Below are 57458 nucleotides of genomic sequence, written 5' to 3'. Positions count from 1 at the left end.
GGCGCAGGTGCAGCATCTGCAGGATCACGGCGGCGAGGTTGGTACGCAGGATCTCCGGGTCGGTGAATTCCGGACGGGCGATAAAATCCTCTTCGCTGTACAAGCGCACGCAGATGCCCGGCTCAACCCGCCCGCATCGGCCCTTACGCTGGTTGGCACTGGCCTGGGAAATCGCCTCGATCGGCAGGCGCTGCACTTTGGCGCGGTAACTGTAGCGGCTGATGCGCGCGGTGCCGCTGTCGATGACATAGCGGATGCCCGGCACGGTCAGCGAGGTTTCGGCGACGTTGGTCGCCAGTACCACGCGCCGTCCAGGGTGGGACTGGAAAATCCGCTGCTGTTCGGCCGGCGACAGCCGCGCGTACAACGGCAAAATTTCGGTGTGCTTGAGCTGAGCCTTGCGCAGCATCTCGGCGGCGTCACGGATCTCGCGCTCGCCAGGCAAAAACACCAATACGTCGCCGGGGCTGCGGCGCTCGCTGCGCTCATGGGCGGCAATTTCATCGAGGGTGGCGAGGATCGCCTGGTCGACTGTCAAGTCGTCCTCGACGCGGTTGCCCTCCTCGTCTTGCTCCAGGGTCAGCGGGCGGTACCAGGTATCGACCGGGAAGGTGCGGCCCGACACTTCGACAATCGGTGCATCGTCGAAATGTTTGGAGAAACGCTCCAGGTCGATGGTCGCCGACGTGATGATGACTTTCAGGTCGGGGCGACGCGGCAGCAGGGTTTTCAGGTAACCCAGCAGGAAGTCGATATTGAGGCTGCGTTCGTGGGCTTCGTCGACGATGATCGTGTCGTAGCGTTCCAGATACCGGTCGTTCTGGGTCTCGGCGAGCAGGATGCCGTCGGTCATCAGCTTGATCAGAGTGTTGGAATCGCTCTGGTCTTCAAAGCGCACCTGATAACCGACCAGCGCGCCCAATGGCGTCGCCAACTCTTCGGCAACCCGGCTGGCAACGCTGCGCGCGGCAATCCGGCGCGGCTGGGTATGGCCGATCAGGCCGTACTGGCCGCGGCCGATTTCCAGGCAGATCTTCGGCAATTGGGTGGTTTTACCCGAACCGGTTTCACCGGCAATGATCAGCACCTGATGCTTGTTCAGCGCGTCCTTGATCTCGTCACGCTTGGCCGCAATCGGCAGGCTGTCGTCGTAACGAATCACCGGCAGGCTGGCGCGCCGCGCCGTCACCTGGGCACAGGACGCCTGCATGCGCGTCACCCACTGCGCCAACTTCTCCTCGTCGGGTTTCTTGCGCAGCTCGAGCAACTGCCGCCGCAAGCGGTGGCGGTCGGCGAGCATGGCGTGATCGAGGTTTTTCAGCAGTTGGTCGATAGCGGGCGCTTGGTCAGTCATCAGGGCGGCAAGGGTCTTTTGGGTGAGGCAGGTGAGGCCTGCGCAGCGTAAGTCATCAGAGAGGATGGGGATTGTCGCAGATTTCGACAAGTAGGGAGACGGTCAGTCAATCATGACTGAGGTGACCTACCGCTTACGGCGACATTTACTACGACATTGAGTGGATCATTCGGCGTTTTTAACAGCAGAAGTCCGATGGGGTGGAGGGCATAGGAAAGGTTAAATGAGACTTCCAGACAACAGCTTCCATTTTTTAACGTGAACCGGAGCTTCCATGCTGATCCCGCCGACCACTACGCGCCCAGATAACCCGCCCTCTTACGCTGAAGCAATGCGCCCTGAGAGCCCGCCGCCCTATGAACATCTTGCGAGCTATGCGCAAGCAACTGGCACGCCCTCTAACGCTGGAGTAATGCGCCCTGAGAGCCCGCCGCCCTACGAACATCTTCCCAGCTATGCGCAAGCAACAGGCATTCAGCCTTCGCCCCGTAATAGCCATGATCCATCCGCGCCGGCTACCAACCTGACGGCGAATCGAATCGCGAACAGCGTTACGAACGGACTGATGAGCTTATTGTCTCGCGTTTAAAATGACGGCTCGGATGAGCAGCGCAGATCCACACAAGAAAACACAGAGGTGCCCTCTATTTCATTTAAAGGCTATTTAATGACTATGACCCCGAGCCAGGCAAATCGAGAAATAAATTTCATGTTCGCTCTATAGCCGAGCGATTCACGGTGATGCACCACTAGACATATCGAGCTCGCTCGTTAAAGGACCTTAGTATGCCCATTGACTCCGGTCGTTATAGCTACAGCCCCAGCGACTACGCTGGACGATACGCCACTAAACACCAAAGTATCGCGCCTGAAACCTACAGACGAAAAAGCTCCTGGGAGCAGGACACCCCCGCTACCAGTAGCAGCTCGTGGACCCCGCTCATCGCCAAACAGCCACTCTCAGCAATGAGTCCGGCCAAGCAAAAAGAACTTGATCAATTAAAGAAGACCAAAGAAACGCTGGAGGGAATGGCGAATAAGTACTCGCGCCCGGATCTACCTAAGGAGCTTTTCCAGAAGCCGACCAATTTACTGGAACAAATCATTAGAAAAAGTGAAGACACGCCGGAAAGTAAAAATCCACTGAAGAGAATAACTAATTCACACGCACACAAACAACTTGACGCCGAATACAATAAGTCAATGATGGGCTTATATAGACAAGCGGAAAAGGGCGCTTTTAAGACTGAACGAATTCCTGAATGGGAAAAAAACGGATTCAAACAGTCAGAAGCAAAAGTCAACGGAGCAGATGGGGAGATAGCCCTCGAGGCCTTAACGCTGATGGGTCGCGGCACGCCTTGGTTTGGCGAAATACGCAAGGAAAACCGCAAAACATAATGTCCTGCCCGGTCGAAATTTAAATAACGACACAAGGAACGCTGCTGTTTTCGTCCACAGGCGCACTCACTCCTCAGGAGTGAGTGCGTTCTTTACGCCGATACGGAAACACGTCAATCACCTTCCCCGCGCGAATCGCGTCCTGCAAACCTTTCCAGTAATCGGCGTTGTACAACTCGCCATGCAGTTCATTGAACAACTTGCGCTGGCCCGCATCGGCGAACAGGAACGGCGGAAACTCTTCCGGGAACACGTCCAGTGGGCCGATGGAGTACCAGGGTTCGGAGGCCATTTCGTCCTCGGGCGTGCGCGGCGCAGGGATATGGCGGAAGTTGGCTTCGGTGAGAAAGCAGATTTCATCGTAGTCGTAGAACACCACGCGGCCGTGGCGGGTGACGCCGAAGTTCTTCAGCAGCATATCGCCGGGGAAGATATTCGCCGCCGCCAGTTGCTTGATCGCCAGGCCGTAGTCTTCCAGGGCTTCGCGCACCTGGGCGTCGTTGGCGTTGTCGAGATAAAGGTTGAGCGGGGTCATGCGCCGTTCGGTCCAGCAGTGGCGAATCAGCACGGTGTCGCCTTCGACTTCGACGGTGCCAGCGGCGACTTCGAGCAGCTCGGCCAGACACTCCGGCTCGAATTTGCTCAAGGGGAAGCGGAAGTCGGCGAATTCCTGGGTGTCGGCCATGCGCCCGACGCGGTCGACGCTTTTGACCAGGCGGTACTTCTCGATCACCGTGGCGCGGTTGACATTTTTCGACGGCGAAAAGCGGTCCTTGATGATCTTGAACACGGTGTTGAAGCCGGGCAGCGTAAACACGCTCATGACCATGCCACGCACGCCGGGGGCCATGATAAAGCGGTCGTCGGTGGTCGCCAGGTGGTTGATCAGCGCGCGGTAGAACTCGGATTTGCCGTGCTTGTAGAAGCCGATGGAGGTGTACAGCTCCGCAATGTGCTTGCCCGGCAGGATGCGCTTGAGAAAACCGATGAATTCCGCCGGCACCGGCACGTCGACCATGAAGTAGGAACGGGTAAATGAAAAGATGATCGACACATCGGCTTCGTCGGTGATCAGTGCATCAATCTGGATGCCCTGCCCTTCACGGTGCAGCAGCGGGATCACCAACGGCCACTGCTCGTCGCGGGTGTAGATACGTCCTACAAGGTAGGCGCCCTTGTTGCGGTAGAGCACCGAGGAAAACAGCTCGACGTTGAGGTCCGGGTCCTTGCATACCCAGTCCGGCAGGTTTTCGCGCAGCTGCACTTCGAGGCGGCGCAGGTCGGCGGCGAGGTCCGCGTAGGGTTCGCTGAAACGGTAATCGGCGAAGATCTGCGCGAGCATCTCGGCGATCTGGCCGCCCGGCGTATACGTGCGCGTCTGCGCCGCCCGTGCCCGGCGCAGGCTGGGCCGGGTGGTGTGGATAAACATGCAGCCATCGCTGATCAGGTCATGGCTGAAAAGGCCGCAGAAAATCGAGTTGTACCAGGTCTCGGACAGCTCATCGTCGAAACGCAGGTCGATCAGGCCGATGTAGGCGCTTTTCACCAACGGCCACACCTCGATATCGAGCAATGCCGCGTCGGCAAAATTCGCCCGCAGGCGTGCGGTCACCTCGCCGACCTTCTCTTCATACAGGTTGATACGCGCCGCCGAGGCCGCCTGCCCCAATTGCCACTGGGCCTTTTCGAAACGCTCGCGGGCACCGTCGGTGATCTGGCGAAAGTGCTCACGGTAGTCGTCGAACCCTTCAAGGATCGTGCGGGCAATGGCGAGTGCAGGCGTGGTGAGCGACATGCGGGAAACCTCGAACGGGCATCGGGAAGCCCTGAGCTTAGCCAGTGTAGGGAGAGAGGAGAAGGGCCACTTTCAGCGCCCTGTTGTACAACTTCGTTCACTTTGTACATTTATTTTCAATTTATTTATTTCGACTGTACGGTCAATAAACGCACCCAAAAGTCGCACGCCGTTTTCACCCCAGGCCTTCATCGACGTGGCCTGCCAGCGTGAACCAGGAAAATCGCGCGGCGCCTCGAGGGTACATCCCCCTAGCAGAGCTTTGGATCCAACTAAGGGAAACCCTGATTACCACCTTGATGGCACTTTGATATATAGCGCGCCCTTTCCCACCCTAACAAGGTCCAAAGACCGATCCGGGATCAGGTTTTAATTGCCCAAGGAGCATTGAGATGTCATTGAGGAATATGAAAATCGGCCTGCGTGCCGGATTGAGCTTTGGGGTATTGGCCAGTCTGCTGGTGATTGTCGGCCTGTTTGGCCTGGGCCAGATGGCCAAGCTGCGCGAGAGCGCGCTGGTCATCGAAGACGCCTGGATGCCGAGCATCGAGAACGCCCACGACATCGCCGCCTACGTCGCCAATATTCGCCTGGAAGGCCTGCGCCTGGTCACCACCGACGAATCGCGGATACGCGACACCAGCAGGGCCTTGATCACGCGCAACACCAGTGAATTGCAAGCGCTGCTGGAGCGTCACGAAAGCCTGCTGAACAACGATGCAGAGCGTGAAATGCTCCAGCAGGCAAAAAGCAATGTGGCGACCTACCTGGGCACCGTCGGCCAAATGGTTGCCCTGGTCGACAAGGACCAGCAACAAGACGCCATCGACCTGCTGAACGTGCGCCTGGCGCCCCAGGGCATGGCCCTCAACCAGAATTTGGAAGACCTGATCGCGTTCAACCAGAAAGGTGTCGAAGCGGCAGCCGACGCGGCTGCCGAGACCTATTCGAGCGCGCAGTGGGTTGTCGGGCTGATCATCGTGGTCGCGCTGATCGCCACCTTGCTGCTGGCATGGCTGCTGACCCGCAGCATCACCGCGCCGCTCGGACAGGCGTTGATGGTGGCGCGTACCATCGCCGGCGGCGACCTCAGCCAGCCGATCGTGGTGCACGGCCATGACGAGCCGGCGCAACTGCTGGGCGCCCTGGCGACCATGCAGGAACAGTTGCAAAGCACCATTCGTGGCATCAGCGAATCCGCCCAACAACTGGCTTCCGCCGCCGAGGAGATGAGCTCGGTGATGGAGCAGAGCACCCGTGGCCTGCAGGCACAGAACGACGAGATCGAACAGGCCGCGACGGCCGTGACCGAAATGAGTTCGGCAGTGGACGAGGTGGCCGGCAACGCAGTGTCCAGCGCCGAAGCCTCCAAGGCTTCCGATGAGGACAGCAAGCACGGCCACTACCAGATCAGCGAAACCATCAGTTCGATCCAGAACCTGGTGGATGAAGTGCTCGGCGCGTCGAACAAGGCCGAAGGCCTGGCCGTGCAGGCCCAGGACATCAGCAAAGTGCTGGAAGTGATTCGTGGCATCGCCGGGCAAACCAACCTGCTGGCGCTCAACGCCGCCATCGAAGCCGCCCGTGCGGGCGAGGCCGGGCGTGGTTTTGCGGTGGTCGCCGATGAAGTGCGCTCGCTGGCGCAGCGCACCCAGGACTCCACCGAAGAAATCGAGCAGATGATCACCGGCATCCAGCAAGGCACCCAGGACACCGTCGACGCACTCAACAGCAGTGCCGAACACGCCGGCCAGACGCTGCAGCGGGCCAACAGTGCCGGCAGCGCGCTGGAAAAAATCACCGCGGCGATCTCGCAGATCAGCGAGCGCAACCTGGTCATTGCCAGCGCCGCCGAGCAGCAGGCGCTGGTGGCGCGCGATGTGGACCGCAGCCTGGTGAACATTCGCGACCTGTCCACCCAGACCGCCGCCGGCGCCACGCAGACCTCGGCGGCCAGCCAGGAACTGTCGCGCCTGGCGGTGGACCTCAATGGCATGGTGACGCGGTTTATCCTTTAAACAGTGATTGTGCAGGGCCAAGTCACTGGGCACACTCGCGGCCTTGTTCGCGTAGGAGTTTTCCGTGAGACCTGTCGACACCCTGTACCTGCTCGGGCTCGCCGCCATCTGGGGCGCGAGCTTTCTGTTCATGCGCATCATCGCGCCGGAGATCGGCAGCGTGCCGACCGCGTTTTTCCGCGTGTCGATTGCCGCCGCCGGGTTGCTGGTCATCCTGGCGCTGATGCGGGTGAGCTGGGATTTCCAGGGCAAGTTCAAGACGGTCCTGCTGCTGGGGGTGATCAACTCCGGGATCCCGGCGACCATGTACTCGGTGGCGGCCCAGGTGCTGCCGGCGGGTTACTCGGCGATCTTCAATGCCACCACGCCGCTGATGGGCGTGCTGATTGGCGGGCTGTTCTTCAGCGAGCGCCTCACGCCTTCGAAAGTCGCCGGGGTATGCCTGGGCCTGCTGGGCGTGGGCGTGCTGACCCGCGCGGGGCCGGTGGCGTTCGACCTGGAGTTGTTGATGGGCGCGCTGGCCTGCCTGCTGGCGACGACCTGTTATGGGTTTGCCGGGTTCCTGGCACGGCGCTGGCTGGATCAGCGCGGTGGCCTGGACAGCCGCCTGTCGGCCTTGGGCAGCATGCTCGGCGCCACCCTGTTCCTGTTGCCGTTCTTTGCCTACAGCGCGATCAGCCAGCCGCCCGCCAGTTGGGGTGGGTGGCAGGTGTGGTTGTCGCTGCTGGGGTTGGGACTGGTGTGCACGGCACTTGCCTACATCCTCTATTTCCGGCTGCTGTCATCCATCGGGCCGGTCAAGTCGATGACCGTGACCTTCATGATTCCGCCATTCGGCGTGCTGTGGGGCGCGTTGCTGCTGGATGAGCCGCTGTCGATGGCGCACGTGTATGGCGGGGTGTTGATCGCGGGGGCGCTGTGGCTGGTCTTGCGGCCGAAAAAAATCCTGTAGGAACCCGGCTTGCCGACGATGGCGTTCATCGCCGGCAAGCCGGGCGCCTACAGGACGGGGTGGTGTCAGGCCTTACGGAAGACGAACACCAGGCCGATGATGATCAATCCCATCCCCAGCAGGCTCAGCAGCGCGAGCCGGTTGCCGAAGATCAGGTAGTCCATCACCGCCGTCACCGCCGGCACCAGGTAGAACAGGCTGGTGACATTCACCAGGTTGCCGCGGGCGATCAAGCGGTACAGCAAAAGTGTCGCCAATAACGACACCACCACGCCCATCCACAGTACCGGCAGGTAAAAGCCGGCGTTGTGTTCAAAATGGAACGGCTGGAACGGCACAAACACCGAACACAGCAGCAAACCCGCCAGGTACTGCACGGGCAGCGTGCCCAGTGGGTTGTCGGTGATGCGCTTTTGCATGATCGAGCCAAAGGTCATGCTCGCCAGGGCCAGCAGCCCGAACAGCATCCCGGCCAGGGACATGCCCGCCAGCCCGATGCCCTGGTAGACCACCATGATCAACCCCGCCAGGCCCAGACCGAGGCCGAACAGCCGTCGCCAGGAACGCTGGCGCTCCATCAGCACCACCGTGAGGATCGGCTGCACGCCCATGATGGTGGCCATCATTCCGGGCGTGACTTTGAGGTCCAGGGCCAGCAGGTAGAAAATCTGGTACGCCCCCAACAACACCAGCCCGGTCGCCGCCGCGTACAGCATCGGCTTGCCGGGGCGCGGCAATTGCAACTTGAGGATCGGCACCAGGAACACCAGGCCCACCAGGGCGATGGCAAAACGGATGAGCAAAAACGCAAAGGGCGAAGCATGGGCCAGGCCCAGCTTGGAGCAGATCGCCCCACTGCTCCAGAGCAGGACGAACAGGCTCGTCGAGGCCGCCGCGGCCACGGATTGTTTCGAAATGACAGACATGGTTACCACCTGTAATCAGGCAAAAAAGCCAATTCAGCTGAAGCTGAAACTCAGTAGGTTTTTTTCAGGCAGGCAGAGGGGCACAGCGAATTGCTGATCAGCCCGAAATGCCAACACCCGGCGGTGATACGACTGCGTACACCGGCGTGCTACTGACAGGTGGGGGGTAGTGGCTGATCTGCGCAGGCTGCTTGTCCTCGCACGGCACGACCGCAGCGTTGACCGCTGAATCGACTACCGCTATGTGCAAGGAAGCTGGCATGTGCTGATCTTTTTGAAGGGATAAAGACGCGCCGACTATACCCAGCCGTCGACAGGTATGGCAATGACTTGGCCAACGCGTTTTTGCCTGGCGCAGTTTTCACAGTGATTGCGTGGGGGCGTCGCTATAATGCGCCCGATTTTTTTCCAAGGATTTCCCATGCTCGCATTGCCCTGGCTGTACCTGGCGCTTCTTTCCATTGGCTATGTGATGGCCCTGGCCTACGGGCAACTCGGCGCGCTCGCGCTGGTGTCCGTGGCCCTGCTGCTGATCGCCGGGTACGCGGTACGCCAGCAGCGCACGCCGTGGGCCCGTTACCTCGGTCATGGTTTGTTTATCGTCCTCGCCGTGAGCCTGGCCATGCACTGGCTGCCGGGGTTCTACAACGGGCGCGGCATCGGCTCGCAGCAATTCACCCCCGACGCCGTGCCCTTCTCGATGTACCTGAACCAGGACAAACCGCTGATCGGCTTCTGGCTGCTGTTGGCCTGCCCGTGGATTGTGGCGCGGCGCAGCCTGCGCCTGTCGCTGTGTGTCACGGCCCTGGCCCTGACCCTCACGGCCATTGCTGCACTCGGTGGCGCCGCCTTGCTGGGGGTGATCAGTTGGGCGCCGAAATGGCCGGAACAGGCCTGGCTGTGGGTGCTCAACAACCTGCTGCTGGTGACCCTGGTGGAAGAGGCACTGTTTCGTGGCTACATCCAGGGCGGCCTGCGCCAGCGCTTCCAGCATCTGCCTTACGGCGAGAACCTGGCGCTGTTGCTGGCTTCACTGCTGTTCGGCCTGGTGCACCTGGGCGCGGGCTGGCACTGGGTGTTGCTGGCGAGCATTGCCGGGGTCGGTTATGGCCTGGCCTATCGCTTCGGTGGCCTGGGTGCAGCGATTGCCACGCACTTTGGCTTGAACCTGCTTCACTTCGGGTTGTTTACCTACCCGATGCTGGCGGGATGATTGTTGCAAAAATAAGTTAAATAAATGCCCGCCACGGCCGATACCCCCTGAAAGCCTTGCGGATTGAACAATCATGCGTAATAACCAACCCGTTACCCAGCGCGAACGTACCTTCCCCGCTCAGCAACGGTTGATCTCCACCACGGATGCCAAGGGTGTGATCACCTACTGTAACGACGCGTTTGTCGAGATCAGTGGGTTCACCCGCGAAGAGCTGCTTCGCGCGCCGCACAACCTGGTGCGTCACCCGGATGTACCGGCAGCGGTGTTCGCGCACATGTGGTCCACGCTCAAACAAGGCTTGCCATGGATGGGCATCGTCAAGAACCGCTGCAAGAGCGGCGATCACTACTGGGTCAACGCCTATGTGACGCCGGTCTTCGAAGGCAACCAGGTGGTCGGCTACGAATCGGTGCGCATCAAGCCCACCTCCGAGCAGATCCGCCGTGCCGAAGCGCTCTATCAACGCATCAACCAGGGCAAGTCGGCCATTCCCCAGCGCGACAAGTGGCTGCCGGTGCTGCAGGACTGGCTGCCGTTTATCCTGGTGAGCCAGCTGAGCTTCATGATCGGCGCCTCGCTCAACTCCCACTGGGGCTTCGCCTTGGCGGCCGGGCTGTCGGTGCCATTGGGCCTGCTGGGCCTGAGCTGGCAACAACGCGGCCTCAAGCGCCTGCTGCGCCTGGCCGAGCAGACCACGTCCGACCCGCTGATCGCGCAGATGTACACCGACAGCCGGGGTGCCCAGGCGCGTCTGGAAATGTCGATCCTCAGCCAGGAGGCGCGTCTGAAGACCTGCCTCACGCGCTTGCAGGACACGGCCGAGCACCTCAACGACCAGGCTGCGCAGTCCAACACCCTGGCGCATAACAGCTCTACCGGCCTGGAGCGCCAGCGCGTGGAAACCGAGCAGGTGGCCACGGCAGTCAACCAGATGGCCGCGACCACCCAGGAAGTCGCCAGCCACGTGCAGCGCACCGCCGATGCCACCCAGGAAGCCAATCGCCTTACCGGCCGCGGCCGCGATATCGCCGGGGAAACCCGCGAGGCGATCCAGCGCCTGTCGGTGGCCGTGGGCGAGACCGGCGTGACCGTCACCCAACTGGCCAAGGACAGCGATGAAATCGGCGGCGTGGTCGACGTGATCAAAGGCATCGCCGACCAGACCAACCTGCTGGCGCTGAACGCCGCCATCGAAGCGGCCCGCGCCGGTGAGATGGGCCGTGGTTTTGCGGTCGTGGCAGATGAAGTCCGTCAGTTGGCGCAACGCACCGCCGAGTCCACCGGGCAGATCCATGCCCTGATCGCCAAGCTGCAGCAAACTGCCGCGGCCGCCGTGCAAACCATGGACGCCGGGCATCGCCAGGCCGAAGAAGGTGTGGCACGGGTGATGGAAGCGGACCAGGCGCTGGTCGGCATCAGCGAAGCCGTGGCGCACATCACCGACATGACCACCCAGATCGCCGCCGCGACCGAAGAGCAAAGCTCGGTGGCCGAAGAGATCAGCCGCAATATCAGCACCATTGCGCTGCTGGCGGACCAGACCTCGGAGCAGGCGTTGAACTCGGCGCAGTTGAGTGAAGAGCTGACGCATACCGCCAATACCCAGTACTCGCTGGTAGAGCGGTTTAACCGATAGATCGCTATCGCAGGCAAGCCAGCCCCCACATTCGACGGTGTTCACACATCAAAATGTGGGAGATGGCTTGCCTGCGATGAGGCCCTAAAGGCCAGCAAGAAAGCTTGAGACCTTCACCGCCGCAGCCTCCAGATGCTGCTCATGACTGAAGCCCGATGCCTTCAACGGCTTCAAGTCATGATCCCCCGCCACCAGCCACATCACCTCGATGCTCGGCGACAAGCCATACCCCTCCACCGCCGCCCGATTGCCCAACGCATCGCGCTCGCCCTGCACGATCAGGGTCGGCGTCTTCAGCCCGGCCAAGTGCTCGACCCGTGGCTTCTCTGGCTTGCCCACCGCATAAAACGGATAACCCAGGCACACCAGCCCATCGGCGCCCAGTTCATCCGCGACTAAACTGGCCATGCGCCCGCCCATGGATTTGCCGCCAATCGCCAGTTTCCCAGCGACATGACGTCGCACCTCGGCATGCACCTCGCGCCACGCCTCCAGCAGTTTCGGCGCCGGGTTCGGCGGGCGTTTAACGCCGTCTACCCGGCGCTGGGCCATGTACGCAAATTCGAAGCGCAACACGTTCACGCCGTGCCCGGCAAGGCGTGCAGCCATGTCGTTCATGAACGATGAGTCCATCGGTGCGCCGGCGCCGTGGGCCAGGACCAACGTGACAGGCGCCCCCGACGCCTCGCCCGCCGCGACATCCCACAGCCAGCCGCGTTCGCGCACACAGTGCGCCCATTGATCCCCGTCAATACTGGCCTTGTGCTCTTTGCCCATGCTTGCCTCGCTTTTTAGTCTGCCTATAACTCCAGCCCAAGTGCCGCATCTGCTTGGGTTGAACCGTGGATGGGGAACCATGAACACTACTTTAAGTACCGCCTATAACTACAAGGTGGTCCGCCAATTCGCCATTATGACGGTGGTGTGGGGCATCGTCGGCATGGGGCTCGGGGTTTTTCTCGCTGCCCAATTGGTTTGGCCTGCGCTCAACTTCGACCTGCCCTGGACCAGCTTCGGCCGCTTGCGCCCGCTGCACACCAACGCGGTGATCTTCGCCTTCGGCGGCTGTGCGCTGTTCGCCAGCTCCTTCTACTCGGTGCAACGCACCTGCCAGACGCAGTTGTTCGCGCCGAAAATCGCCGCGTTCTGCTTCTGGGGCTGGCAACTGGTGATCCTGCTGGCCGCAATCACGTTGCCGCTGGGCTACACCAGTTCCAAGGAATACGCCGAGCTGGAATGGCCGATCGACATCCTCATCACCATTGTCTGGGTGGCCTACGCCATCGTGTTTTTCGGCACGGTGATGAAGCGCAACACCAAGCACATCTACGTCGGCAACTGGTTCTTCGGTGCGTTCATCATCACCGTGGCCATCCTGCACATCGTCAACAACCTGGAAATCCCGGTCAGCCTGACCAAGTCCTACTCGCTGTACGGCGGTGCGACGGATGCCATGGTGCAGTGGTGGTACGGACACAACGCCGTAGGCTTCTTCCTCACTGCGGGCTTCCTGGGGATGATGTACTACTTCGTGCCCAAGCAGGCCGAGCGTCCGGTGTACTCCTATCGCCTGTCCATCGTGCACTTCTGGGCGCTGATCACCCTGTACATCTGGGCCGGCCCGCACCACCTGCACTACACCGCGCTGCCGGACTGGGCACAGTCGCTGGGCATGGTGATGTCGCTGGTCCTGCTGGCACCGAGCTGGGGCGGCATGATCAACGGCATGATGACCCTGTCGGGCGCCTGGCATAAATTGCGCAGCGACCCGATCCTGCGCTTCCTGGTGGTCTCCCTGGCGTTCTACGGCATGTCGACCTTCGAAGGCCCGATGATGGCGATCAAGACCGTCAACGCCCTCTCCCACTACACCGACTGGACCATCGGCCACGTACACGCCGGCGCCCTCGGCTGGGTGGCGATGATCTCCATCGGCGCGCTGTACCACATGATCCCGAAAATCTTCGGTCGCGAGCAGATGTACAGCCTCGGCCTGATCAACGCGCACTTCTGGCTGGCCACCATCGGCACCGTGCTCTACATCGCTTCGATGTGGGTCAACGGCATCGCCCAGGGCCTGATGTGGCGTGCGGTCAACGAAGACGGCACCCTGACCTACTCCTTCGTCGAAACCCTGGTGGCCAGCCACCCTGGCTTCATCGTGCGGCTGGTAGGCGGTGCGGTGTTCCTCAGCGGCATGTTCCTGATGGCTTACAACACATGGCGCACCGTGCGCTCGGCGCAACCCGCCGAAGCCGCCACCACTGCGCAGCTGGCCTGAGGAGTCTGTGATGAAACACGAAACGATTGAAAAGAACGTCGGCCTGTTGATGCTGCTCATGGTGCTCGCCGTAAGCATCGGCGGCCTGACCCAGATCGTCCCGCTGTTCTTCCAGGACGTGACCAACAAGCCGGTCGAGGGCATGAAGCCCTATACCGCGCTGCAACTGGAAGGCCGCGACATCTACATTCGCGAAGGCTGCGTACAGTGCCACTCGCAGATGATCCGCCCGTTCCGCGCCGAGACCGAACGCTACGGCCACTACTCGGTCGCCGGCGAAAGCGTGTGGGACCACCCGTTCCTGTGGGGCTCCAAGCGCACCGGCCCGGACCTGGCGCGCGTCGGCGCACGCTACTCGGACGACTGGCACCGCGCGCACTTGTACAACCCGCGCAACGTGGTGCCCGAGTCGAAGATGCCGGCCTATCCGTGGCTGGTCACCGCTCCCGTCGACAGCAGCCACACCGAGACCAAGTTGAAAGTGATGCGCACCCTCGGCGTGCCGTACACCGACGACGACATCAGTGGTGCGGTCGCCAGCCTCAAGGGCAAGACCGAGATGGACGCCCTGGTGGCGTACCTGCAAGTGCTCGGCACCGCCATCAAGAGCAAGAGGTGAGCCATGGGATTTGAATTCGATGCAGGCACCATCCGCGGCCTCGGCACGCTGGTGGTCGCCATCGCCTTTATCGGCTTGTCGCTGTGGGTGTTCAACAACCGGCGCAATGCGGAATTCGAGCAGGCGCGCCTGCTGCCCTTTGCCGATGAACCCACTCCATCCGACGCTCAAGAAGAGCCTGCAACAAGGAGCAACCGGCCATGACCCTATTCTGGAGTACATGGATCTGCGTACTGACCCTCGGCAGCCTGATCGGCCTGACCTGGCTGTTGATCGGCACCCGCAAGGGCGAGACCAAGGGCAGCGTCGACCAGACGATGGGCCACGCCTTCGATGGCATCGAGGAATACGACAACCCGCTGCCCCAGTGGTGGTTCATGCTGTTCGCCGGCACCCTGGTGTTTGCCGTCGGCTACCTGATCCTCTACCCGGGCCTGGGCAACTGGAAAGGTGTGCTGCCGGGCTATGAAGACGGCTGGACCCAGACCAAGGAATGGGACAAGGAAATGGCCAGGGCCGACGCCAAGTTCGGGCCGATCTTCGCCAAATTCTCGGCCATGCCGCTGGAAGAAGTCGCCAAGGACCCGCAGGCGTTGAAGATGGGCGCACGCCTGTTCGCCTCCAACTGCGCGGTGTGCCACGGCTCGGATGCCAAGGGCGCGTTCGGCTTCCCGAACCTGGCCGACAACATCTGGCGCTGGGGCGGTTCGGCCGAGGCGATCAAGACCACCATCCTCAACGGCCGCCACGCGGCGATGCCGGCCTGGGGCGACATGCTGGGTGACGAGGGAGTGAAAAACGTCGCCGCCTATGTGCGTCACGACCTGGCCAAGCTGCCATTGCCGGCCGACAGCAGCGCCGACCTGGCTGCGGGCCAAACCGCGTTCAACACCACCTGTGTCGCCTGCCACGGTCCGCAAGGCCACGGCATGGAAGCGATGGGCGCGCCTGACCTGACCAAACCGGCCGGCTATATCTACGGCACCAGCCTCGCGCAGTTGCAGCAGACCATCCGTCACGGCCGTCAGGGCCAGATGCCGGCACAGGAAGTGCTGCAGGGCAATGACAAGGTGCACCTGCTGGCGGCATACGTGTATAGCCTGTCCCATCAATAGCAGGCGGTGAGCGGGAAGTTTTAAGCTTCAAGCTTCAAGCTTCAAGCTTCAGGCTTCAAGCTTCAGGCTTCAAGCTTCAAGCTTCAAGCTTCAGGCTGCAAGAGAAGAGTTCCCAACTTGGATCTTGCAGCCGTTTTTTCCTGCGGCATGCAACTTGCCGCTTATGGCTGCCGCTCTGCGTCAATTCGTCACACCCTTCCAAAGCACCACTTTCCCCCCCTGCCAATCGGGTCTACGCTTCCTTGCACAGTGGACCGGTTCAGAGCGCACGGCGTTGCCCGCTGCGGCCTGTGAAAATTCTTGTCCACTCGATCAGCTTTCGATTTCGGATTTTGTCCCTACGTAAAACATGGAAAGGGCGCAGAATCTGGCGTGGAACGCATTGATACAGGTCAGTCATTGCGTTGCAATGGCCCCTCGCTTTCTACATACTTGCGGCCGATTTTACCTATAAAAAAACCTAAACCGTGGAACCTTAGAATGAGCACAGCAATCAGTCCGACTGCTTATAACTATAAGGTAGTCCGCCAGTTCGCCATCATGACGGTGGTCTGGGGGATCCTTGGCATGGGGCTCGGGGTGTTCATCGCCTCGCAACTGGTCTGGCCGGAATTGAATTTCGGCTTGCCCTGGACGACCTTCGGCCGCCTGCGCCCGCTGCACACCAACCTGGTGATTTTCGCCTTCGGCGGATGTGCATTGTTTGCCACCTCCTACTATGTCGTGCAGCGCACCTGCCAGACGCGACTGATCTCCGACAGTCTCGCGGCCTTCACCTTCTGGGGTTGGCAAGCGGTCATCGTCAGCGCCATTGTCACCCTGCCGCTGGGCTACACCACCACCAAGGAATACGCCGAGCTGGAATGGCCGATCGCGATCCTGCTCGCCATCGTCTGGGTGACCTATGCGGTGGTGTTCTTCGGCACCATCGTCAAGCGCAAGACCAAGCACATCTATGTCGGTAACTGGTTCTACGGTGCCTTCATCCTGGTCACGGCGATGCTGCACATCGTCAACCACGCTTCGTTGCCGGTGAACCTGTTCAAGTCCTACTCGGCCTACGCCGGGGCGACGGATGCGATGATCCAGTGGTGGTACGGCCACAACGCCGTGGGTTTCTTCCTGACCACCGGTTTCCTCGGGATGATGTACTACTTCGTGCCGAAACAGGCCGAACGTCCTATTTACTCGTACCGCCTGTCCATCGTGCACTTCTGGGCGCTGATCACCCTGTACATCTGGGCCGGCCCGCACCACCTGCACTACACCGCGCTGCCGGACTGGGCGCAGTCGCTGGGCATGGCGATGTCGATCATCCTCCTGGCCCCGAGCTGGGGCGGCATGATCAACGGCATGATGACCCTGTCGGGCGCCTGGCATAAGCTGCGCACCGACCCGATCCTGCGTTTTCTGGTGGTCTCGCTGGCGTTCTACGGCATGTCGACCTTCGAAGGGCCGATGATGGCGATCAAGACCGTCAACTCGCTCTCCCACTACACCGACTGGACCATCGGCCACGTTCATGCCGGCGCCCTCGGCTGGGTGGCGATGATCTCCATCGGCGCGCTGTACCACATGATCCCGAAACTGTTCGGCCGTGCGCAGATGCACAGCGTCGGGCTGATCAACACGCACTTCTGGCTGGCCACCATCGGCACCGTGCTCTACATCGCCTCGATGTGGGTCAACGGCATCACCCAGGGCCTGATGTGGCGTGCGATCAACGATGACGGCACCCTCACCTACTCCTTCGTCGAAGCGCTGCAAGCCAGCCACCCGGGCTACATCGTCCGCGCCCTGGGCGGTACGTTCTTTGCCGCCGGCATGCTGTTCATGGCCTACAACGTCTGGCGCACCGTGCGTGCCTCCGACCCTGCAGAAGCCGAAGCCGCCGCCAAGATCGCCGTTGTGGGAGCCCACTGATGAAGCATGAAGTAGTCGAGAAGAATATCGGCCTGCTGGCCTTCTTCATGGTCATCGCCGTGAGCATCGGCGGCCTGACCCAGATCGTCCCGCTGTTTTTCCAGGACGTGACCAACAAGCCGGTCGAAGGCATGAAGCCGCGCACCGCGCTTGAACTGGAAGGCCGCGACGTCTACATCGCCAACGGCTGTGTCGGCTGCCACTCGCAGATGATCCGCCCGTTCCGCGCCGAGACCGAACGCTACGGCCACTACTCGGTTGCCGGCGAAAGCGTATGGGACCACCCGTTCCTTTGGGGTTCCAAGCGCACCGGCCCGGACCTGGCCCGTGTCGGCGGGCGTTACTCCGATGACTGGCAACGTGCGCACTTGTACAACCCGCGCAACGTGGTGCCTGAGTCGAAAATGCCGGCGTACCCGTTCCTCGTGGAAAACAAGCTCGACGGCAAGGATACCGCGAAGAAGATGGAAGTCTTGCGCACCCTGGGCGTGCCCTACACCGACGAAGACATCGCCGGTGCCGCTGCAGCCGTGAAGGGCAAGACTGAAATGGACGCATTGGTGGCCTACCTGCAAGGCCTTGGCACCATCATCAAAAGCAAACGGTGACCTACATGGATATCGGGATGATTCGAGGCCTGGGCACCGTTGTAGTGATGGTGGCCTTTGTCGGCCTGGCGCTGTGGGTGTTCAGCCCGCGACGCAAGTCGGAGTTTGACGACGCGACCATGCTGCCCTTTGCGGATGATCCCGAAGCCATCAAGCACGTCGAGCAAGCTTCTAGGAGTAACAAAGAATGACTACGTTCTGGAGTCTGTACGTCACAGTCCTCAGTCTGGGTACCATCTTCGCCCTGACCTGGCTGCTGCTGTCGACCCGCAAGGGCCAGCGCGCCGAGCAGACCGACGAGACCGTCGGCCACTCGTTCGACGGCATCGAGGAGTACGACAACCCGCTGCCCAAGTGGTGGTTCATGCTGTTCGTCGGCACCATCATTTTCGCCCTCGGTTACCTGGCGCTCTACCCCGGCCTGGGCAACTGGAAAGGCCTGCTGCCGGGCTACAACTACCTCGACAACGACAAGCAAACCCCCTTCGCCAACGGCCAGACCGGCTGGACCGGCGTGCACGAATGGGAAAAGGAAATGGCCAGGTCGGACGCCAAGTTCGGGCCGATCTTCGCCAAATTCGCGTCGATGCCAATTGAGGAAGTCGCCAAGGACCCACAGGCCCTGAAGATGGGTGGCCGCCTGTTCGCCTCCAACTGCTCGGTCTGCCACGGCTCCGACGCCAAGGGTGCCTATGGCTTCCCCAACCTGACCGACGCCGACTGGCGCTGGGGTGGCGAGCCGGCCACCATCAAGGAAACCATCATGAAGGGCCGCCATGCAGTGATGCCGGCCTGGCTGGATATCCTCAAGGAACAGGGCGTGGCCGATGTGGCTGCCTTCGTCGTCACCAACCTCGATGGGCGCAAGCTGCCGGAAGGCACCAAGGCTGACGTGGCCAACGGCGAGAAACTCTTCGCCGCTAACTGCGTGGCCTGCCATGGCCCGGCCGGCAAAGGCACCCCCGCCATGGGCGCGCCCGACCTGACTCACCCGGGCGCGTTCATCTACGGCTCGAGCTTCGCGCAACTGCAGCAGACCATCCGCTGGGGCCGCCAGGGCCAGATGCCTGCGCAGGAGCAACTGCAGGGCAACGACAAGGTGCACCTGCTGGCGGCGTATGTGTACAGCTTGTCCCATGGGGACAAGAAGACTGAAGAGCAGTAAGCCTTGAGTCATGACAAAGCCCCGAATCACGGGGCTTTGTTTTTTCTGGTTGCTGCCATTTCAACGGCCGAATGCTCAACCGCTCATAACATCAAGCTTGTCGCCTGCCGCCACAAAGTAGTAACGTAACTACATTCAGTCTACCGAAGGAAGGATGCCCATGACTATCACCACTATTTCCAGTCGGGAATTCAACCAAGACACAAGCGGTGCCAAAAAAGCTGCCCGTCAGGGGCCGGTTTTTATCACTGATCGCGGCAAGCCAGCCCATGTACTGCTAAGCATTGAGGACTACCAGAAACTGACAGGTCTGAATGTCGACATCGTTGACCTGTTGGTGATGCCGGAAGCGGCCGAAATCGACTTTGAAACCGAACGTGCCGTGGTCACTCACCGCCCCGTGGACCTCTCTTGAATGTACCTACTCGACACCAACGTAATCTCTGAACTTCGTAAACCTCAGGCTGACGCAAGAGTGGTCGCCTGGGCAAAAAGCGTTATCGCCCCGCGCATGTTTATCTCAGCAATTACGCTGAAAGAACTGGAAACCGGCGTACTGCGGATGGAGCGCCGAGACCCGGCCCAGGGGAAAGTGCTGCGTACGTGGCTCAAACGTCATGTAATGCCAGCGTTCGATGCCAGAATATTGCCGGTTGATGCCGCCGTTGCGCTGCGCTGTGCCCATTTACAGGTGCCGGACCAAGCTAACGAAAGTGACGCATTGATTGCCGCAACTGCGCTGGTGCATGGGCTCACCGTGGTGACGCGTAACATCAGCGACTTCAAGTCCAGTGGTGTTGCCCTGATAAATCCGTGGGACGAATGACCTGCTCACCGGCAAAAACCGTCCATACTTCTCAAGTCAATTGATCCAGGTCACGTACACCATCAATTGATTTCCCCCAACGCGACCAAAGGTCGCACCCTTTGCGCACTGTCGGGGGCGTATCATTAGGCCACTGCAACACCCTTAATTTGACCCCGGTTGGCACGTACTGGCCGAGGCAAATCTCCACCGCCGTGGGATGCAATGATGAGCAACCAGATACCGGTACATGACGTTACCCCGCCTGCCAAAAACGCCAGCCAATCCGTCGACCTTTATGCGTCGCGAGAGAAAATCTACACCCGCGCCTTCACCGGCCTGTTCCGCAACTTGCGCATGCTCGGTGGCGCCGGCCTGTTCCTGCTCTACTTCGGCACGGTGTGGCTGAACTGGGGCGGACACCAGGCAGTGTGGTGGAACCTGCCGGAGCGCAAGTTCTTCATTTTTGGCGCAACCTTCTGGCCCCAGGACTTCATCCTGCTCTCGGGCATCCTCATCGTGGCGGCGTTTGGCCTGTTCTTCATCACGGTGTACGCCGGCCGCGTGTGGTGTGGATATACCTGCCCGCAAAGCGTGTGGACGTGGATCTTCATGTGGTGCGAAAAAGTCACTGAAGGCGACCGCAACCAGCGCATCAAGCTCGATAAAGCGCCCATGGGCATCAACAAGTTCCTGCGCAAATTCAGCAAGCACACCCTGTGGCTGTTGATCGGGTTTGTCACTGGCATGACCTTTGTCGGCTACTTCTCGCCGATCCGCGAACTGGTGTTCGACTTCTTCACCGGCCAGGCCGATGGCTGGTCGTATTTCTGGGTCGGGTTCTTCACCCTCGCCACATACGGCAATGCCGGCTGGCTGCGCGAACAGGTGTGTATCTACATGTGCCCGTATGCGCGCTTCCAGAGCGTGATGTTCGACAAGGACACCCTGATCGTCTCCTACGACCCCCGCCGTGGCGAAGTGCGTGGCCCGCGTAAAAAGGGCGTCGACTACAAGGCCCAGGGCCTCGGTGATTGCATCGACTGCACGATGTGCGTGCAGGTCTGCCCCACCGGCATCGACATCCGCGACGGCCTGCAAATCGAGTGCATCGGTTGCGCCGCCTGCATCGATGCCTGCGACAACATCATGGACAAGATGGAGTACCCGCGCGGCCTGATCAGCTACACCACCGAGCACAACCTGTCCGGGCAGAAGACCCACAAATTGCGCCCGCGCCTGATTGGTTACGCGCTGGTGTTGCTGGCGATGATAGGGCTGCTGGTCGGGGCATTTTTCATGCGCTCGCTGGTGGGTTTCGACGTCAGCAAAGATCGCGTGCTGTACCGCGAAAACGCCGAGGGCCGGATCGAAAACGTCTACAGCCTGAAGATCATGAACAAGGACCAGCGCGACCACACCTACGTGCTCGACGCCGCCGGCCTGCCGGATCTCAAGCTGCAGGGCCGGCGCGAAATCAAGGTGGCCGCCGGCGATATCGTCAGCATGCCGGTGGAGCTGTCGAGTGCGCCGGAGCAGTTGCCGTCGAGCACCAACGAGGTGACCTTCATCCTGCGCGATGCCGATGACACCAGCGTCCAGATCGAAGCCAAGAGCCGATTCATCGGCCCACAAGTCCGTTAAACAGAGAGCATGAGAATGTCCGTAGCTACTGCCGCAAGCCCCTGGTACAAGCACCTCTGGCCCTGGATCATCATTGGGATCCTGGCCTGCTCGGTGACCTTGACCTTGTCCATGGTGACCATCGCGGTGAACAACCCGGACAACCTGGTCAACGACAACTACTACGAGGCCGGCAAAGGCATCAACCGCTCACTGGACCGCGAACTGCTGGCCCAGACCCTGCAACTGCGCGCCAAGGTGCACCTGGACGAGCTGACCGGCGAAGTCGACGTGCACCTGACCGGCAACAGCAACCCGGCAACCCTGGAACTGAACCTGATCTCCCCGACCCAGCCGGAGAAGGATCGCAAGATCAACCTGGCCCGCAGCGACAGCGAAGCCGGCCGCTACATCGGCCAGGTCACCGACAAAGTCGAAGGCCGTCGTTTCGTCGAGTTGCTCGGCGTGGAAGGCGACCGCACCTGGCGCATGTTCGAAGAAGAACAGGTCAGCCACGACAAGGACTTGCTGCTGGGTGATGAGCCACTGCAGGGTGCCGAAGACCTGAAAAAATAATCCACCTGCGCTTCGCGCATCGTCGGCAAGCCGGCGCCTGCAGGCCTGACGCGTTACCCTGCAGGAGCCGGCTTGCCGGCGATGCGGCCCTCCCAGCCGGCTAGAATCCCTACCCATGACCAGCCCAACCCCCTGCTACCACTGCGCCCTCCCCGTCCCGCCCGGCAGCCGCTTCACGGCGGTGATCCTCGGCGAGCGCCGCGAGCTGTGCTGCCCCGGCTGCCAGGCCGTGGCCGAAGCCATCGTGGCAGGGGGCCTGGAAAGCTATTACCAGCACCGCAGCGAAGCCTCGGCCAACCCCGAGGCGCTGCCCGTGCAACTGGTCGACGAACTGGCGCTGTATGACCGCGTCGACGTGCAAAAACCCTTCGTGCGCCACGACGGCGATCTCGCCGAAGCGACACTGTTGATGGAAGGCATCAGTTGCGCCGCCTGTGGCTGGCTGATCGAAAAACACCTGCGCAGCCTACCCGCCGTCGCCGAGGCGCGGCTGAACCTGTCCAACCATCGCCTGCAGGTGCGCTGGGCCGATGGCCAGTTGCCGTTGAGCCAACTGCTCAGCGAACTGCGCCATATCGGCTACGCCGCGCACCCGTATCAGGCCGACCGTGCCGCCGAGCAATTGGCCAGCGAAAACCGCCTGGCCCTGCGCCAATTGGGCGTGGCCGGCTTGCTGTGGTTCCAGGCGATGATGGCGACCATGGCCACCTGGCCGGAATTCAATATCGACCTGAGCCCCGAGCTGCACGTGATCCTGCGTTGGGTGGCGATGTTTCTGACAACACCCATCGTGTTCTACAGCTGTGCGCCGTTTTTCAAAGGCGCCCTGCGCGATCTGCGCACCCGCCACCTGACCATGGATGTATCGGTCTCCCTGGCGATTGGCGGGGCCTATCTGGCCGGTATCTGGACGGCGATCACCGGGGTCGGCGAGTTGTACTTCGACGCCGTCGGCATGTTCGCCCTGTTCCTGCTCGCCGGACGTTACTTGGAGCGCCGCGCACGCGAGCGGACGGCGGCGGCCACCGCGCAATTGGTCAACCTGCTGCCGGCCTCGTGCCTGCGCCTGAAGGGAGATGGCCAGAGCGAGCGCATCCTCTTGAGCGAACTGGCGGTGGGCGACCGGGTGCTGGTGCATCCCGGCGCGGTACTGCCTGCGGACGGGGTGATCCTCGACGGTCAATCGAGCATCGATGAATCGCTGCTCACCGGCGAATACCTGCCGCAACCGCGGCGCGCGGGCGATGCGGTGACTGCCGGCACCCTGAATGTCGAGGGCGCCCTGAAGGTCGAGGTGCGGGCGTTGGGCCACGACACACGCCTGTCCGCCATCGTGCGCCTGCTGGAGCGAGCCCAGGCCGAGAAACCGCGCCTGGCGCAGATCGCCGACCGCGCCGCGCAGTGGTTCCTGTTGGGCTCGCTAATCGCTGCGGCGGTGATCGGCCTGGTGTGGTGGGAGCTGGATGCGTCGCGGGCGTTCTGGATCGTGCTGGCGATGCTGGTTGCGACCTGCCCGTGCGCGCTGTCCCTGGCCACGCCGACCGCCCTCACCGCCGCCACCGGCACCCTGCACAAACTCGGCCTGCTGCTGACCCGGGGCCACGTGCTCGAAGGCTTGAACCAGATCGACACGGTGATTTTCGACAAGACCGGCACCCTCACGGAAGGCCGCCTGGCACTCAAAGCCATCCGCACCTTGGGCGCCACCAGCAGCGACTTGTGCCTGGCCCTCGCCGCCGCCCTCGAAAATCGCTCCGAACACCCGATTGCCCGCGCGTTTGGCCGCGCGCCCATGGCCGCCGATGAAGTGCTGAGTTTCCCTGGGCTCGGCCTGGAAGGTCGCGTCGGTGAACGCCTGCTGCGCATCGGCCAGCCGGGGTTTGTCTGCGAACTCAGTGGCTGCCCGATGCCGGCCTCGCCGAACGAAGCCGGCCAATGGCTGCTGCTCGGTGACCGTGACGGCGCCCTCGCCTGGTTCGTGCTGGACGACCGCTTGCGCAGCGACGCACCCGCGTTGCTGGCCGCGTGCAAGGCGCGTGGCTGGCGCACGCTGCTGCTGTCGGGGGACACCTCGCCGATGGTCGCGAGTGTCGCCGCTGAGCTGGGCATCGACGAAGCCCACGGCGGCCTGCGTCCCGACGACAAACTGCAGGTGTTGCAACGCTTGCACCAGCAAGGCCGCACGGTGTTGATGCTCGGCGATGGCGTCAACGATGTGCCGGTGCTCGCCGCTGCCGATATCAGCGTGGCCATGGGCTCGGCCACTGATCTGGCCAAGACCAGCGCCGATGCGGTGTTGCTCTCCAACCGCCTCGACGCGCTGGTGCAAGCCTTCAGCCTGGCGCGGCGCACCCGCCGGGTAATCATTGAGAACCTGCTGTGGGCCGGGCTGTACAATGGCCTGATGCTGCCGTTTGCCGCCCTCGGTTGGATCACCCCGATCTGGGCGGCGATCGGCATGTCCCTCAGTTCGTTGACCGTGGTGCTCAACGCCCTGCGCCTGACTCGCCTGCCGAGCGCGCCGGCCCACAGCGCCCCCTCAGTAACCCGCCCGCTGCCGGCTTGAGCCGCGCGGGCATGGAGTGCAGATGCCAGCTCTATACGTGATGATTCCGGCGGCGCTGCTGTTAGTCGGTGTCGCTATCTACGTCTTCTTCTGGGCGGTGGACAGCGGCCAGTACGATGACCTCGACGGCCCGGCCCACAGCGTGCTGTTCGACGATCAGGACCCCAACCACCTGGCCGCCATCGACGAGGCCAACGGCCCCGAGCAGCCGCCCGCGCCCAAAGATCCGCCCCATGCTTGAACTCGCGCCGCTGCTGGTCTCCGCGCTGATTCTCGGCCTGCTGGGCGGTGGCCACTGCCTGGGCATGTGCGGCGGGCTGATGGGCGCGCTGACCCTGGCGATTCCCAAGGAGCAACGCAGCCGCCGCTTTCGCCTGCTGCTGGCGTACAACCTGGGGCGCATTCTCAGCTATGCCACGGCGGGGTTGTTGATCGGCCTGGCCGGCTGGGCCGTGGCCAACAGCCCGGCGGCGATGTTCATGCGTGTACTCGCCGGGCTGCTGTTGATCAGCATGGGGTTGTACCTGGCCGGCTGGTGGAGCGGCCTGACGCGCATCGAAAGCCTCGGACGCGGCCTGTGGCGCTATATACAGCCGGTGGCGAACCGTTTGCTGCCGGTGTCCAGCCTGCCCCGCGCATTGCTGCTGGGCGCGCTGTGGGGCTGGTTGCCGTGCGGGTTGGTCTACAGCACCCTGCTGTGGGCGGCGAGCCAGGGCAATGCGCTGGACAGCGCGTTGCTGATGCTGGCATTCGGCTTGGGCACCTGGCCAGTGCTGCTGGCCACCGGCCTGGCAGCGGAACGGGTCACGGCGTTATTGCGCAAACGCAGTGTGCGCATGGCCGGCGGCTTGCTGGTGATCCTGTTCGGCGTCTGGACATTGCCCGGTCCGCATCAGCACTGGCTAATGGGCCATTAAAAGGCCATGTGGCATAGCGCCGCTCCCCGTTGATGCAAATCAACATGCCCTCCAGGTCACACCCCTAGACTCGGCCCACTAGCCTATCCGGGGGAACGCCCGCATGCTCGACGCCATTCGTTGGGACACCGATCTGATTCACCGCTACGACCTGGCGGGACCGCGCTACACGTCCTACCCCACCGCCGTACAATTCGACAGCCAGGTCGGCACTTTCGACCTGCTCCACGCCCTGCGCGACAGCCGCAAGGCGGTGCGCCCGCTGTCGCTGTATGTGCATGTGCCGTTCTGCGCGAACATTTGCTACTACTGCGCCTGCAACAAGGTGATTACCAAGGACCGTGGCCGCGCCCAGGCGTACCTGCAGCGCCTGGAGCAGGAGATCCAACTGGTGGCCTGCCACCTCGACCCCAAGCAGCCGGTGGAACAACTGCACCTGGGCGGCGGCACGCCGACCTTTCTCAGCCACGACGAACTGCGCCAGGTCATGGGCAGCCTGCGCCAGCACTTCAATCTGCTTGACGATGACTCCGGCGACTACGGCATCGAGATCGACCCGCGCGAGGCCGACTGGGCGACCATGGGCCTGCTGCGCGAACTGGGCTTCAACCGCGTCAGCATCGGCGTGCAGGACCTCGACCCGGACGTGCAGCGCGCGGTCAACCGCCTGCAAAGCCTGGAAGAGACCCGCGCGGTGATCGATGCGGCGCGCACCCTGCAGTTTCGCTCGATCAATATCGACCTGATCTACGGCCTGCCCAAACAGACGCCGATCAATTTCGCGCGCACCGTGGAGGAAGTGATCAGGCTGCAACCGGACCGCCTGTCGGTATTCAACTATGCCCACCTGCCTGAGCGCTTCATGCCCCAGCGGCGGATCAACACCGACGAACTGCCGTCACCGGCGTCCAAGTTGCTGATGCTGCAAACCACCATCGAACAACTGACCCAGGCCGGCTATCGCTACATCGGCATGGACCACTTCGCCCTGCCGGACGACGAACTCGCCGTCGCCCAGGAAGAAGGCAGCCTGCAGCGCAACTTCCAGGGCTACACCACCCATGGGCATTGCGACCTGATCGGGCTCGGCGTGTCCGCCATCAGCCAGATCGGTGACCTGTACTGCCAGAACACCAGCGACCTCAATGGCTACCAGAACACCCTCGCCGGCGCTCAACTGGCCACCAGCCGTGGTTTGCTGTGCACCACCGATGATCGGCTGCGACGCGAGGTGATTCAGCAATTGATCTGCAATTTCAGCCTGGCCTTCGATCGGATCGAGCAGGCTTTCAACATTGATTTTCGCGGGTATTTTGACGACGTCTGGCCCCAACTCGAGACCATGGCGCAGGACGGCCTGATCGAACTGGACGCGCAGGGCATCCGCGTGCTGCCGGCTGGCAGGCTGTTGGTACGCTCAGTGTGCATGGTGTTCGATGCCTATCTGGAACATCAGAACAGGCAGCGATTTTCGCGGGTGATCTGAGCGGGCGCTACTTCGATGCCAGGCTCATGGCTTGCATCTGCGCGTCGGCTGGCTCGTCCTTCAAGGCCTTGCCCAGTTGCATCTGGGCCATCGTCAGGCCGCTTTGCAAGGCCGCCAGCGAGGCCTGCAGGTTACCCACCCGCGCTTGGCGCGCCTCGGGGGTCAAGGAGTTATCCGCCGAAGCAGCCGCGATTTCGGCCATCTTGTCGGCAATCTGCTTCTTCAGCTCACGAATCATTTTCAGCAGTTGCTTGATGCTGTCCTTCAGGTTGCTGTCGTCGATGTCTTTGTTGGAATCGGCTTTGGCAGCCTGGAAACCGGCACTGGAAATCTTCACCGCCACACCCTCGACCGCCTTGGTTTCAGCAGCAGGCGCGGGGGCTTCGGCCTTTTCATCGGTCCCTGCGGCAGGTTTCGTATCCGCCACGATCGGCAGGCGGATGGCAGGGTTGTTGGCAGCGATAACGGACATGTTCTGAGCTCCGGCTCATGGAGGTACACCACTGTATCGACCCTGTTACAAAAACCTTTATACCGTTGCCGGTTTTTTGTACAGGCTGGCCTCGGCGCCCCCCAGTGCGTTACCCTTACGTCTTATGTGTGTTTTCCCACAAGGATTTAAGAAATGTCCGAGCCAGTTAAACTGCGCGCTCACAGCCAGGCTCATTGCAAGGATTGCAGCCTGGCCCCCCTCTGCCTGCCACTTTCGCTGAATCTGGAAGACATGGATGCGCTGGACGAGATCGTTAAACGCGGTCGCCCACTGAAAAAAGGCGAGTTTCTGTTTCGCCAGGGCGACAAGTTCGACTCCGTCTATGCAGTACGGTCGGGCGCCCTGAAGACGTTCAGCCTGAGCGACGGTGGTGAGGAACAGATCACCGGTTTCCACCTGCCCAGCGAACTGGTCGGCTTGTCGGGCATGGACACCGAGATCCACCCGGTGTCGGCCCAGGCGCTGGAGACGACGTCGGTGTGCGAAATTCCCTTCGAGCGCCTCGACGAACTGGCCCTGCAGTTACCGCAACTGCGCCGCCAGCTGATGCGCGTGATGAGCCGCGAGATTCGCGACGACCAGCAAATGATGCTGCTGTTGTCGAAGAAAACCGCCGACGAGCGTATCGCTACATTCCTGGTCAACCTGTCGGCACGTTTTCGCGCCAGGGGTTTCTCGGCCAACCAGTTCCGCCTGAGCATGTCGCGCAATGAAATCGGCAACTACCTGGGCCTCGCCGTGGAAACCGTGTCCCGCGTGTTTACCCGCTTCCAGCAGAACGAGCTGATCGCCGCCGAAGGCAAGGAAGTGCATATCCTCGATCCGATCCAGCTGTGCGCACTCGCCGGTGGCTCCCTGGAGACCTGAGGCAGACGCCTGCGGCCGCGCCAATTGGCAAGGCCGCAGGTATACTTGGCGTCCGTTTTCCACGCCCAGGACTCTGCGCCGATGACCTTCGATTCGTTCGACATCAAATCCCTGATCCGTCCCGTCATCGACTTCCCCAAGCCTGGGGTGATCTTTCGTGACATCACACCCTTGTTCCAATCGCCCAAGGCCCTGCGCCTGGTGGCCGACACCTTTGCTCACCGTTACGTCGAGGCCGATTTCAGCCATATCGGCGCGATGGATGCGCGGGGCTTCCTGATCGGTTCGATCATCGCCTATCAACTGAACAAACCGCTGATCCTGTTCCGCAAGCAGGGCAAGCTGCCGGCTGACGTCCTGGCCGAGGGTTACCAGACGGAATACGGCGAAGCGTTCCTGGAAGTCCACGCCGACAGCCTCTGCGAGGGCGACTCGGTACTGATGTTCGATGACCTGATCGCCACCGGTGGCACCCTGATTGCGGCGGCCAACCTGGTGCGGCGCATGGGGGCGAAGATCTTCGAAGCGGCGGCGATCATCGACCTGCCGGAGCTGGGTGGGTCGCAACGCCTGGAAGACATGGGTGTCCCGACCTTCTGCCTGACGCAGTTCGCGTTGAACGAACGTTAATCGCTGCCTGCACCGGCCCCATCGCGGGCAAGCCCGGCTCCCACCCTGACATGCGCCTACCCGTAGGCGCTGGCTTGCCAGCGATAGCGCTCGAAAGAGCACCCATGATCACAACCCCATCTGCTTGCTGATGATCTCATTCATCACCTCGCGGGCAAGCCCGGCTCCCACGTTGGCATGCGCCTACCCGTAGGCGCTGGCTTGCCAGCGATAGCGCTCGAGAGAGCACCCATGATCACAACCCCATCTGCTTGCTGATGATCTCATTCATCACCTCGCGGGTGCCCCCGCCGATGGACAGGATGCGGTTGTCGCGGTACAGCCGCTCCACCAGGTTGCCGCGCATGTAGCCCTGGCCGCCGAGGATTTGCACAGCGTCATAGGTGACGCGGTCGGCGGTGTCGGTGGCGAGGTTCTTGGCCATGGAGATTTCCTTGATCACACTTTTGCCGGCCGCCATCTTCGCCGCCTGGCGGTAGGTGAACTCGCGGGACACCTCCACAGCGGTAGCCATTTCCGCCAGGCGATGCTTGAGCACCTGGAACTTGCCGATGGGTTTGCCGAATGCTTCGCGCTGGGAAGCCCACTTGAGGCTTTCCTCCAGCGCCATCTGCGCAGTCATGTTGGCCATCAATGCCAGCGCCAGGCGTTCGCTCTGAAAGTTGCCCATGATGCAGGCGAAGCCCATGTTCTCGGCGCCAATCAGATTGCCTACGGGCACGCGGCAATCGTCGAAGAATAATTCAGCGGTGTCCGACGCCCACCAGCCCATTTTCTTCAGGGGCTGGCCAACGGTGAAACCGGCGGTGTTTTTCTCGATCAGCACCAGGCTGATACCGGCAAAGCCCGGCCCGCCGGTGCGCACGGCAACAGTGTAGAAGTCGGCACGGCTGCCGCTGGTGATAAAGGTCTTGCTGCCGCTGACGCGGTAATGCTCGCCCTCCCGAATGGCGCGGGTCTGCAGGCTGGCCACATCGGAGCCGCCGCCCGGCTCGGTCACCGCCAGGGCGATGATCTTCTCGCCCGACAGCACCTGCGGCGCCACCCGGTCGCGCACCGATGGCAGGGCCCATTTGACTATCGGCGGCAAGCCGATATCCAACGACCCCAAGCCCGCCACCACCCCGCCGGAACCGCAGCGCATCAGCTCCTCGCTGGCGGCCACCTTGGCGAACAGGTCTCCTTCATGGCTACCGCCGAGGGCCTCGGGATAACCAATCCCCAGGATTCCCGCCGCACCGGCCTTGAGGTACAGCTCACGGGGAAAGCTGTGGGCCTCCTCCCATTGCTCGATGTCCGGCAGCATTTCGCGCTCGACAAAACGGCGCACGCTGTCGCGGACCAATTGGTGGCTGGGGTCGAAGTAGTCCTGGCAGGCAGACATCGGCAAGCTCCACGGTGAGGTGGAGCGAACTTACCAAGCGCTTGCTTGGCTATCAAGTTATGCGCACATTCTGCTGACAATACAAAACCACTGTGGGAGCGGGCTTGCTCGCGAAAGCAGTGGAACAGTCAGTGCATTTGGCACTGACAGACCGCTTTCGCGAGCAGGCCCGCTCCCACATTTTGAGCTGTGGTGTTTTTTACAGCGCGATCGGCTTGCGACCTGCGAACGAGTGAGCCAGCGTCCCGCCATCCACCAGCTCCAGCTCGCCACCCAGCGGCACGCCGTGGGCGATGCGCGAGGTAATCAGGCCTTTGTTGGTCAACAGCTGCGCGATGTAATGCGCCGTCGCTTCACCTTCCACCGTAGGGTTGGTGGCCAGGATCACCTCGGTAAAGGTGCCCTGCTCTTCAATGCGCGCCACCAGTTGCGGAATGCCGATGGCCTCCGGGCCCAGGCCGTCCAGCGGCGACAGATGGCCCTTGAGCACAAAGTAGCGCCCGCGATAACCGGTCTGTTCCACCGCGTACACATCCATCGGCCCTTCCACCACGCACAGCAGGGTGTCGTCGCGGCGCGGGTCGGCGCATTGCGGGCAAAGTTCTTCTTCAGTGAGGGTGCGGCACTGGCGGCAATGGCCCACGCCAGTCATGGCCTGGCTCAGGGCCTGGGCCAGCCGGGTGCCGCCGCTGCGGTCACGCTCCAGCAGCTGCAGCGCCATGCGTTGGGCGGTTTTCTGGCCAACGCCCGGCAATGTGCGCAAGGCGTCGATCAGTTGGCGAATCAGAGGGCTGAAGCTCATGGGGCAATGGTCCGACAAAACAACGAGACGCGGTTTATACCCGCGCCCCGGATGAGCGTCAAATCCTCAATCCTGCGCGACACGTACCACCAACTTGCCGAAGTTGCGTCCCTCCAGCAAACCGATAAACGCTTCGGGCGCCTGCTCCAGGCCATCGACCACGTCTTCGCGAAATTTCACTTTGCCCTCGCGCACCCATGGCGCCATGGCACTGATGAACTCCGGATGGCGATCACCGTAGTCGTCGAACACGATAAAGCCCTGGATACGCACCCGCTTGGTCAGCAAGGTCCGCTGCAGCGCTGGCAGACGGTCAGGACCACTCGGCAGTTCATGCGCGTTATAACCGGCAATCAGCCCACACAGCGGAATCCGCGCCTTGGGGTTGAGCAGCGGCACGACCGCGTCAAACACCTTGCCGCCGACGTTCTCGAAATAGATGTCCACGCCTTTGAAGCACGCCAGGGCCAACTCGTTGGCAAAATCCGCGCTCTTGTGGTCAATGCAGGCATCAAAGCCCAACTCTTCGACCACGTAGCGGCACTTGTCCGCGCCTCCCGCCACACCTACCACACGCAAGCCCTTGAGCTTGGCCACCTGCCCCACCACCGAGCCCACGGCGCCGGACGCTGCCGCCACCACCAGGGTTTCGCCGGCCTGTGGCTGGCCAATGTCCGTGAGCCCCATGTACGCGGTCATGCCCGGCATGCCCAGCACCCCAAGGGCCATGGACGGGCTGGCCAGGCCCTTGGGCACCGGCATCAGGTTGCGACCATCGGAAATGCTGTGGCTCTGCCAGCCGGTGGAACCGACGACGAGGTCGCCCACTTCAAATTTCGGATTACGCGACTGCTCGACACGGCTGACAGCGCCACCGGTCATCACCTCGTCGATTTCCACCGGCGCGGCGTAGGACGGTGCATCGCTCATGCGGCCACGCATGTAGGGGTCGAGGGACAGGTACAGGGTTTTCAGGAGAACCTGGCCGTCTGCCAACTCCGGCAGGTTCACACGTTCCAGGCGGAAATTTTCCGGGGTCGGGGCGCCCTGCGGGCGTGAGACCAGGACGATGCGCTGGTTAAGAATCGGTTCTTGAGGCATCAGGGGGCTCCTTTATCGAATTCATCGGTATAGGGTGCAGACCATGGTAGAGCGCTTGCGGTTCGATGTTTCGTCTATCGCCCCGTCGCGTGTGCATCGCAGCAGCGTGGCAAACCGACGTCACACCCAAAAAAAATGCCAGGCACGAGGCCTGGCACTGGAGTCTAGCTAAAGCTCGCCGATCAGAACGGCAGCTTCATGCCCGGTGGCAATTGCATGCCAGCGGTCACGCCGGACATTTTGTCCTGGCTGTTGGCTTCGATCTTGCGCACGGCGTCGTTGACGGCCGCGGCGAACAGCGCCTCGAGCATTTCCAGGTCATCTTCGCCCACGCCTGGCAACACGCTTGGGTCGATGCTCACGCGCTTGATGTCGTGACGACCGGTCATCACCACGCTGACCATATCGCCACCGGCTTTACCGGTGACTTCGGCGTTGGCCAGTTCTTCCTGCATCTTGGCCATCTTTTCCTGCATCTGCTGCGCCTGCTTCATCAGGCCGGCCATGCCACCTTTCATCATGGGAATCACCTCAAAGTACGTGGATCAATTTAGTAGCCCGGTATCAGGACGCCTGGGGCACCGGGGCTTCGACAGGTTCAATTGTATCGTGGCGAACGACGGCGCCGAACTGTTGCATCATTTGCTGGATGAGCGGATCAGCCTGGATCGAGTCCTCGGCTTCGCGCTGGCGGTTGATGCGCCGGCGGGTCGCGGCCTGGGCCGGAGTTTCCTGCTCAGGCTTGATTAGCTCGATGGCGACGGTCAGCGTGCGCTCATGGTACTGGTTCAGGGCATCGTTGAGGCGACGTTGCTGAGTCGCGTTGAACAGGGCGCTGTGGGCCGGGTCCAGGTGCAACAGCCAGTGGTCGCCCTCGATGGAAATCAGGGTGCAGTTGGCGGCAATACTGCCGGTCATGCCGGAGATCGGCAACTTCGGGAACAGCTCCAGCCATTGCAGGGCCAGGCCGGTGGCAGGCGCCGCAGCAGGCTCGGCCTCGGGCTCCGGGGCCGGCTCGGCGGTGTGCTCGCTGGCCAGGTCGTCCAGGTAGCTGTAGGCCGAATCCATGTCCGGCTCGATGTAGTCTTCGTCCAGCGGCGGCTCGTCATCCAGGTCGATCCCTGGAACGGCGGCCTCGACCTGAGCGACGGTCGGTTCCGGCACAGGCGCGGCGACCCACTCCGGCGCATCCGGCACCACGCTGTCAGGGGTCGGCGTGGGCATCGGCGTCAGTTCCGGCTGCTCGCCGGCCGTTTCCAGCACGGGCTCCACCGCAGGCTGCAGTTCGGGCTCGACTTCAGGCTCTACCGGGTCATTCCAGGGCAGGTCGACAACAGGCGCAGGCTCGGGCTCGGGCTCGGCCACCGGAGGCGGCGTGACCACCGGCGCTGCCACCACGGGCGCAGGCTCAGGCGCCGGCGCAACAGGTGCAGCAACCACTGGCGCAACCACCGCCGCGCCAGCCACTGGTTTGGCGGAATCAACTGTGGCCTGGCTGATCCCCACTGGCTTTAGCGGCTGTCTCGGTGCGTCCGCCGAGTCAGCGGGCCGGAAGGCCAGCATTCGCAGCATGACCATCTCGAAGCCACCTCGCGGGTCCGGCGCCAGCGGCAGGTCGCGGCGCCCGATCAGGCCCATCTGGTAGTAGAACTGCACGTCTTCGGCCGGCAGCGCCTGGGCCAGGGCCAACACGCGGTCGCGGTCGCCATGGCCGTTGTCGACACCTTCCGGCAACGCCTGGGCGATGGCGACGCGGTGCAGCACATTGAGGATTTCCGAGAGCACGCCGTTCCAGTCCGGGCCTTGCTCCGACAAGTGGCGCACGGCTTCGAGCAACGCCTTGGCGTCGCCTTCGATCAGCGCGTGCAGCACGTCGAACACTTGGCCGTGGTCCAGGGTACCGAGCATGGCGCGCACATCGGCAGCCATGACCTTGCCTTCACCAAAGGCGATGGCCTGGTCGGTGAGGCTCATGGCGTCGCGCATCGAACCGTCCGCCGCACGGCCGAGCAGCCACAGGGCGTCGTCTTCGAACGGCACGTTCTCGACGCCCAGCACGTGGGTCAGATGCTCGACCACGCGCTCGGGGGTCATGTTTTTCAGGGAGAACTGCAGGCACCGCGACAGAATCGTTGCAGGGAGTTTCTGCGGATCGGTGGTGGCCAGGATGAACTTGACGTAGGGCGGTGGCTCTTCCAGCGTCTTCAACAGGGCGTTGAAAGAGTGGCTGGAAAGCATGTGCACTTCGTCGATCAGGTAGACCTTGAAACGACCACGGCTCGGCGCGTACTGCACGTTGTCGAGCAGCTCGCGGGTGTCTTCGACCTTGGTGCGGCTCGCGGCGTCGATCTCGATCAGGTCGACAAAACGCCCTTCGTCGATTTCCCGGCACACCGAACACGTGCCACAGGGCGTGGAAGTGATACCGGTTTCACAGTTCAGGCATTTGGCGATGATGCGCGCAATGGTGGTCTTGCCCACCCCGCGAGTACCGGTGAACAGGTAGGCGTGGTGCAGCCGTTGGCTGTCCAAGGCATTGATCAGAGCCTTGAGCACATGGGTCTGGCCGACCATTTCGCGGAACGAGCGCGGACGCCATTTACGTGCAAGAACCTGATAACTCATCGAAAACCGTCGCAACTGGGAAGCGGGAGCCGGTAATGCTAGCGGAGCAAGGGGGAAATTGCATCCGGCACGCTCGTCTAATCTGACTAAGCTCTGCTGATTGGCCCCGAAAAGGCCTGAACCCGGAGAGTCTATGCGCGTAGTCCTGGGCGCTTTATGGATGATTGCCTCGGCCAGCCTGGCGGCGCCCGCACCGCTGCGCTTCTCGGTTTCCGACAGCTGGGCGATGCCCATGGTGCAACTGGAGGACGGCCGGCCCACCCAGGGGATTTTGTATGACTTGATGTTGAGCCTGGCCACCCAGGTCGGTCGACCGGCGCAGTTCCACGTGCTGGCACGGGCGCGTATCTCGGCGGCCATGGAACACGGCGAGATCGACGTGCGCTGTTATGTCACCCAGGCCTGGTTCGACAACCTGTCCGGTGATTACACCTGGAGCATCCCGCTGATGGTGCAGCGCAACCTGCTGGTCAGCACCCAAGTGCCCGCGCAACCGGTCCATGTGAAGCAGTTGCCGGCGCAATCGATCGGCACGGTGCTCAACTATCGCTACGCCACGCTCGACCCGCTGTTTGCCAGCGGCCAACTCACCCGCGACGATGCGCGCAGCGAAGAACAGGTGCTGCACAAACTGGTGGCCGGGCGCTTCAAGTTTGCGGTGATCAACGAATGGATTCTCGACCGTTTCAACCAGCGCATGCCGATCGGCCAAAAGCTGCACAAGGTCGCGGTGATCGATGAGCAGAACCTCGGCTGCACCGTGCGCAATGACCCGAACGTGCCGGTGCAGCGCATCCTGCGCACGCTGCTGCGGATGAAGATGTCGGGCGAGATCGATGACATCATCCAGCTGTACACCGGGGAAGGCGCGCAGCCCCTGCACACTCCTGACAGGAACTGACAGTACCGCCTTATAGACTGGCCCCACTCAAACGCCCGTCCTCAAGGAGCCAGCATGCACACCGTCGCTCATTATTTCCTGCTGTACGTCGACAGCCCGGCCACCAGCGCCAACTTCTATAGCCGCCTGCTGGACCAGCCGCCGGTGGAGCTCAACCCGACGTTTGCCCTGTTCATTCTGGGCAATGGCGTGAAACTCGGGCTGTGGTCGCGTCATACCGTGGCGCCGGCAGCGCAGTTGACCGGCGGCGGTGGTGAAGTGGGCTTCTCGCTGCCCGACACCGGCGCCGTGGACGCGTTGCACGACGTGTGGGTCGAACGTGGCGCGACGATCATTCAATCACCGACCGCCGTGGATTTCGGCTACACCTTTGTCGCCCAGGACCTCGACGGCCACCGCCTGCGTGCGTTCAGCCTGAACGACTGAGCGCCAGCGCCCTTCCAGGCTGATGGCCGCGACACTGGCCAGCACGATCACCGCGCCGAGCATCACTTGCACGGCAATGTGCTCGCCCAGCAGCGTCGCGGCCATCACCATGGCGACCGGTGGAATCAGGTACATCGCCACCGACGCACGGCTGACCTCGACATGCTTCAACACGTAGCCCCAGGCCAGGTAGGCCAGGGCGCTGGGGAAGATACCCAGGACCAGCACCGCCAGGTTTTCCGCCAACGGTGCCTGCGCCACGGCGGCGGGCAGGCCCGGCAGGTTCACGCAGAGCATCAGCGTGCCGGCCCACACCATGTAGCACGCCATGGTCAGCGGGCTGTAGCGGTGGGCATAGTGTTTCTGGATGGCGAAATACACGCTCCACGACACCGCCGCGAGCAGTATCAGCAAGCCTCGCGGGTCGATATCGCTCACGCCCTGGTCACCCCAGATCACCACCAGCACGCCGAGCAATCCCAACAAGACGCAGCTCCAACGCCACAGGCTGACCCGTTCCTTGAGGCAGACAAACGCGATCAGCACACTGAACAATGGCGCCGACTGCGCCAGCACACTGGAGGCTGCCGCCGTCACCCATTGCTGCCCATAATTGAGGCTGGTGTGGTGCAGGAACACCCCGAAGAACCCCAGCACCAGCAACCACGGCACATCCCGCAGGCGCGGCCGGCCGATGCCCAGCACCAGGGCTACAGCGCCCATGAACACCGAGGCAATCAAGAACCGCAGCAATGCCAATTGGCCGGGGCTGTAGCTGTGCAGCCCCATGTGCACGCCAATCGGCGAATAGGCCCAACAGAGGATGACGCTGGCGATGACTAGCGTAAGCTTTACGGGTGACGGGGTATTCATCGACGGCATCCAGGAACTGAGAAGGAATGCCGTCAGTCTTGGCCCGGCCAAGGCGCAGGACAATTAACCGTTTCTGACTTCTGAAATCACTGGAACTGAGCGATGGAACTGGCCCAACTGAAAATGGTGCGAGCCGTGGCGCAAACCGGCAGCGTGGCCCAGGCCGCCCTGCAATTGCACTGCGTGCCGTCCAATATCACCACGCGCATCAAGCAACTGGAGAGCGAGCTGGGCACCCCGCTGTTCATCCGCGCCGGGCGCGGGCTGGCGATCAGCGCGGCCGGTGAGATCTTCCTCGATTACTGCGAGCGCATCCTCGCCCTGGTGGATGAATCCAAACGCGCCGTGGACGCGAATGCCATCCCGCGTGGGACCTTGCGGATCGGGGCGGTGGAGTCCAGCGCCAGCGGCCGCTTGCCGCCGCTGCTGGCGGAATATCATCGACGCTACCCGGAGGTCAGCCTGGAACTGGTGACCGGTGCCTGGGGCCAGCTGCTCGATGACCTGCAGCACCACCGCCTGGACGTGGCACTGGTGGCCTCGGGCAATAAACGCGCGAAGCTGGAACACAGCGTGGTCTACAGCGAGCGCCTGGTGCTGATCGCCAGTGCCTCCAGCGCCCCCATCCAGAGTGCCCAGGACCTGGCCGGGCGCACCTTGCTGGTCTGGCCACCCGGCTGCCCCTACCGCGCGGCACTCGAAAACTGGGTCAAGCCCCATGACTTCAAGCCGACCATCGCCAGTTACGCCAGCTGGGGCACGATCATCGGCTGCGTCAGCGCCGGGATTGGCGTGGCACTCGCGCCCGAAGGCATCCTGGCCCGCTATGAGCAGGCCAACCAGTTGGCGTCGTACCGATTCGAGGAACTGCAGGCCGTGGACAACCTGCTGTTCTGGCATAAGGACACCCAGCGGCACCTGGCACGGGACGCCTTCGCCGGGCTGCTGCGCGAGACGTTTGGCTAACCCGTAGCAGCTATTTCGTATTATCCTTCCGCGAAATTAATTCAAAATGTAAGGGACTACCATGAATTACTTCCGCCTGTTACTGGCGGCGGCCGCCCTGAGCCTGCCTGTCGCCCCCGCTTTCGCAGCCGCCCCACCTGCCCCCGTAGAAGCCAGCGCCCCCGCGGAAACGGCTGAGCACTTTCTTGCATCACTCAAGCAGAAGACCGGCACCATCAGCCTGCCCAGCGGCATCGCCACGCTCAAGCTCAACGACGAGTTCTACTACCTCGACCCGGCTGACACCGAGCGTCTGCTGACCGATGGCTGGGGCAACCCACCGGGCTTCAAGACCCTGGGCATGATCGTGCCGAAAGCCGTCAGCCCGCTGTCGGAGCGCGGCTGGGGCGTGATCGTCAGCTACAAGGCCGACGGGCACATTTCCGACGAGGATGCGGCGAAAATCGACTACGCCGACCTGCTCAAGCAAATGCAGGAAGAAGACGAAGCCGAGAACCAGGAACGCCAGAAACAAGGCTACGCGGGCCTGCACCTGCTGGGCTGGGCCGAGCCGCCGCGCTACGACGACACCACCCACAAGATGTACTGGGCCCGCGAACTGAAGGCCGACGACGCCGAGCAAACCACCCTCAACTACAGCATCCGTGTGCTGGGCCGTGAAGGCGTGCTGGAACTCAACGCCGTCGCCGCGATGGCCGACCTGTCCACGATCAAGCAGGAAATGCCCAAGGTCCTGGCCTTCACCAACTTCACCGACGGCAACCTCTACACCGACTTCAACCCGAAAACCGACAAGCTGGCCACTTACGGCCTCGCGGCTTTGGTAGCCGGCGGGATTGCCGCCAAGGCCGGCTTGTTCGCCAAGATCGGCATCTTCCTGCTGGCGGCGAAGAAGTTTCTGGTGATCGGCGTCCTGGCGCTGCTCGCCGGGGTGCGCAAGTTGTTCAACCGCAACAAGGCCTGAACCCCGGACACAAAAACGCCGCTGCGTGCCAGGCACGCAGCGGCGTTCGGGAGGTCTCAGCGCGGCGGCGCGAGACGGCTGTATTGGCCCTGGCTGATCCAGCCGCTGAACGAACGGTCCTGGGCATTGATGAACTCGACCTGGGCCCAGCCATCCTTGACAGCCAGCACGCCCACCACATCACCCTTGACGATATACGGGCGCTTGGCGGCCTTGGCGCCAGGGGTTTTCTGCAAATACGCCTTGTCGGCGGCCACCGTGACCAGGCCGATCCAGTTTTTGCTGGCGGTCCGGGTCAGCTCCAGGCCGGTGGCAATCTCCGGCATCAGCACGTTCATGCAGCCGGGATGCTGGCGGCCCTGCTCCACCGTCAGGATAACGCCGTCGGACGACGGGGCCACGCTGCCGGGGTAGGCTTCGTCGTGCCAGGTGGTCAGTGCGCCGGGCTGGCCTTGCAGGTAAAACGCGCAACTACGGGTCACGCCCTCGCCCAGTTCCTCGGCGTAGAAACCTTCGACTTGATGGTCAGGCGTCACTGCCAACATCAGGCCCTCGTACTTGCCCGAATGCAACGCAGGGGTGCCAGCAAACGCAGGGGCAACCGCGCACAATGACAACACGCCGACAGCAAGAAAACGGATCATCTTATTTCTTCCTTTCAAATTCTTCGTAGGCTTTTTTCATAAGGACGTCATAGTTGCCGTAGTCCTCGCCGTTATAGTTGTAGGCCATGGCGGTAAAATCCTTGGCCTTCATTGCCTTCATCAGCGCCGGGCTCTTGCTGCAAAAACTCAAGTACGCTTTAAGTTGGTTACCGGCATTCACCTTTAATGCCGCGACGAATTCAAACACGGTCTTGTAACCGCACGATCCGAAGTTGAAGCCCATGACCTGAAACATCCCCCAGGATGCCGACATCAACGCCGCTTCCTGATCGAGGGCGAAGGCGGTCGCCATGGTTTCCCAGGCCTTGACCTGGTCCTTGTTGTTGACCTGCCACTGCGGCCCGGCTTTTCTCTTGTAGCGGTAAGACAGCAGCGGGTGCGCCTGGTCGTAGATATGATTGGTGTACTTGCGAAAGTGGTGCCCTTCGAAGGCGATGATCGGCAACTTGGCCGGCCCGAACCCAAAGCGCCCGCCAGACTCGATGGTCGCGAAAGCCTTGATCACATTCACCGAAATACCGTTGCCCAACTGCGTGGCGGCGTTCTGGAAGTCTGTATCGCTGAGCGTCATGCCCCCGTCGCACGTGGCCTGCATAATCAGTTGGCGGTTACGCCGCTCGGCCTCGATCGTCGCGCGAACGCGGTCCAGGTACACATTGACCGTCGCCTGCACGGCATCGCCCTGGTTATTGCCGAACGCATTCAAGAAGCTGGGGATGCGCAGGGTCGGGAAGGCTTTGACCGGCACCTTCACCGCCTCTTCGATCAGACTGTTGAAGGTCCGGCCGGTGGGGTCGATCACGCCATCGGGGTGGGCATATTTAAGGTGGCGAAACTGATACTGGCTGATGCACTGCACCAACTGGCCGTCACACTTGCCGTTTTCGGCCAGTGGAAAGCCCATCTTGGGAATGATCAAATTGAATAGATACTGGATGCACTGAACATCGGCGGGCAAGTTACGGGCTTTACCGGGAGCACCTACCGAAGCACTGATAAGACGGGGCAACCCTTGCAGGCTTTTCATCACAGACATCCTTGTGAGTTAAAGAAGTGATAGCACTTCAATATCATTGCGTGCTCTTGTCATAATCTGAAACAAGTAGCCGGCGCAAACTAGCAAGGTGGTTTTGGGTTGTCCAGAGTGAGTATTAAAACCTGTGAAAGAGCCCTCACCAGGGTGCCGTTAAACCGTGCAATGACCATTAAGCGAGGTATTTGCCGGCGCATTCGGCTACTGTCACGGGCGCATGAGGCTCGTACCTGAAAACATTCAAGGATTGAAATGAAAGCCACCCTGCTTATCGTGTCGTTCGTAGCCCTGCTGGCCGGCTGCGCTTCCACACCGACGCCCGACCTGTCACGCCCCTCCATCGCCGACACGCAGTCGGTGCAGTTCGCCGGCAAGACGTTTGTACTCAAATTCCGCAAACCGGGGCTGTGGGAGTTTTTCCCGCCGCAGGAAAGCGTCGATGCCTGGAGTGAAATGCTCGACTTCACCGTCGTCCCACGCGATCAGAACCGCTTCGAGCCGCTCGACCTGGGCAAACGCACCGTGCAACTCCACCAGCAGGAAAACCCGAACATGCCGGCGATCCTGACGACGGACAACAGGACCGGGGTCTTGTACCTGATGCTGTTCTTCCCCAAGTCACTGCGCAAGGATGGGCAGTTCTCTGAAATCAGCTTCTTCAAGTACTACAAGGACAGCGCCACCGACCAGATCATCATCTTTCACTTCGCCCGGAATATTCCCACACCGGATGACCCGGTAGAGAGCACGCAAAAGATGGGCGCGGAATTGGTGCCGACGTTCAAGGCCTTTCCACTGTATCGGCCATAAAGCGCGCAGCAGACATCGATTCGCCAATGGCGATTGGAACTGAAAGGATTTTTGAGGGGTGTTGCGCAAGAGCGTTATGGAGGCAACCCCACCAGCCACACCCCGGCACACAATGTTCCCGCTGTGGCTGCTGCCTTCCGGCTCTGACCAGGTTCACGGGTAATCGTTGCGGGGGGACCGATGGGGTCACCATAACGACGCTCGCCTCTCGGCAAGCCGCGCCATTGTACCGATCTCATCGGAAGTTACAACCGTTGGTGCCGGATTAAAAATATTCGATGGTTCAAGCACTTGTGTCCGCCCGCAGGAGCTGGCTTGCCGGCGCCTACAGGATCACCGCGTCGTCAGCGCGGCCGCCCTCTTCCTGGATGACCAGGTGAATGAAGTGCAGCTTGGCGATCACCGCAGGGGGTAGCACGAAGGGATAGAAATCCGGCTGCCCCATGCTGCGCGACAGTTCGTTGAGCATGCCGGCCAGTTCGATCCAGGCGTTGACGAACGACAGGAACGCAACACCGCCGGGATGCTCGGGGTCGTACAGGGTGGAGAGCGGGAATGGCTGGTAATCCAGGTCCATCTCGCGGGCGCTCATGCCGAAGCCCAAGGCGGTGTCGACGGCGTCCATCATGTGCAGGTAGTGAGCCCAGGTTTCGGCCCAGTCTTCCCAGGGATGCATGGTGGCGTAGGCACTGACGCAGGTTTGCTGCCAGTCGGGGCGTGGGCCGTTCTGGTAGTGCTGGTCGAGGGCATCCGCGTAACTGGCGCGTTCGTCGCCGAACAGTTGGCGAAAAGACTCCAGCCAGTGGCTATTAGCGATCAGGCGATCCCAATAATAATGGCCGACCTCGTGGCGAAAATGGCCGAGCAAGGTGCGATACGGTTCACGCATCTGCACGCGGATTTTCTCGCGATGGGCGTCGTCGGCTTCCTTGATGTCGAGGGTGATCAGGCCGTTGGCATGGCCGGTCATCGGCGCATTGCCTTCCAGGTCGATGCCGACGAAGTCGAAGGCCAGGCCGTTGTCCTCATCCTCACTCTTGGGCACCACGCGCAGGCCGAGGCTGATCAATTGCGCCACCAGGCGGCGCTTGGCGGTCTCGACCTTGCGCCAGCGCTCGGGATTTTCCGCGATGGAAAGGTCGGGGATGGTGCGGTTGAGGCTGCAGGCCACGCACAGTGGCGCGGTGCTGTGAGCAGGGATCAGCCAGTTGCAGGCAGCCGGCGTGTCGAGGTTGGCGCAGCGGCGGAAGGCGCCGGCGTCAAGGTTGTCATCCTGCAGCCACGTGCCGGCGACGGGGCCGGGTTGCAGGGAGGACAAGCGGCTTTGCTGCGGCTGGTAGCCGAGCACGGCCTGGCAGGCCAGGCACTGGCTGTTGCGAAAGAACAGCGATTGCCCGCAACGGCATTGCCACACCTTGCTATCGCGCGATGAGCCCGGCATGAACGGCGCGGCGATGCGCGAACTGAGTTGCTCGAAGTAGCGGAACATGGCGGTCTCTCCCTGGGTGACGAAGACTAGATCAATTCGCGCCGAAGAACGTTCCGAAAATATAACCATATCCTGTGGGAGCCCGGCTGCCGGCGATGGCGCACGTGAAGGCGCTACCGCCGGCAAGCCGGGCTCCTGCAGTGGAGAGGTGTCAGTCGACAGTGATGTTGTGCTTGGCCAGGAAGGCTACAAAGGCCTCTTCGTCCAGGACCTTCAAGCCAAGCTCGCTGGCCTTGGCCAGTTTCGATCCGGCGCCCGGCCCTGCCACCACGCAGTGGGTTTTCGCCGACACGGACCCGGCGACCTTGGCGCCCAGGCTTTCGAGCTTGTCCTTGGCCACGTCACGGCTCATCAGCTCCAGGGAGCCGGTGAGCACCCAGGTGTGCCCGGCTTCAGGCAAGCCTTCGACCACCTTTTTCTCGCTCTGCCAGTGCATGCCGAAGTCCTTGAGCTGCTGCTCGATGGCCAGGGCGCGGTTGGCGTTGTCTTCGTTGTCGAAGAACTCGCGCACCGCCTTGGCCTGCTTCTCGGGCAGCGCCTGGCGCATGTCGAGCCAGTCGGCCTTGATCACGCCTTCGAGGCTGCCGAACTTGTCCGCGAGTTTCTGCGCGGCGCCCGGGCCCACACTCGGCACATGCAGCTTGTCGAGCAGACCACCCAGCGTGGTGCTGGCGGCGAACTCGGCGCTCAGCTCGCCCTGATCCTGCAGTTGCAGGCCGCATTCATCCGGCGACAGCAGCGCGCCGATCACGTCCTGGTTGTGGCTGTCCTCGAAGAAGCTGTGGATCTCGTGCGCCACTTCCAGGCCGACGTCCGGCAAGTACGTCAGCACTTCCGGCAAGGCCTTCTGCACCCGCTCAAGGGACGCCAGCGAGCGTGCCAGCACCTTGGCGGTCTCCTCGCCCACGTCGGGAATGCCCAGCGCGTAGATAAAGCGCGCCAGGGTCGGCGACTTGCTGTTTTCGATAGCAGTGATCAGCTTCTTGCTGGAGATATCGGCGAAGCCTTCCAGGTCGATGATCTGCTCGTATTTGAGCTTGTAGAGGTCGGCCGGCGAACCGATGAGTTTTTCATCCACCAATTGCTCGATGGTCTTGTCGCCCAGACCGTCGATGTCCATGGCGCGGCGCGAGACAAAATGGATAATCGCCTGCTTGAGCTGCGCCCCACAGGCCAGGCGCCCGACGCAGCGGTATACCGCGCCTTCGCTGACGGTTTCCTTGCCCTTGCTGCGCTTGACCAGCTGCGTGCGCTCCACATGCGAGCCACACACCGGGCAACTCTCGGGGATCTGCACCGCGCGGGCGTTTTCCGGGCGACGCTCGGGCACCACCGAGACCACCTGCGGAATCACGTCACCGGCGCGGCGGATGATCACTGTGTCACCGATCATCAGGCCCAGGCGCGCAACCTCGTCCATGTTGTGCAGAGTGGCGTTCGACACAGTGACGCCCGCAACCTTGACCGGTTTCAAGCGCGCCACCGGGGTCACGGCGCCGGTGCGGCCGACCTGGAATTCCACATCGAGCAACTCGGTCAGCTCTTCCATGGCCGGGAATTTATGCGCGATCGCCCAACGCGGCTCACGCGCGCGAAAGCCCAGTTCACGCTGGGCAGCAATGCTGTTGACCTTGAACACCACGCCGTCGATTTCATACGCCAGGCTGTTACGCCGCTCACCAATGTCGTGGTAGTACGCCAGGCATTCCTGGATACCCTTGGCCAGTTTCAACTCATGGCTGATGGGCATGCCCCATTTCTGCAACTGCTTGAGGTTGCCGATATGGGTGTCGCTGATATCCGCCGTCACCTGGCCAATGCCATAGCAGCAGAATTCCAGCGGGCGGCTGGCGGTGATCTTCGAGTCCAGCTGGCGCAGGCTGCCGGCTGCGGCGTTGCGCGGGTTGGCGAAAGTCTTGCCGCCGACTTCCAGCTGCGAGGCATTGAGCCGTTCGAAACCGGCCTTGGACATGAACACTTCACCGCGCACTTCGAGCGTCGCCGGCCAGCCGCTGCCGTGCAGTTTCAGCGGGATATTGCGCACGGTGCGCACGTTGACGCTGATGTCCTCGCCGGTCGTACCGTCGCCGCGCGTGGCGCCGCGCACCAACTCGCCATCCTGGTACAGCAGGCTGACCGCCAGCCCGTCCAGCTTCGGCTCGCAGCTGTACTCCACCGCCGCGCCGCCCCCAAACAGATCGCCCACCGGCAGGTCGAGCCCTTCGGTGACCCGCCGATCGAATTCGAGCATGGTGGTTTCATCGAAGGCGTTGCCCAGGCTGAGCATCGGAATTTCGTGGCGCACCTGGGTAAAGGCCGAGAGTGCCGCGCTGCCGACCCGCTGCGTCGGTGAATCACGCGTGACCAGCTCCGGGTGCTCGGCCTCCAGGGCCTTGAGTTCGTGGAACAGCCGGTCGTATTCGGCGTCCGGAATGCTCGGCTCGTCGAGGACGTGGTAGCGGTAGTTGTGCTGATCCAGTTCAGCGCGCAGTTCGAGGATGCGGGTAGGGGCGGCGGTCATGGGTGTTCTCTCAGAAAGCAAAAGAGCAGCCGAAGCTGCTCAATATGTTAGTGCGCTTATTCTACTGACAACGCTGAGGACCAATCCTCAGCGTTTCTGTGTCAGTGCACGACGCTCGAACTCGACGATGCGCTGACGGTAGTGTTCGATGGTCTGGGCGGTCAGGACGCTGCGCTGGTCGTCCTTGAGCTCGCCGTTGAGTTCCTGGGACAGCTTGCGGGCGGCGGCCACCATCACATCGAACGCCTGTTTGGGGTGACGCGGACCCGGCAGGCCGAGGAAGAAGCTCACGGCCGGCGTGCTGAACAGGTCGATATCATCCAGATCGAAAGTGCCCGGCTTGACCGCATTGGCCATGGAGAACAGCACTTCGCCGTTGCCGGCCATGCTTTCGTGACGGTGGAAGATGTCCATCTCGCCGAAACGCAGGCCGCTTTCGAGGATGTTCTGCAGCAGCGCCGGCCCCTTGAAGCCAGCGGCGTCGCGGCAGATAACACTGATCACCAGCACTTCTTCGGCGGCCGGCTGATCGTTGACCGATTGGCGCGGGGCATTCTTGCCGACGTTTTCGTCCGGGAAGTCGTCGTCGCGACTGCTGAAGCTCGGGCCTTCGTCCACATCCAGGTTGAGGTCGCCCTGATGTGGCTCGGCCACGGCAGGGTTGGCGCGCTTGCCACGCTTGGAGGACGGCTCGCGGGCTTCACGCACCGGCGCGCTCATCGACGGCAAGTCATGCTCGTCCAGTTGCGGTTCTTTATGGGTATCCAGCACACGGGGCGGCCCCAGCAGCTCGGCGCCGCCGTCGTCGTCGGGCAAGTTGGACAGGTTGCGGTCCAGACGGAATTTGAGCTTGCCCTTGCCACCGCGCATGCGGCGCCAGCCATCAAAAAGAATACCGGCAATGACAATAATGCCGATGACGATCAGCCACTCGCGCAGACCGATTTCCATGTAATCCCGTGCCTCTAATAAAAAATGCTGAAAAATAAGGGGTTTAGCACCGTGCAAACCGCTTTAAAACGTGGCGCCAACTCTATGTTCTGACTGACGTTTTGCCCACGCATACGAAAAATTGACATTAAACTAGCACGACCAAAGATAACTTTACACAGTTGGCGCGAAATGTGTCGATTTGCCATCTTTCGACACGCTGATCGACCTCTTACACCCGCCGCCAACTGTGAGCTACAAGCTGCACGCTATAAGCCTCAAGCCTCAAGTACTTGCCGCCAGCCGCTGACAACTAGCAACTCGCCGCTAGGCGTCCACCATCGCCATCGCCTCTTCCACATCCACCGCGACCAATCGCGAACAACCGGGTTCGTGCATCGTCACGCCCATCAACTGATCGGCCATTTCCATGGCGATCTTGTTGTGGGTGATATAGATGAACTGCACCGTCTGGGACATTTCCTTGACCAGTCGTGCGTAACGTCCAACGTTAGCGTCATCCAGCGGGGCGTCAACTTCATCGAGCATGCAGAACGGCGCCGGATTCAACTTGAAGATGGCAAATACCAGGGCCAATGCGGTCAGGGCTTTCTCGCCGCCGGACAACAAATGGATGGTGCTGTTCTTCTTGCCCGGTGGCCGCGCCATGATCGTTACCCCTGTATCGAGTAGATCTTCGCCCGTCAGTTCCAAGTAAGCGCTGCCACCACCGAAAACTTTCGGGAATAACGCCTGTAAACCGCCATTAATCTGATCAAAGGTATCTTTGAAGCGATTACGGGTTTCCTTGTCGATCTTGCGGATCACGTTTTCCAGAGTGTCCAGGGCTTCGACCAGGTCGGCATCCTGGGCATCCAGATAACGTTTGCGCTCGGACTGTTGCTGGTACTCGTCGATGGCCGCGAGGTTGATCGCGCCGAGTCGCTGGATACGCGCGGCAATGCGTTCAAGTTCCTCTTCGGCTTCTTTTTCGTTGGCCTGGGCGGTCAGGGTGTTGAGCACGCCGTGCAGGTCGTAGCCGTCTTCGAGCAATTGGTCTTGCAGGGTCTTGCGGCGCACGGTCAGGGCTTGCCATTCCATGCGCTGTTGTTCGAGTTGGCCGCGAATCAGCTGGGATTGCTGCTCGGCCTGGGTCCGGCGCTTTTCGGCGTCGCGCAGTTCGCGGTCGGCGTCTTCGAGGGCGATCTGCGCGGTCTTGAGCTCTTCGTCGACGGTCATGCGCTTGTCGAGCAACTCTTCCAGCTTGAGCCGCAACTCTTCCAGCGGCGCTTCGCCCTCTTCGAGGTTGAGGCTCAGTTGCTCGCGCTTTTCGGTGAGGCGTTCGGACTGCATCTCCAGGCGCTCAAGGGCCTGGGCCGTCGACGCGTGCTGGGCGCGCAGCGAGCCGAGGCGCACCGCCAATTGATGCGCGTGATCTTTGTGCTGCCGGGCTTCCTGGCGGACGCGGTCGAGGCGCTCGCGCAGGCTGTCGCGCTGGGCCAGCAGCAGTTCGCGCTGCTCGGTGTCCAGCGCCATGCTGTCGAGGGCTTCCTGCAGTTGCAGGCGCGCTTCGCCGATCTGTTCGTGTTCGAGGGCGCGCTGCTCGCCCATCTCGGCGACTTCTTCGTCAAGACGGGTGCGGCGCAGAGTCAGTTGTTCGACCTTGGCCTTGCTCGCCGACAGCTGGGCTTTCAATTCGCCCTGCTGGCGCGCTTCGTCCTGCAACAGCCGGCGCAGGTGTTCGCGGCCGGTCTCTTGCTGGCGCTGGGTGGCGCGCAGGGTTTGCAGTTCGGTCTCGAGGCTTTCCAGGGTGGCCTCGCGCTCTTCCCGCTCGGCGATCAGGTTGACGATTTCCTGGCCACGGGCCAATACGCCGCTTTCCGCTTCACTGGCGCGGCGCACACGCAGAAAATGCCGGCCAACCCAATAGCCGTCGCGGCTGATCAGGCTTTCGCCGGCCGCCAGTTGACCGCGCTGCGCCAAGGCCTGCTCAAGGGATTCAACCGGCTTGACCTGCCCCAGCCACGGCGACAGATCAATCGCCGCCTCGACCTTATCCAGCAAACTGCCTGGCACCCGTTTGCCATCGGCGGCGGGGCTGAGCAGGCGCAGGTCACCCTGGGCAAACCCGGCCAGGTCGAAACCGCCAAAATCATCCACCAGCACCGCCTGCAGGTCGGCACCGAGCACGGTTTCCACCGCCAGCTCCCAACCGGCTTCGACCTTCAAGCCTTCGGCCAGGCGCGGGCGCTCGGCCAGATGCTGGTCGCGCAGCCATTCGGCGGTGCCGGTGCCTGGGTCCAGCGCGGCCTGCTGCAAGGCTTCGAGCGAGGCGAGCCGGCCGTTGAGCCGCTGCAAATCGCCCTGGGCCTGCTGCTGGGCCTGGGTCGCCTGTTGCAGTTGCTGACGCAATTGCTCCAGGCGCTCCACTTGTTGTTCTTCGCTGGCTTCCAGCTCCTCGAGGGTCATCTCGCTTTCGGCGAGTTGTTCGCTGAGCTCCATGATCGCCGCGTCTTCCGGATCAGCGGCGAGCAGCACGCGCTCTTCCTGCAGGCGACGCTGGCGCTCGGCCAGGCGCTCCATGCTGGTTTCCAGCTGCTGGATACGCGACTGCTGCACCTCTGCCTGGCGGCGTGGCTCGGCGGATTGCAGGTTGAACGTGTCCCACTGCTCCTGCCAGCCGTGCATGGTGGTTTCGGAGTCTTCCAGCGCGGCGGCAGCTTCTTCGGCGGCGGCGTTGGTGATTTCCTGCTCGGGGGTGAGCATGTCCAGCTCTTCGCCGAGGGTCAGCAGCAACGTGCGGTCATGACCCAGGTGCGATTCGGTTTCCAGGCGCGCGCGTTCGGCTTCCTTCAGATCGTCCTGCAACTGGCGCAGACGCTGCTGGCCGTGCTGGATGCTCTGCTCGACGCGTGCAATGTCGCCACCCACCGAGTAGAAGCGCCCCTGCACCAGATTGAAGCGCTCGGACAGGTCATGGTGGCCATCACGCAGGCGCTCGATGCTCGCATCGGCATTGCGCTGCTCGGCCACCAGCGCTTCGAAGCTGATTTCCTGGGTGCCGATGATCGCTTCGCGCTGGCCGACCTGATCATTCAGCGCCTGCCAGCGCAGGGCCGAGAGTTGCGCCTTGAGCTGACGCTCCTCGCCCTTGTATTCCTGATACTTCTCGGCCGCCTGGGCCTGGCGGTGCAGGCGCTCCAACTGGCGCTCCAGCTCTTCGCGCAGGTCGGTCAGGCGGGCGAGGTTTTCGTGGGTGCGGCGAATGCGGTTTTCGGTCTCGCGGCGGCGCTCCTTGTACTTGGAGATGCCGGCCGCCTCTTCGATAAAGTTGCGCAGGTCTTCGGGCTTGGCTTCGATCAGCTTGGAAATCATGCCCTGCTCGATGATCGAGTAGCTGCGCGGGCCCAGGCCGGTGCCGAGGAAGATGTCGGTAATGTCGCGGCGACGGCACTTGGTGCCGTTGAGGAAGTAGCTGTTCTGGCTGTCGCGCGTCACTTTGCGGCGGATCGAGATTTCCGCGTAGGCCGCGTACTCGCCGATCAGGGTGCCATCGGAGTTATCGAACACCAGTTCGATGCTGGCCTGGCTCACCGGCTTGCGGCTGGTGGAGCCGTTGAAGATGACGTCGGTCATCGACTCGCCACGCAGGTTCTTGGCCGAGCTCTCGCCCATCACCCAGCGTACGGCGTCGATGATGTTCGACTTGCCGCAGCCATTGGGCCCGACCACCGCCGCCATGTTACTGGGGAAGTTCACCGTGGTCGGGTCGACGAAGGATTTGAACCCCGCCAGTTTGATGCACTTGAGCCGCACGCTTAGGCGTCCGCCAACGCAGCGATGACCAACGAGCAACTGCGCTGGCCGTAGGCAGACAGCACCAGGCGAATCTGCGCCAGGTCACGGGCGAGCACGGCGGCGAGCAGTTGCTCGAACAGCACGAGGTATTCACTCATGGAGGCCTTGCGTTGATCCAGCGCCAGGTAATAGGCGCGGTTCATCGCCGGTTGCAGGTTCTCGACGGTTTCCTGCAGATACGGGTTGTTGGCAAAGGGGTACGCGGCGCGCATCACGTTGAAGCTTTCTTCGACGAATGCGCGAATGTCCTGGCGCTCGAAGCTGGAGATCAGGCGTTGCTGGATCTGCAGGAACGGCGCCATGTCGGCCTGCACCTGCCAGCCCTGGGCCACTGCATTGCCGAGCAGGATGTACAGCTCGCCCATCAGTGTGCACAGGCTCTGGACCTTGTGTGCAGTGAGTTCGGTGACGTGGGCGCCCCGGCGCGGCAGGATCGCGATCAGGTGGCGACGCTCGAGGATCAGCAGGGCTTCACGCACGGAACCACGGCTGACATTGAGTGCCAGCGTGACTTTCTGTTCCTGGATCCGTTCCCCAGGCTTGAGATCGCCGCGAATGATACGTTCGGCGAGGTGGTGAGCGATTTGCTCGGCGAGACTGTCCGGCGCCTTGAACGTCATGTTTTCCCTTCAAAATCTTCTATCGGTACAAGCGCGGCAGTGTAGCGCAAATGCTGGCTGATGGCGCTGGGCCCACAAGCGCGAATTTGGCACGAAATAAGCAGCGCTGAAAAGGCAAAAGCCCCATAAAACGCCGGTTTCAGAAGACTGGACCATAATTGAAAGTGTTGTGATCGCAATTTCTTGACCTTCTGGTCAGAAAATCGTTGACCGAAAAGTCAGACATGACTAGATTCGGCGCAAAGCGGTTAACAACAATAATGAGTCTGCGAGGCCTTCCGTGATCCAGTTTTTACTTAACCAGGAACTCCGTAGCGAGCACGCCCTGGACCCCAACCTGACCGTGCTCAACTACTTGCGTGAGCACCTGGGCAAATCCGGCACCAAGGAAGGCTGCGCCAGCGGCGACTGCGGTGCGTGCACGGTGGTGGTCGGCGAGTTGCACCGCGATGCCCAGGGTGCCGAGCAGATCCGCTATCGCAGCCTCAACTCGTGCCTGACCTTTGTCTCGTCGCTGCACGGCAAACAACTGATCAGCGTCGAAGACCTCAAGCATCAAGGCCAACTGCACAGCGTGCAAAAAGCCATGGTGGAGTGCCACGGTTCGCAATGCGGCTTTTGCACCCCGGGCTTTGTGATGTCGCTGTTCGCGCTGCAAAAAAACAGCGACGCGCCCGACAGCCAGAAAGCCCATGAAGCGCTGGCCGGCAATCTGTGCCGCTGCACCGGCTATCGGCCGATTCTGGCCGCCGCCGAACAGGCCTGCTGCAACAAGCCGGTGGACCAGTTCGACAGCCGCCAGGCCGAGACCATCGCCCGCCTCAAAGCCATCGCGCCGACGCAGACCGGCGAACTCAACAGTGGCGACAAACGCTGCCTGGTGCCCCTGACCGTCGCCGACCTGGCCGACCTCTACGACGCCTACCCGCAAGCCCGCCTGCTGGCCGGCGGCACCGACCTGGCGCTGGAAGTCACGCAGTTCCACCGCACGCTGCCGGTGATGATCTACGTTGGCAACATCGAAGAAATGAAGCGCATCGAAGACTTCGACGATCGCCTTGAAATCGGCGCCGCCACCGCCCTCTCCGACTGCTACACCGCGCTGCACCACGAATACCCGGATTTCGGCGACCTGCTGCACCGCTTCGCCTCGTTGCAGATCCGCAACCAGGGCACCCTCGGCGGCAATATCGGCAACGCCTCGCCAATTGGTGATTCGCCGCCGCTGCTGATCGCGCTGGGCGCGCAGATCGTGTTGTGCAAAGGCGATGTGCGCCGCACGCTGGCGCTGGAAGATTATTTCATCGACTACCGCGTCACCGCCCGCCAGGACAGTGAGTTCATCGAGAAAATCATCGTGCCCAAGGGCCACGCACTGTTTCGCGCGTACAAGGTGTCCAAGCGCCTGGACGATGATATTTCCGCCGTCTGCGCCGCCTTCAATCTGAAGATCGACAACGGCGTGATCAGCGAGGCACGTGCCGCCTTCGGGGGCATGGCCGCCACGCCCAAACGCGCGAAAAGCTGCGAAGCCGCGTTGGTCGGCGCGACCTGGAATGCCGCCACGGTGGAGAAAGCCTGCGCCGCCCTGGCCGAGGATTTCACCCCGCTGTCGGACTTTCGCGCCAGCAAGGAATACCGCCTGCTCAGCGCCCAGAACCTGCTGCGCAAATACTTTATCGAACTGCAAACGCCGCATATCGAGACTCGGGTGACCGCTTATGTCTAACCATCACGTCGTGGTCAAAACCCAGGCCGAACTCGCCGAGCTGTTTGCCCAGGACCTCACCTCCGGGGTCGGCCGCAGCGTCAAGCATGACAGCGCCGCCAAGCACGTCAGCGGTGAAGCGCAGTACATCGATGACCGCCTGGAATTCCCCAACCAGTTGCACCTGTATGCGCGCATGTCCGACCGCGCCCACGCCCGCATCGTCAGCATCGATACAGCGCCCTGCTACGCCTTCGACGGCGTGCGCATAGTCATCACCCATGAAGACGTGCCCGGCCTGAAGGACATCGGCCCGCTGATGCCCGGCGACCCGTTGCTGGCCATCGACACCGTGCAGTTCGTCGGCCAGGTGGTACTCGCCGTGGCCGCGCGTGACCTGGAGACCGCCCGCCAGGCGGCGATGGCGGCGGTGATCGAATACGAGGACCTCGAACCGGTGCTGGACGTGGTCGAAGCCTTTCGCAAAAAACATTTCGTGCTCGACAGCCACACCCACCAGCGCGGTGATTCGACGGGCGCCCTGGCGACCGCCAAGAACCGCATCCAGGGCACCCTGCATATCGGCGGCCAGGAACACTTCTACCTGGAAACCCAGATCTCCTCGGTGATGCCCACCGAAGACGGCGGCATGATCGTCTACTGCTCCACGCAGAACCCCACCGAAGTGCAGAAACTGGTGGCCGAAGTACTCGACGTGTCGATGAACAAAATCGTCGTCGACATGCGCCGCATGGGCGGCGGTTTCGGCGGCAAGGAAACCCAGGCCGCCAGCCCGGCATGCCTGTGTGCCGTAGTCGCGCGCCTCACCGGCCAGCCGACCAAGATGCGCCTGCCGCGCGTCGAAGACATGCTGATGACCGGCAAGCGCCACCCGTTCTATATCGAATACGACGTGGGCTTCGACGACAGCGGACGCCTGCACGGGATCAACCTGGAACTGGCAGGTAACTGCGGTTGCTCGCCGGACCTGTCGAACTCGATCGTCGACCGCGCGATGTTCCACGCCGACAACTCGTATTACCTGGGCGATGCCACGGTCAACGGCCATCGCTGCAAGACCAACACCGCGTCCAACACCGCCTATCGCGGTTTCGGCGGTCCGCAAGGGATGGTCGCCATCGAGGAAGTGATGGACGCCATCGCCCGTCACCTGGCGCTGGACCCGCTGGCCGTGCGCAAGGCCAACTACTACGGCAAGACCGAGCGCAACGTCACGCATTACTACCAGACCGTCGAGCACAACATGCTCGAAGAGATGACCGCCGAGCTTGAGGCCAGCAGCCAATACGCCGAGCGCCGCGAAGCGATTCGCCTGTACAACGCCCACAGCCCGATCCTGAAAAAAGGCCTGGCGCTGACCCCGGTCAAGTTCGGTATTTCGTTTACCGCAAGCTTCCTCAACCAGGCCGGTGCGTTGATCCATATCTACACCGACGGCAGCATCCACCTCAACCACGGCGGCACCGAAATGGGCCAGGGCTTGAACACCAAGGTCGCGCAAGTGGTGGCCGAAGTGTTCCAGGTCGAAATCGACCGTGTGCAGATCACCGCCACCAACACCGACAAAGTGCCCAACACCTCGCCGACCGCCGCCTCCAGCGGTGCCGACCTGAACGGCAAGGCCGCGCAGAACGCCGCCGAAACCATCAAGCAACGCCTGGTGGAATTCGCCGCGCGCAAGTACGACGTGAGCGAAGCGGACGTGGAGTTCCACAACGGCCATGTGCGCGTGCGTGACCAGATCCTGACCTTTGAGGCGCTGATCCAACAGGCGTATTTCGCCCAGGTGTCGCTGTCGAGCACCGGCTTCTACAAGACCCCGAAAATCTTCTACGACCGCAGCCAGGCGCGCGGTCGGCCGTTCTACTACTTCGCGTTCGGCGCGGCGTGCTGCGAAGTGATCGTCGACACCCTGACCGGCGAGTACAAGATGCTGCGCACCGACATCCTCCACGACGTGGGCGCCTCGCTGAACCCGGCCATCGACATCGGCCAGGTCGAAGGCGGCTTTATCCAGGGCATGGGCTGGCTGACCATGGAGGAGCTGGTGTGGAACAACAAGGGCAAGCTGATGACCAACGGCCCGGCCAGCTACAAGATCCCGGCCGTCGCCGACATGCCGCTGGACCTGCGCGTGAAACTGGTGGAAAACCGCAAGAACCCGGAAGACACGGTGTTCCATTCCAAGGCCGTGGGCGAGCCGCCGTTCATGCTCGGGATTGCTTCGTGGTGTGCGATCAAGGACGCCGTGGCGAGCCTGGGTGACTATCGCCATCAGCCGCAGATCGATGCGCCGGCGACGCCGGAGCGCGTGTTGTGGGGGTGTGAACAAATGCGCCAACTGACTGCTGCAAAAGCTGTGGAAACGGAAACCGAGCTGGCTTCGCTTTAGACCCAGGCGCTGCCATCGCGGGCAAGCCCGGCTCCCACATGTTGATGTGTGAACCCAAGCAAACGTGGGAGCTGGCTTGCCTGCGATAGCGGTTGGACTGACAACAGAGATGTTGAGGTAATCATGAACTACTGGATCAGCGCCCTCGCCGACCTGCAGAACCGCGGTGAACCCTGCGTACTGGTGACCATCATCGAAGAGCTCGGCTCCACGCCGCGCAATGCCGGCTCGAAGATGGTCATCAGCGCCGCGCAGACCTTCGACACCATCGGCGGCGGCCACCTGGAATACAAGGCGATGCAGATCGCCCGCGACATGCTCGTACGTGGCCAGCAGAACACCCATCTGGAACGCTTCAGTCTGGGTGCAAGCCTCGGCCAGTGCTGCGGTGGCGTGACCGTGCTGCTGTTCGAACCCATGGGCCAGGTGCAGGCGCAGATCGCCGTGTTCGGCGCCGGCCATGTCGGCCGCGCGCTGGTGCCCCTGCTGGCGAGCCTGCCGTGCCGGGTGCGCTGGATCGACTCCCGTGACCAGGAGTTTCCGGAACATATCCCCGAAGGCGTGCGTAAAATCGTCAGCGAAGAGCCGGTCGACGAAATTGCCGACCTGCCGGTGGGCAGTTACTGCATCGTCATGACCCACAATCACGCGCTGGACCTGGAGCTGACTGCCGCCCTGCTCAAGCGCAATGACTTCACCTACTTCGGCCTGATCGGTTCGAAGACCAAACGCGTCAAGTTCGAACACCGCCTGCGTGATCGCGGTTTTGATACCGCGCAACTGCAGCGTATGCATTGCCCGATGGGCCTCACCGAGGTGAAGGGCAAATTGCCAGTGGAGATCGCGATCTCCATCGCCGGCGAGATCATCGCCACCTATAACGCCAATTTCGGCCAGCACACTGCGAGCGCCGAACCCATTGCCAAACTGCTGCCGGCCTCGCGCCGCAGCCAAGCTTTGACTTCTTTTGCCAAGAATTGAGATGACCATGCCTTTGACTCGCAAAGCCTACCGTGCCGCCATTCTGCACAGCCTCGCCGACCCCGCTATCGTTGGGATCGAAGCCTCCTACGAGTATTTCGAGGATGGCCTGCTGGTAATTGAAAACGGCCGGATCAGTGCAGTTGGCCATGCCAGCGACGTGCTGCCGACATTGCCCGCCGATATCGAAATCACCCATTACCAGGACGCGCTGATCACCCCGGGCCTGATCGACACCCATATCCACCTGCCGCAGACCGGCATGGTCGGCGCCTATGGCGAGCAATTGCTCGACTGGCTCAACACCTACACGTTCCCGTGCGAAAGCCAGTTCGCCGACAAGGCCCATGCCGAAGAAGTCGCGGATATTTTTATCAAGGAATTGCTGCGCAACGGCACCACCACCGCGCTGGTGTTCGGCAGTGTGCACCCGCAGTCAGTGAATGCGTTTTTCGAAGCCGCCGAGAAACTCGACCTGCGCATGATCGCCGGCAAGGTGATGATGGACCGCAACGCCCCGGACTACCTGACCGACACCGCCGAGTCCGGTTACCAGGAAAGCAAGGCGCTGATCGAGCGCTGGCATGGCAAGGGCCGTTTGCACTACGCCGTGACGCCACGTTTCGCACCGACCAGTACACCGCAACAGCTGACCCTCGCAGGGCAGTTGCTGAGCGAATACCCGGACCTCTACATGCAGACTCACATCAGTGAGAACAAGCAGGAAATCGAGTGGGTGAAGGCGCTGTTCCCGGAGCGCAACGGCTACCTGGATGTGTACGACCATTACAAATTGCTCGGCGAGCGCTCGGTGTTTGCCCACGGCGTGCACTTGTGTGACGACGAGTGCGCGCGGCTGGCGGAGACGGGCTCGGCGGTCGCGTTCTGCCCGACCTCGAACTTCTTCCTCGGCAGCGGCCTGTTCAACCTGCCGATGGCGGAGAAGCACAACCTGAATGTGGGCCTGGGCACGGACGTGGGCGGCGGCACCAGCTTTTCGCTGCTGCAGACCTTGAACGAAGCGTACAAGGTCATGCAGTTGCAGGGCGCACGCTTGAGCCCGTTCAAGTCGCTGTACCTGGCCACGTTGGGTGGTGCGAAGGCACTGCGCCTGGAAGACAAGATCGGCACGTTGCAGCCCGGCACCGATGCGGATTTCCTGGTGCTGGATTACAACGCCACACCACTGCTGAGCTATCGCCTGAAGCAGGCCCAGAACATTGCCGAGACGTTGTTTGTGCTGATGACGCTGGGGGATGATCGGACGGTTCTACAGACCTACGCGGCTGGCCAGCTCGTGCATCAACGCTGATCCTGACCGCACCGCAAAACAAATGTGGGAGCGGGCTTGCTCGCGAAGGCGGAGTATCAGTCCCTGGATAGGCTGACTGATCCACCGCTTTCGCGAGCAAGCCC

General features: G+C 62.0%; 50 protein-coding genes and 1 other RNA gene (1 of these 51 running past the window's edge). 32 read left to right on the top strand and 19 right to left on the bottom strand.

What is annotated here, in order from left to right:
• A protein-coding gene (gene hrpA, locus QMX97_RS11910) for an ATP-dependent RNA helicase HrpA (protein ID WP_282396995.1) crosses the window boundary here: on the bottom strand, positions 1–1354 show its 5' portion. It extends 2558 nt beyond the left edge of the window; only the first 1354 of its 3912 coding nucleotides appear in the window; its start codon is at positions 1352–1354; its stop codon lies beyond the left edge, outside the window.
• A gap of 786 nt (positions 1355–2140) precedes the next feature.
• Between hrpA and QMX97_RS11905 the strand changes: the two genes are divergently transcribed.
• Positions 2141–2755, top strand: coding sequence for a hypothetical protein (locus QMX97_RS11905; protein ID WP_065909632.1), 615 nt, complete (start codon positions 2141–2143; stop codon positions 2753–2755).
• A 73-nt stretch (positions 2756–2828) separates the two neighbouring features.
• On the opposite strand, the gene aceK is transcribed toward QMX97_RS11905, so the two are convergent.
• Complete coding sequence (aceK, locus tag QMX97_RS11900; protein WP_065909630.1) at positions 2829–4550, bottom strand: bifunctional isocitrate dehydrogenase kinase/phosphatase; 1722 nt, start codon at positions 4548–4550, stop codon at positions 2829–2831.
• Positions 4551–4942: 392 nt separating this feature from the next.
• Here aceK and QMX97_RS11895 point away from each other — a divergent pair, with 392 nt between their 5' ends.
• Positions 4943–6568: a methyl-accepting chemotaxis protein gene (locus QMX97_RS11895; RefSeq protein ID WP_282396994.1), complete on the top strand. Its 1626-nt coding sequence runs from the start codon at positions 4943–4945 to the stop codon at positions 6566–6568.
• A gap of 64 nt (positions 6569–6632) precedes the next feature.
• Positions 6633–7520, top strand: a complete 888-nt coding sequence (locus QMX97_RS11890) for a DMT family transporter (protein ID WP_065909626.1) — start codon at positions 6633–6635, stop codon at positions 7518–7520.
• A gap of 65 nt (positions 7521–7585) precedes the next feature.
• Here the strand turns inward: QMX97_RS11890 and QMX97_RS11885 are convergent, their stop codons facing one another.
• Positions 7586–8446 carry a DMT family transporter gene (locus tag QMX97_RS11885; protein ID WP_282396993.1) on the bottom strand — a complete coding sequence of 287 codons (861 nt, stop codon included), beginning with the start codon at positions 8444–8446 and terminating at the stop codon, positions 7586–7588.
• Positions 8447–8867: 421 nt separating this feature from the next.
• Here QMX97_RS11885 and QMX97_RS11880 point away from each other — a divergent pair, with 421 nt between their 5' ends.
• Both QMX97_RS11880 and QMX97_RS11875 read left to right on the top strand, forming a co-directional pair.
• Complete coding sequence (locus QMX97_RS11880; RefSeq protein WP_065909622.1) at positions 8868–9659, top strand: CPBP family intramembrane glutamic endopeptidase; 792 nt, start codon at positions 8868–8870, stop codon at positions 9657–9659.
• 73 nt (positions 9660–9732) lie between these two features.
• Positions 9733–11298, top strand: a complete 1566-nt coding sequence (locus tag QMX97_RS11875) for a PAS domain-containing methyl-accepting chemotaxis protein (RefSeq protein WP_282396992.1) — start codon at positions 9733–9735, stop codon at positions 11296–11298.
• 84 nt (positions 11299–11382) lie between these two features.
• Here the strand turns inward: QMX97_RS11875 and QMX97_RS11870 are convergent, their stop codons facing one another.
• Complete coding sequence (locus QMX97_RS11870; RefSeq protein ID WP_213553485.1) at positions 11383–12075, bottom strand: alpha/beta family hydrolase; 693 nt, start codon at positions 12073–12075, stop codon at positions 11383–11385.
• Between the two features lie 79 nt (positions 12076–12154).
• Here QMX97_RS11870 and ccoN (QMX97_RS11865) point away from each other — a divergent pair, with 79 nt between their 5' ends.
• The 16 genes from ccoN (QMX97_RS11865) to hemN all read left to right on the top strand — a co-directional run bounded on the left by ccoN (QMX97_RS11865) (position 12155) and on the right by hemN (position 26982).
• The gene (ccoN, locus tag QMX97_RS11865) at positions 12155–13579 is read left to right on the top strand and encodes a cytochrome-c oxidase, cbb3-type subunit I (RefSeq protein WP_065909616.1); all 1425 of its coding nucleotides are present in this window, start codon (positions 12155–12157) and stop codon (positions 13577–13579) included.
• Between the two features lie 10 nt (positions 13580–13589).
• Positions 13590–14198 carry a cytochrome-c oxidase, cbb3-type subunit II gene (gene ccoO, locus QMX97_RS11860; protein WP_065909614.1) on the top strand — a complete coding sequence of 203 codons (609 nt, stop codon included), beginning with the start codon at positions 13590–13592 and terminating at the stop codon, positions 14196–14198.
• Positions 14199–14201: 3 nt separating this feature from the next.
• Positions 14202–14402: a cbb3-type cytochrome c oxidase subunit 3 gene (locus QMX97_RS11855; protein ID WP_065909612.1), complete on the top strand. Its 201-nt coding sequence runs from the start codon at positions 14202–14204 to the stop codon at positions 14400–14402.
• A complete protein-coding gene (gene ccoP, locus QMX97_RS11850; RefSeq protein ID WP_065909608.1) occupies positions 14399–15313 on the top strand; it encodes a cytochrome-c oxidase, cbb3-type subunit III in 915 nt (304 codons plus the stop codon). Before QMX97_RS11855 ends, ccoP (QMX97_RS11850) begins: the two co-directional genes overlap by 4 nt.
• Positions 15314–15793: 480 nt before the next feature.
• Positions 15794–17236 (top strand): cytochrome-c oxidase, cbb3-type subunit I, encoded by a 1443-nt coding sequence (gene ccoN, locus QMX97_RS11845; RefSeq protein WP_065909606.1) that lies wholly within the window; start codon positions 15794–15796, stop codon positions 17234–17236.
• Entirely contained in the window at positions 17236–17844 is a 609-nt protein-coding gene (gene ccoO, locus QMX97_RS11840) for a cytochrome-c oxidase, cbb3-type subunit II (protein ID WP_003193167.1), read from the top strand. The genes ccoN (QMX97_RS11845) and ccoO (QMX97_RS11840) overlap by 1 nt, the downstream gene beginning before the upstream one ends.
• Positions 17845–17849: 5 nt before the next feature.
• Positions 17850–18035 carry a CcoQ/FixQ family Cbb3-type cytochrome c oxidase assembly chaperone gene (locus QMX97_RS11835; protein ID WP_005790274.1) on the top strand — a complete coding sequence of 62 codons (186 nt, stop codon included), beginning with the start codon at positions 17850–17852 and terminating at the stop codon, positions 18033–18035.
• Entirely contained in the window at positions 18032–19009 is a 978-nt protein-coding gene (gene ccoP / locus QMX97_RS11830) for a cytochrome-c oxidase, cbb3-type subunit III (protein ID WP_065909604.1), read from the top strand. The genes QMX97_RS11835 and ccoP (QMX97_RS11830) overlap by 4 nt, the downstream gene beginning before the upstream one ends.
• A gap of 160 nt (positions 19010–19169) precedes the next feature.
• Positions 19170–19424, top strand: a complete 255-nt coding sequence (locus QMX97_RS11825; protein ID WP_106802986.1) for a type II toxin-antitoxin system Phd/YefM family antitoxin — start codon at positions 19170–19172, stop codon at positions 19422–19424.
• Positions 19425–19835 carry a type II toxin-antitoxin system VapC family toxin gene (locus QMX97_RS11820; protein WP_065909602.1) on the top strand — a complete coding sequence of 137 codons (411 nt, stop codon included), beginning with the start codon at positions 19425–19427 and terminating at the stop codon, positions 19833–19835.
• Positions 19836–20042: 207 nt separating this feature from the next.
• Positions 20043–21458 carry a cytochrome c oxidase accessory protein CcoG gene (gene ccoG, locus QMX97_RS11815; protein WP_065909601.1) on the top strand — a complete coding sequence of 472 codons (1416 nt, stop codon included), beginning with the start codon at positions 20043–20045 and terminating at the stop codon, positions 21456–21458.
• A 15-nt stretch (positions 21459–21473) separates the two neighbouring features.
• On the top strand, positions 21474–22013 hold the full coding sequence (locus tag QMX97_RS11810; protein WP_106802984.1) for a FixH family protein: 540 nt from the start codon (positions 21474–21476) through the stop codon (positions 22011–22013).
• A 115-nt stretch (positions 22014–22128) separates the two neighbouring features.
• Positions 22129–24579, top strand: a complete 2451-nt coding sequence (locus QMX97_RS11805) for a heavy metal translocating P-type ATPase (RefSeq protein WP_282396991.1) — start codon at positions 22129–22131, stop codon at positions 24577–24579.
• 22 nt (positions 24580–24601) lie between these two features.
• Entirely contained in the window at positions 24602–24820 is a 219-nt protein-coding gene (gene ccoS, locus QMX97_RS11800; protein WP_282396990.1) for a cbb3-type cytochrome oxidase assembly protein CcoS, read from the top strand.
• Entirely contained in the window at positions 24813–25496 is a 684-nt protein-coding gene (locus tag QMX97_RS11795; RefSeq protein ID WP_106802982.1) for a sulfite exporter TauE/SafE family protein, read from the top strand. Before ccoS ends, QMX97_RS11795 begins: the two co-directional genes overlap by 8 nt.
• A 103-nt stretch (positions 25497–25599) precedes the next feature.
• On the top strand, positions 25600–26982 hold the full coding sequence (hemN, locus tag QMX97_RS11790; RefSeq protein ID WP_282396989.1) for an oxygen-independent coproporphyrinogen III oxidase: 1383 nt from the start codon (positions 25600–25602) through the stop codon (positions 26980–26982).
• A gap of 7 nt (positions 26983–26989) precedes the next feature.
• Here the strand turns inward: hemN and QMX97_RS11785 are convergent, their stop codons facing one another.
• Positions 26990–27454 (bottom strand): hypothetical protein, encoded by a 465-nt coding sequence (locus QMX97_RS11785; protein ID WP_120449431.1) that lies wholly within the window; start codon positions 27452–27454, stop codon positions 26990–26992.
• Between the two features lie 153 nt (positions 27455–27607).
• Here QMX97_RS11785 and fnr point away from each other — a divergent pair, with 153 nt between their 5' ends.
• Positions 27608–28342 (top strand): fumarate/nitrate reduction transcriptional regulator Fnr, encoded by a 735-nt coding sequence (gene fnr / locus QMX97_RS11780; protein WP_065909589.1) that lies wholly within the window; start codon positions 27608–27610, stop codon positions 28340–28342.
• An 81-nt stretch (positions 28343–28423) separates the two neighbouring features.
• Positions 28424–28972, top strand: coding sequence for an adenine phosphoribosyltransferase (locus QMX97_RS11775; protein WP_282396988.1), 549 nt, complete (start codon positions 28424–28426; stop codon positions 28970–28972).
• Positions 28973–29207: 235 nt separating this feature from the next.
• On the opposite strand, the gene QMX97_RS11770 is transcribed toward QMX97_RS11775, so the two are convergent.
• From QMX97_RS11770 to dnaX, 5 genes are all read right to left on the bottom strand, one after another.
• Positions 29208–30356, bottom strand: a complete 1149-nt coding sequence (locus tag QMX97_RS11770; protein ID WP_282396987.1) for an acyl-CoA dehydrogenase family protein — start codon at positions 30354–30356, stop codon at positions 29208–29210.
• A gap of 199 nt (positions 30357–30555) precedes the next feature.
• A complete protein-coding gene (gene recR, locus QMX97_RS11765) occupies positions 30556–31158 on the bottom strand; it encodes a recombination mediator RecR (protein WP_015885312.1) in 603 nt (200 codons plus the stop codon).
• Between the two features lie 66 nt (positions 31159–31224).
• A complete protein-coding gene (locus tag QMX97_RS11760) occupies positions 31225–32259 on the bottom strand; it encodes an NADP-dependent oxidoreductase (protein WP_065909583.1) in 1035 nt (344 codons plus the stop codon).
• Between the two features lie 182 nt (positions 32260–32441).
• Complete coding sequence (locus QMX97_RS11755; protein ID WP_003193199.1) at positions 32442–32780, bottom strand: YbaB/EbfC family nucleoid-associated protein; 339 nt, start codon at positions 32778–32780, stop codon at positions 32442–32444.
• Positions 32781–32823: 43 nt separating this feature from the next.
• The gene (dnaX, locus tag QMX97_RS11750) at positions 32824–34884 is read right to left on the bottom strand and encodes a DNA polymerase III subunit gamma/tau (protein ID WP_282396986.1); all 2061 of its coding nucleotides are present in this window, start codon (positions 34882–34884) and stop codon (positions 32824–32826) included.
• Between the two features lie 133 nt (positions 34885–35017).
• Here dnaX and QMX97_RS11745 point away from each other — a divergent pair, with 133 nt between their 5' ends.
• A complete protein-coding gene (locus QMX97_RS11745; protein WP_282396985.1) occupies positions 35018–35785 on the top strand; it encodes a transporter substrate-binding domain-containing protein in 768 nt (255 codons plus the stop codon).
• Between the two features lie 54 nt (positions 35786–35839).
• The gene (locus tag QMX97_RS11740) at positions 35840–36211 is read left to right on the top strand and encodes a VOC family protein (RefSeq protein WP_065909579.1); all 372 of its coding nucleotides are present in this window, start codon (positions 35840–35842) and stop codon (positions 36209–36211) included.
• On the opposite strand, the gene QMX97_RS11735 is transcribed toward QMX97_RS11740, so the two are convergent.
• Positions 36125–37084 carry a DMT family transporter gene (locus QMX97_RS11735; RefSeq protein WP_106802976.1) on the bottom strand — a complete coding sequence of 320 codons (960 nt, stop codon included), beginning with the start codon at positions 37082–37084 and terminating at the stop codon, positions 36125–36127. The two genes, QMX97_RS11740 and QMX97_RS11735, sit on opposite strands and share 87 nt — an antisense overlap.
• A gap of 102 nt (positions 37085–37186) precedes the next feature.
• Between QMX97_RS11735 and QMX97_RS11730 the strand changes: the two genes are divergently transcribed.
• Complete coding sequence (locus QMX97_RS11730; RefSeq protein WP_065909572.1) at positions 37187–38050, top strand: LysR substrate-binding domain-containing protein; 864 nt, start codon at positions 37187–37189, stop codon at positions 38048–38050.
• A gap of 61 nt (positions 38051–38111) precedes the next feature.
• Positions 38112–39014: a DUF2167 domain-containing protein gene (locus tag QMX97_RS11725; RefSeq protein WP_282396984.1), complete on the top strand. Its 903-nt coding sequence runs from the start codon at positions 38112–38114 to the stop codon at positions 39012–39014.
• Positions 39015–39070: 56 nt separating this feature from the next.
• Here QMX97_RS11725 and QMX97_RS11720 read toward each other — a convergent pair whose 3' ends face one another.
• Both QMX97_RS11720 and QMX97_RS11715 read right to left on the bottom strand, forming a co-directional pair.
• The gene (locus QMX97_RS11720) at positions 39071–39658 is read right to left on the bottom strand and encodes a hypothetical protein (RefSeq protein WP_282396983.1); all 588 of its coding nucleotides are present in this window, start codon (positions 39656–39658) and stop codon (positions 39071–39073) included.
• Position 39659: 1 nt separating this feature from the next.
• The gene (locus QMX97_RS11715) at positions 39660–40706 is read right to left on the bottom strand and encodes an N-acetylmuramidase family protein (protein ID WP_282396982.1); all 1047 of its coding nucleotides are present in this window, start codon (positions 40704–40706) and stop codon (positions 39660–39662) included.
• Between the two features lie 258 nt (positions 40707–40964).
• Between QMX97_RS11715 and QMX97_RS11710 the strand changes: the two genes are divergently transcribed.
• The gene (locus tag QMX97_RS11710; RefSeq protein WP_282396981.1) at positions 40965–41522 is read left to right on the top strand and encodes a hypothetical protein; all 558 of its coding nucleotides are present in this window, start codon (positions 40965–40967) and stop codon (positions 41520–41522) included.
• 86 nt (positions 41523–41608) lie between these two features.
• On the opposite strand, the gene ffs is transcribed toward QMX97_RS11710, so the two are convergent.
• From ffs to QMX97_RS11680, 6 genes are all read right to left on the bottom strand, one after another.
• Positions 41609–41705, bottom strand: an RNA gene (gene ffs / locus QMX97_RS11705) — signal recognition particle sRNA small type.
• 142 nt (positions 41706–41847) lie between these two features.
• Entirely contained in the window at positions 41848–43011 is a 1164-nt protein-coding gene (locus QMX97_RS11700; protein ID WP_282396980.1) for a putative zinc-binding metallopeptidase, read from the bottom strand.
• A gap of 151 nt (positions 43012–43162) precedes the next feature.
• Positions 43163–45532 (bottom strand): NAD-dependent DNA ligase LigA, encoded by a 2370-nt coding sequence (gene ligA, locus QMX97_RS11695; RefSeq protein ID WP_120449445.1) that lies wholly within the window; start codon positions 45530–45532, stop codon positions 43163–43165.
• 87 nt (positions 45533–45619) lie between these two features.
• The gene (gene zipA, locus QMX97_RS11690; RefSeq protein WP_065909559.1) at positions 45620–46483 is read right to left on the bottom strand and encodes a cell division protein ZipA; all 864 of its coding nucleotides are present in this window, start codon (positions 46481–46483) and stop codon (positions 45620–45622) included.
• Between the two features lie 306 nt (positions 46484–46789).
• A complete protein-coding gene (gene smc / locus QMX97_RS11685; protein ID WP_282396979.1) occupies positions 46790–50278 on the bottom strand; it encodes a chromosome segregation protein SMC in 3489 nt (1162 codons plus the stop codon).
• Between the two features lie 2 nt (positions 50279–50280).
• Positions 50281–50940, bottom strand: a complete 660-nt coding sequence (locus QMX97_RS11680; protein WP_065909555.1) for a GntR family transcriptional regulator — start codon at positions 50938–50940, stop codon at positions 50281–50283.
• Positions 50941–51220: 280 nt separating this feature from the next.
• Between QMX97_RS11680 and xdhA the strand changes: the two genes are divergently transcribed.
• From xdhA to guaD, 4 genes are all read left to right on the top strand, one after another.
• Positions 51221–52669, top strand: a complete 1449-nt coding sequence (xdhA, locus tag QMX97_RS11675) for a xanthine dehydrogenase small subunit (RefSeq protein ID WP_065909554.1) — start codon at positions 51221–51223, stop codon at positions 52667–52669.
• On the top strand, positions 52662–55061 hold the full coding sequence (gene xdhB / locus QMX97_RS11670; RefSeq protein ID WP_282396978.1) for a xanthine dehydrogenase molybdopterin binding subunit: 2400 nt from the start codon (positions 52662–52664) through the stop codon (positions 55059–55061). The genes xdhA and xdhB overlap by 8 nt, the downstream gene beginning before the upstream one ends.
• A gap of 123 nt (positions 55062–55184) precedes the next feature.
• Positions 55185–56042, top strand: coding sequence for a xanthine dehydrogenase accessory protein XdhC (gene xdhC / locus QMX97_RS11665; RefSeq protein ID WP_065909550.1), 858 nt, complete (start codon positions 55185–55187; stop codon positions 56040–56042).
• 7 nt (positions 56043–56049) lie between these two features.
• Positions 56050–57354 (top strand): guanine deaminase, encoded by a 1305-nt coding sequence (gene guaD / locus QMX97_RS11660; protein ID WP_106805611.1) that lies wholly within the window; start codon positions 56050–56052, stop codon positions 57352–57354.
• The last annotated feature ends 104 nt before the right edge of the window (positions 57355–57458 follow it).

Source organism: Pseudomonas sp. PS01298, from assembly GCF_029959745.1.
GTDB lineage: Bacteria > Pseudomonadota > Gammaproteobacteria > Pseudomonadales > Pseudomonadaceae > Aquipseudomonas > Aquipseudomonas aylmerensis.
This window is presented reverse-complemented; position numbering and strand designations above follow the sequence as displayed.

Excerpts from the sequence above, each read along its gene's own strand:
- ccoN (WP_065909606.1), top strand. The coding sequence starts at position 15,794 with ATGAGCACAGCAATCAGTCCGACTGCTTATAACTATAAGGTAGTCCGC.
- ligA (WP_120449445.1), bottom strand. The coding sequence starts at position 45,532 with ATGACCGCCGCCCCTACCCGCATCCTCGAACTGCGCGCTGAACTGGAT.
- ccoP (WP_065909604.1), top strand. The coding sequence starts at position 18,032 with ATGACTACGTTCTGGAGTCTGTACGTCACAGTCCTCAGTCTGGGTACC.
- QMX97_RS11785 (WP_120449431.1), bottom strand. The coding sequence starts at position 27,454 with ATGTCCGTTATCGCTGCCAACAACCCTGCCATCCGCCTGCCGATCGTG.
- QMX97_RS11720 (WP_282396983.1), bottom strand. The coding sequence starts at position 39,658 with ATGATCCGTTTTCTTGCTGTCGGCGTGTTGTCATTGTGCGCGGTTGCC.
- ccoO (WP_003193167.1), top strand. The coding sequence starts at position 17,236 with ATGAAGCATGAAGTAGTCGAGAAGAATATCGGCCTGCTGGCCTTCTTC.
- QMX97_RS11805 (WP_282396991.1), top strand. The coding sequence starts at position 22,129 with ATGACCAGCCCAACCCCCTGCTACCACTGCGCCCTCCCCGTCCCGCCC.
- QMX97_RS11820 (WP_065909602.1), top strand. The coding sequence starts at position 19,425 with ATGTACCTACTCGACACCAACGTAATCTCTGAACTTCGTAAACCTCAG.
- ccoS (WP_282396990.1), top strand. The coding sequence starts at position 24,602 with ATGCCAGCTCTATACGTGATGATTCCGGCGGCGCTGCTGTTAGTCGGT.
- QMX97_RS11700 (WP_282396980.1), bottom strand. The coding sequence starts at position 43,011 with ATGTTCCGCTACTTCGAGCAACTCAGTTCGCGCATCGCCGCGCCGTTC.
- QMX97_RS11725 (WP_282396984.1), top strand. The coding sequence starts at position 38,112 with ATGAATTACTTCCGCCTGTTACTGGCGGCGGCCGCCCTGAGCCTGCCT.
- QMX97_RS11770 (WP_282396987.1), bottom strand. The coding sequence starts at position 30,356 with ATGTCTGCCTGCCAGGACTACTTCGACCCCAGCCACCAATTGGTCCGC.
- QMX97_RS11740 (WP_065909579.1), top strand. The coding sequence starts at position 35,840 with ATGCACACCGTCGCTCATTATTTCCTGCTGTACGTCGACAGCCCGGCC.
- QMX97_RS11885 (WP_282396993.1), bottom strand. The coding sequence starts at position 8,446 with ATGTCTGTCATTTCGAAACAATCCGTGGCCGCGGCGGCCTCGACGAGC.
- zipA (WP_065909559.1), bottom strand. The coding sequence starts at position 46,483 with ATGGAAATCGGTCTGCGCGAGTGGCTGATCGTCATCGGCATTATTGTC.
- recR (WP_015885312.1), bottom strand. The coding sequence starts at position 31,158 with ATGAGCTTCAGCCCTCTGATTCGCCAACTGATCGACGCCTTGCGCACA.
- xdhC (WP_065909550.1), top strand. The coding sequence starts at position 55,185 with ATGAACTACTGGATCAGCGCCCTCGCCGACCTGCAGAACCGCGGTGAA.
- QMX97_RS11855 (WP_065909612.1), top strand. The coding sequence starts at position 14,202 with ATGGGATTTGAATTCGATGCAGGCACCATCCGCGGCCTCGGCACGCTG.
- QMX97_RS11895 (WP_282396994.1), top strand. The coding sequence starts at position 4,943 with ATGTCATTGAGGAATATGAAAATCGGCCTGCGTGCCGGATTGAGCTTT.
- QMX97_RS11870 (WP_213553485.1), bottom strand. The coding sequence starts at position 12,075 with ATGGGCAAAGAGCACAAGGCCAGTATTGACGGGGATCAATGGGCGCAC.
- dnaX (WP_282396986.1), bottom strand. The coding sequence starts at position 34,884 with ATGAGTTATCAGGTTCTTGCACGTAAATGGCGTCCGCGCTCGTTCCGC.
- QMX97_RS11735 (WP_106802976.1), bottom strand. The coding sequence starts at position 37,084 with ATGAATACCCCGTCACCCGTAAAGCTTACGCTAGTCATCGCCAGCGTC.
- QMX97_RS11680 (WP_065909555.1), bottom strand. The coding sequence starts at position 50,940 with ATGACGTTCAAGGCGCCGGACAGTCTCGCCGAGCAAATCGCTCACCAC.
- QMX97_RS11775 (WP_282396988.1), top strand. The coding sequence starts at position 28,424 with ATGACCTTCGATTCGTTCGACATCAAATCCCTGATCCGTCCCGTCATC.
- QMX97_RS11880 (WP_065909622.1), top strand. The coding sequence starts at position 8,868 with ATGCTCGCATTGCCCTGGCTGTACCTGGCGCTTCTTTCCATTGGCTAT.
- QMX97_RS11835 (WP_005790274.1), top strand. The coding sequence starts at position 17,850 with ATGGATATCGGGATGATTCGAGGCCTGGGCACCGTTGTAGTGATGGTG.
- ccoN (WP_065909616.1), top strand. The coding sequence starts at position 12,155 with ATGAACACTACTTTAAGTACCGCCTATAACTACAAGGTGGTCCGCCAA.
- QMX97_RS11825 (WP_106802986.1), top strand. The coding sequence starts at position 19,170 with ATGACTATCACCACTATTTCCAGTCGGGAATTCAACCAAGACACAAGC.
- QMX97_RS11755 (WP_003193199.1), bottom strand. The coding sequence starts at position 32,780 with ATGATGAAAGGTGGCATGGCCGGCCTGATGAAGCAGGCGCAGCAGATG.
- xdhB (WP_282396978.1), top strand. The coding sequence starts at position 52,662 with ATGTCTAACCATCACGTCGTGGTCAAAACCCAGGCCGAACTCGCCGAG.
- hemN (WP_282396989.1), top strand. The coding sequence starts at position 25,600 with ATGCTCGACGCCATTCGTTGGGACACCGATCTGATTCACCGCTACGAC.
- guaD (WP_106805611.1), top strand. The coding sequence starts at position 56,050 with ATGCCTTTGACTCGCAAAGCCTACCGTGCCGCCATTCTGCACAGCCTC.
- ccoO (WP_065909614.1), top strand. The coding sequence starts at position 13,590 with ATGAAACACGAAACGATTGAAAAGAACGTCGGCCTGTTGATGCTGCTC.
- ccoG (WP_065909601.1), top strand. The coding sequence starts at position 20,043 with ATGAGCAACCAGATACCGGTACATGACGTTACCCCGCCTGCCAAAAAC.
- QMX97_RS11710 (WP_282396981.1), top strand. The coding sequence starts at position 40,965 with ATGAAAGCCACCCTGCTTATCGTGTCGTTCGTAGCCCTGCTGGCCGGC.
- QMX97_RS11715 (WP_282396982.1), bottom strand. The coding sequence starts at position 40,706 with ATGAAAAGCCTGCAAGGGTTGCCCCGTCTTATCAGTGCTTCGGTAGGT.
- QMX97_RS11745 (WP_282396985.1), top strand. The coding sequence starts at position 35,018 with ATGCGCGTAGTCCTGGGCGCTTTATGGATGATTGCCTCGGCCAGCCTG.
- QMX97_RS11730 (WP_065909572.1), top strand. The coding sequence starts at position 37,187 with ATGGAACTGGCCCAACTGAAAATGGTGCGAGCCGTGGCGCAAACCGGC.
- QMX97_RS11905 (WP_065909632.1), top strand. The coding sequence starts at position 2,141 with ATGCCCATTGACTCCGGTCGTTATAGCTACAGCCCCAGCGACTACGCT.
- QMX97_RS11795 (WP_106802982.1), top strand. The coding sequence starts at position 24,813 with ATGCTTGAACTCGCGCCGCTGCTGGTCTCCGCGCTGATTCTCGGCCTG.
- aceK (WP_065909630.1), bottom strand. The coding sequence starts at position 4,550 with ATGTCGCTCACCACGCCTGCACTCGCCATTGCCCGCACGATCCTTGAA.
- QMX97_RS11875 (WP_282396992.1), top strand. The coding sequence starts at position 9,733 with ATGCGTAATAACCAACCCGTTACCCAGCGCGAACGTACCTTCCCCGCT.
- QMX97_RS11810 (WP_106802984.1), top strand. The coding sequence starts at position 21,474 with ATGTCCGTAGCTACTGCCGCAAGCCCCTGGTACAAGCACCTCTGGCCC.
- fnr (WP_065909589.1), top strand. The coding sequence starts at position 27,608 with ATGTCCGAGCCAGTTAAACTGCGCGCTCACAGCCAGGCTCATTGCAAG.
- QMX97_RS11760 (WP_065909583.1), bottom strand. The coding sequence starts at position 32,259 with ATGCCTCAAGAACCGATTCTTAACCAGCGCATCGTCCTGGTCTCACGC.
- ccoP (WP_065909608.1), top strand. The coding sequence starts at position 14,399 with ATGACCCTATTCTGGAGTACATGGATCTGCGTACTGACCCTCGGCAGC.